Raw genomic sequence first — 56526 nt, 5'->3', positions numbered from 1 at the left:
TGCATCGCCGCCGCGTCCGTGCTCGCCAAGGTGACCCGGGACCGCCTCATGTGCGACCTCGACGCCGACTGGCCGGCGTACGACTTCAAGACCCACAAGGGCTACATCACCGACGTGCACGCCGCCGCGCTCGCCGAGCACGGGCCGTCACCGGTCCACCGGATGCGGTTCGTCAACGTACGCCGGGCCGCCGGGCTGGAGCCGGCCGTGCCGGGAGCCGAGGAGCCGGCCGCCGGGTGAGACGGCTCAGCCGCCGTTGAGGTGGCGCCGGACCGCGACAGCGGTGCGCGCCCCCGAGACCAGCGCTCCCTGCAGCGACGACGTGTCCCGGTGGTCACCGGCCACGAAGAGACCGTCCCCGAGGTCGACCGGCCGGCGGACCCGCAGCGGTGGCGGCACCAGCGGCAGCGCCTCCGGCACGTCGTGGCGCACCACGACCTCCCAGCCGTCCGTCGGGGTCGCGTACAGCTCGCTCAGGTGGCGGCGCACGTCGGTCTCGCCGCCACCGCCGCCACCGCCGGCAGCGTCGGGCAGCAGCGTGGTGGCCTGCGCGAGGTGCCGCCCGGGTGGGGCGTAGGAGGGCGCGGCGTTGGTCATGACCACGGTGTTGACGACCGGTCCCGCCGCGGCGCCCCGGCCGTCGACCCGCAGGAGGGTCGACCCGGTGGGCGGCCGGTCGCAGGCGAACCACCAGGTCGCCAGCCCGCGCATGGTCGGCCGGGGCAGGTCCAGCAGGCCCGCGGCGGTCGACGGGTCTGCTGCCACGACCGCGGCCCGGGCCCGCACGGTGAGCTCTTCGGCAACGACCTCCGGGCCGGTGGTGGTGGCGCGCACCTCCCGGACCCGCGTGCCGAGGCGGATCGGCCGATCCGGCCGGTCGGCCAGCTGGTCCGGCAACGCCTGCATGCCGAGTGCGGGGACACCGGGGGTGGCCCGAACGAAGCTGCGCAGCAGCAGCCGGACGAAGCTCGCCGAGGAGTCGCCGCTGCCGTCGGCCAGGACGCCCGTCAGGAACGGCTCGAGCACCTCCCGGCGCAGCCTCCCGTCCACGCGGCCGGCGTCCAGGGACGCCGCCAGGGTCTTGTCGTCGCCGGCGATCAGCCTGGGCACCGGCCCCAGCGCCGGGGCGAGCCAACGGGCCAGCCGCGCCAGCTCCGCGGGGCGGACGTAGCCGCTGCGCAGCGTCGCGGCCAGGTCCCGGGGGTGCCGCAGCGGGTCCACGACCGTGGCCGGGCCGTCGTCCGTCACGACCTCGACACCTCGGCCGAACCTCCGCAGGTCGAGGGCGTCGACGTCCACGTGGCGGCGTACGGCTGGATAGGCCGGGTTCAGCAGCTGGAAGCCGCGGTCGCAGCGGAAGCCGTCCACCACGTCGGTGCGCACCCGGCCTCCGGTGGCCTGCTCGGCCTCGAGCACCAGCACGTCGAGGCCGGCGCGGCGCAGCTCCCGCGCGCACAGCAGCCCCGAGATCCCGCCACCCACCACGACAACGTCGGCATCCTCGATCACGCGTCTACGATGCCAGTCGGGGTGGAAAAACCGCCCCGATCTGCTGCGGCGACCGAGGAGAGCTGATGAGTGCCGAGGATCTCGAGAAGTACGAGACCGAGATGGAGCTCACCCTCTACCGCGAGTACCGCGACGTCGTGTCGATCTTCAAGTACGTCGTGGAGACCGACCGGCGCTTCTACCTGTGCAACCAGGTGGACGTGAAGGCGCGCACCGAGGCCGGTGAGGTCTTCTTCGAGGTCTCGATGAGCGACGCGTGGGTGTGGGACATGTACCGCCCGGCCCGGTTCGCCAAGAACGTCAAGGTGCTCACCTTCAAGGACGTCAACGTCGAGGAGCTCAGCCCCGCCGACATCGACCCGCCGAAGGCCTGAGCGTGCCGGGCCCGGGCTGATCGGGCCACCCGCCCTGCACAGCCCGGCCTCCGGTCACCTTCGTCCACAGCCTCCGCCCCGCCACGCCCCCAGCGTCCCCGCACCCCGCGACGCTGAGGCGCAGGAGGTCACGACGATGACGGGATCGGCAACGGCGGCGAGCCGGCAGGCGCTCGGTGCGTACGGCGAGGAGCTGGCCGCGCGGCACCTGGTTGCGCAGGGGATGGCACTGCTCGACCGCAACTGGCGGTGTGAGGCAGGGGAGATCGACCTGGTCCTTCGGGAGGGGGACGTGCTGGTCGTCTGCGAGGTCAAGACCCGCAGCGGGCTGGCCTTCGGCACGCCTCACGAGGCCATCACCGACGCCAAGCTGGAGCGACTGCGCCTGCTGGCCGGGAGGTGGGCGGCGGCTCACGGAGTCAGGCCCGCCGACGTGCGCATCGACCTCGTGGCGGTGCTGCGCCCCCGGCGCGGGTCCTCGACGCTCGAGCACGTGGCGGGGGTGGGCTGACATGCCGTTCGCCACCGCGCGCACCCTCTCGCTGCACGGAGCGGTCGGCCACGTCGTCGACGTCCAGACCGACGTGTCGCCCGGCCAGGTCGGGCTGACGCTGGTCGGCCGCCCCGACGTCTCGCTCAACGAGGCCCGGGACCGATGCAGGATGGCCATCGTGAACAGCCGGCTGCAGTGGCCGGCCACCCGCCGCATCACCGTGCTGCTCTCGCCCGCCGACCTGGTCAAGCGCGGCACGCACTTCGACCTGGCGATCGCCGTCTCCGTCCTGGCGGCGGCCGCCGAGCTGCCGGCGTCGTCGCTCGAGGGCACCGTGTTCATCGGCGAGCTCACCCTCGACGGCGGGCTCCGGTCCGTGCCCGGCGTGCTGCCGATGGTGCTCGCGGCCGCGGCCCGCGGTGTCGGACGCGTCTTCGTGCCCGAGCCGCAGGCACAGGAAGCGGCGATGGTGCCGGGCATGGAGGTGATCGGGATGCGTTCGCTGGCCCAGGTGGTCGCCGAGCTGCGCGGTGAGGAGGTGCCCGAGGCGCCACCGGTGGCGCCGATGTCCGGCAGCCGGTTGCTGGCCTGGCGGGGGTCCGAGCGCCGCGAGGAGCTCGACATGTCCGACCTGTTCGGGCTGGAGGACACCCGCTACGCCGTCGAGGTCGCCGCGGCCGGCGGCCACCACCTGATGCTGTCGGGTCCGAAGGGGTCGGGCAAGACGAGCATCGCCGAGCGCATCCCCGGGATCCTGCCGGACCTGACCGCCGAGGAGTCGCTGGAGCTGACGGCCATCCACTCCCTGGCCGGAGCCCTCGAGCCGGGTGACGGGCTGCTGGTGCGACCACCCTGGTCCGCTCCCCACCACGACGCGAGCAAGGCCAGCCTGCTGGGCGGCGGCAACAACGCCGTCCGCCCCGGCGAGCTCAGCCGCGCCCACGCGGGTGTGCTCTTCCTCGATGAGTTCCCGCTGTTCCGCAGCGACGTGATCGAAGCCCTGCGGCAGCCGCTGGAGAGCGGTGAGGTGACCGTGGCCCGGCGCGACGAGTCCGTGACCCTCCCGGCCCGCGGGATGGTGGTGCTCGCGTGCAACCCCTGCCCGTGCGGCAACTACACCTCCACGCCCCAGACCAACAGGTGCCAGTGCCGGGATCCACAGCGGCGCGCCTACCGCCACAAGATCACCGGTCCCGTCGCCGACAGGGTCGACATCCTGCGGCACGTCGTCGCGGAGGACCGGGCGGGACGCAACGACAGGTTCGACCACCGGGACTCCTCCGCCGAGATCCGGGTGAGGGTCGAGACCGCGCGGCGTCGTCAGGCACTCCGGTACGCCGGCTGCAGCTGGCGCCTCAACGCTCACGCCCCGGTCCCGGTCCTCCGCGAGCGCTGGCCGCTGACCCCCGAGGCCGAGGAGTGCGTCGACGCGACCACCTGGCGCGGCGAGCTCACGCAGCGGGGCGCGGCCCGGGTCCTGCGCCTGGCCTGGACAGTGGCCGACCTCGCGGGCCTCGACCGGCCCGGACTGCCCGAGGCGCAGATGGCGCTGGCCCTGCGCCGCGGATCCCCGCTGGCCGTGCAGGCCCTGCCGAGGAGGGCCGGATGAGCGCCCCTGAGGTCGAGCGCCTGGCGCGGGCGGCGCTCTCGCGGCTCCTCGAGCCCGGCACCCTCAAGCACCTGCGCGTGGTCGACCAGCTCGGAGCGCAGGTCGTGTGCGAGGCGCTGCTGGCCGAGCGTGAGATCGACGGGCTGCGCACGGACGTGGCCGAGCGGCTCGCCGGGATCGATCCGGCGCGCGAGCTGGAGGACGCGGCGCGGAAGGGCGTGCGGTTCGTGGTCCCGGGCGACGACGAGTGGCCGGCGGGCCTGGAGGACCTCGCCGCCGCCGAGCCCGTGCAGGAGCGTGGTGGCGTGCCCGTCGGCCTGTGGGTGCGAGGGCCGCTGCGCCTCGACGAGATCGCCCGCTCGGTGGCGATGGTCGGGTCGCGGTCCGCGACGACCTACGGCACCGCCATCGCCCGCGAGCTCGCCGGCGAGGCTGCCCGCGCCGGTCAGGTGGTCGTCTCCGGGGCGGCCTTCGGGGTGGACCAGGCAGCCCACCGGGGAGCGATCGCCGCCGAGGGGCGCAGCGTGGCCGTGCTGGCCTGCGGCGCCGATCGGGTCTACCCGGAGGCACACCGTGACCTGGTCGAGCACCTGGCGCGTGAGCACGCGGTCGTCTCCGAGACGCCGCCCGCGGGCGCCCCGACGCGGTTGCGGTTCCTCTCCCGCAACCGGCTGATCGCGGCACTCACGCGCGGGACGGTCGTGGTCGAGGCGGCGGCCCGCAGCGGCGCCCTGAACACCGCCAACTGGGCGGGCCGCCTGAACCGGGTGCTGATGGGGGTGCCCGGTCCGGTGACCAGCGCGCCCTCGCAGGGCGTGCACGCCCTGATCCGCGTGGGAGCCGCCACCCTGGTCACCACCGGGGCGGAGGTGCTGGAGCTGCTCGGAGAAGCCGGGGAGCACCTCGCGGAGCCGCCGCGTGGCCGCACCCGCCCGCGCGACCGCCTCAGCGTGCGGCAGCAGCAGGTGCTCGACGCGGTCCCGGTGCGTCGCGATGCCGGCGCCGACTCGATCGCCCGGGCCTCGGGCATCGGGCTGATCGAGGTGAGCACCGCGCTGCACGCGTTGCTGCGGCAGGGGATGGTGGAGCAGTCGGAATTCGGTTGGCGGCTCGCCGCGCACGCTCACACGTGACTGAGCAGCTCGAGCCCGGCCTACACTCGAGGCGTGACGCACGAGGCGGACGAGGCGGGTGAGGCGCCAGACGCACTGCCCGAGCCGATGGCCCGGGTGCTGGGGGAGTACGAACGCCACCTCGTCTCGGAGCGAGACCTCACCGGGCACAGTGTCCGCGCCTATCTCGGCGACGTGGCGGGGCTGCTCGAGCACGCCGCTCGCCTCGGGCTCACCGAGGTGGCCGACCTGGACCTGCGCACCCTCCGCAGCTGGCTGGCCAAGCAGCAGACGATGGGTCGCTCGCGGACCACGTTGGCCCGTCGGGCCACCGCGGCGCGGGTATTCACCGCGTGGCTGGCGCGGACCGGGCGGGCATCGGTCGACGCGGGCGCGAGCCTGGCCTCGCCCAAGGCCCACCACCACCTGCCCCCGGTGCTGCGCGTGGACGAGGCCGACGAGCTGATCCGGGCCGCGGCGGAGATCGCCGACGACGGCAGCCCGGCCGGGCTGCGCGACGTGGCGATGCTCGAGCTGCTCTACGCCACCGGCATCCGGGTGGGTGAGCTGGTGGGCCTGGACATCGACGACGTCGACCGCGAGCGGTACGTCGTCCGGGTGTTCGGCAAGGGCCGCAAGGAGAGGTCGGTGCCGTTCGGGAGGCCGGCCGCCCGGGCCCTGGACTTCTGGCTCAAGCACGGGCGCCCGCTGCTCGCGGTCGACGGGTCCGGACCCGCGCTCTTCCTGGGCGTGCGCGGGCGACGGATCGACCAGCGAGCGGTGCGCACCCTGGTCCACCGGCGGATCGCCGAGGTCCCCGGTGCCCCCGACATCGGTCCCCACGGGCTGCGGCACACCGCCGCCACCCATCTCCTCGAGGGCGGCGCCGACCTGCGCTCGGTGCAGGAGCTCCTCGGCCACGCCTCGCTGGCGACGACGCAGATCTACACCCACGTCACCACCGACCGGCTGCGCCGGGCCTACCAGCAGGCCCACCCCCGCGCGTAGAAGCGGCCCGAGTGACTCAGGACGCCGGCGCAAGCAGCCGCACGAGCGGCTCCCAGCCGGCGTAGGGGAGCGCTGGCCGTCGCCAGAGCGGCGCCTGGGCACGTCCGACATCGAGGGGCTCGGTCCGCCAGAGGGGGAGCAGTCGGACCGGCCCGACGCCCACGAGGCGCAGCGGGTCGAGGTACGTGTCGCCGCGCAGCCACCCCCAGTGCAGGCAGGCGCGGGGCGGGCAGTGCGACCCCGTCGGCGTGAGGGTCCCGATCCGGGCGCCGGCCCGGACAGAGGCGCCCACCGCCACCGTGGCGTCGACCGGTTCGTAGGTGGTGCGGGTGTCCCCGTGGTCGACCACGACGACGCCACGGCCGGCGATGGTGCCCGCGAAGCGCACCACGCCCGGCAGGGCGGCGCGGACCGGCTGCCCCGGCGTGCCCAGCAGGTCGACTCCCCGGTGGCCGGAGCCCCAGGGCGAGGTCGGCGGATCGAACCCCGTGAGGACCTCGGGCGTCGGGTCGAGCGGCCACACCCCGACCGGGTCCGGCGCGGAACCGAGGGCGGTGGACGGGCCCAGGAGGGCCAGCGCCGCGCTCAGCAGCACGACCAGCACGACGACCGGGAAGCGGGTGGAGCGAGCGTGGGGTGCGGGCATGCCGGCAGCCTCCCGCCGGGCCCGGTCGGCCCGCTCGGCGTACCGTCCGGGTTGGGGAGCAACCGTGCGCCGGGAGCCCCTGTGGAGGGCGGGCGGCCCGTGAGGCCGCTGATTCGCCCGCGACCCCAGCGGTCGACTACTCTGGTCGACGCAATCCTTGTGGATTGACTTCGCACGCTCGCAGACCGCGACGGAGCCTGACTTCTGGACTCCGGCCACCCGTGGGCGAGCACCCTCAGTCCTCTCCGGCAGCGGAGCGGGTCGGGTTCTCGCGTGAGCGTCAGGGCAGCCGACACCCGTCGGGTGCAGCAACTGAAAACAACCCGGAGCGTGCTCCCGGCTCGTCCTGCTTCAAGGGCGGGCAGACGGCGACGCGCTCCCCACAACAGGAGATTCACATGGCAGTCGTGACCATGCGCCAGCTTCTCGAGAGCGGCGTGCACTTCGGACACCAGACCCGACGCTGGAACCCGAAGATGAAGCGCTTCATCATGACCGAGCGCAACGGCATCTACATCATCGACCTGCAGCAGTCGCTGGCCTACATCGACCGCTCGTACGCCTTCATCAAGGAGACCGTCGCCAAGGGCGGCACCGTGATGTTCGTGGGCACCAAGAAGCAGGCCCAGGAGGCGATCGCCGAGCAGGCGACCCGCGTCGGCATGCCCTACGTCAACCAGCGCTGGCTGGGCGGCATGCTCACCAACTTCCAGACCGTCCACCAGCGGATCAACCGCCTCAAGGAGCTCGACGAGATCGACTTCGAGGACGTGGCCGGCAGCAGCCGCACCAAGAAGGAGCTGCTGCAGATGCGCCGCGAGCGCGACAAGCTGAACAAGTCGCTCGGCGGTATCCGCGAGATGAGCCGCACCCCCTCCGCGGTGTGGATCGTCGACACCAACAAGGAGCACCTCGCCGTGGAGGAGGCGCGCAAGCTGCGCATCCCGATCATCGGCATCCTGGACTCCAACTGCGACCCCGACCTGGTCGACTTCCCGATCCCCGGCAACGACGACGCCATCCGCGCCGTCGGCCTGCTGACCCGCGTGGTCGCTGACGCCGTCGCCGAGGGCCTCATCGCCCGCTCCGGTGGCAAGGCCGGCGCCGAGACCGCCGAGCCCGGTGCCGAGGAGCCCCTGGCCGAGTGGGAGCGCGAGCTCCTGGGTGGCGACGCCGAGAAGGCCGCCGTCGAGGCGACCGGTGGCGACGCCGCCACCGACGAGACCCCCGCGTCCGAGGCCACCGGCGCCTCGACCGAGGCCGTCGAGTCGACCGAGGCCGCCGAGGCTGCCGCCCCGGCCGCCGACGAGGCTGCTGCGCCGGCCGCCGACGAGGCCGCCCCGGCCTCCGACGAGGCCAAGGCCTGACGGTTCCACGGCTCCCCGCCGTACGCCCGGCTCCCGGGTCGGCGTACGGCGGCGCCACGGACCACATCACTCACAGACACGTTTAGGGAAGAAGGACCATGGCTAACTTCTCCGCGGCCGACGTCAAGAAGCTCCGCGAGCTCACCGGCGCCGGGATGATGGACTGCAAGAAGGCGCTCGAGGAGTCCGACGGCGACTTCGAGAAGGCCGTCGAGCTGCTGCGCGTCAAGGGCGCGGCCAAGGCTGCCAAGCGCGGCGCCGAGCGCGAGGCCTCCGCCGGCCTCGTCGCCCACGCTCCGGGCGTGCTGGTCGAGCTCAAGTGCGAGACCGACTTCGTGGCCAAGGGCGAGGACTTCATCGCCGCGGCCCAGAAGATCGCGGACGCCGCGTCCGAGGCCAAGCCGGCCGACGCCGAGGCGCTCAAGGCCGTGTCCCTGGGTGCCCAGACCGTCGGTGAGGTCGTCGAGAGCCTCGCCGTGTCGATCGGCGAGAAGATCGAGCTGGGCCAGTACGCCCAGTTCGACGGCTCGGTGGTGGCGTACATGCACAAGCGTGCCGCCGACCTGCCGCCGGCCGTGGGCGTCCTCGTCCAGTACGAGGGTGACGCCGACGCCGCCCGCGCGGCGGCCATGCAGATCGCCGCGATGCGCCCGCAGTACCTCACCCGCGACGAGGTCCCGGCCGACATCGTCGCCAAGGAGCGCGAGATCGCCGAGGCCACCTCGCGCGAGGAGGGCAAGCCCGAGCAGGCGATCGCCAAGATCACCGAGGGGCGCCTCAACGGCTTCTTCAAGGACGTCGTGCTGCTCGAGCAGCCGTCGGTGACCGAGAACAAGAAGTCGGTCAAGGCCGTCCTCGACGCATCCGGCACCAGCCTGAAGCGGTTCGCCCGCTTCGAGGTCGGCGCCTGACCCCACGCGGTTCCCACGAGGGCCGGTCCCGCGAGCAGCACGCTGCTCGCCGGGCCGGCCCTCGTGCCGTTCCCGCTCCCCGAGACTGCGTCGCCCGGGAGCGCGTGGTTTGCCTCCCGGTCCGTCCGGGTCCAGTACTCTCCCCGCTGAGGTGCCCGGGGGTCGTCCCGGGACGTCACGAGGGGACATTCATGGGCTTCATGGACAAGGTGCGCGGCCAGTTCATCGACATCGTCGAGTTCCTCGACGACACCCGCGACACGCTGGTCTGGCGGTTTCCCCGCGAGGGCAACGAGATCAAGATGAACGCCCAGCTCGTGGTGCGCGAGGGGCAGGTCGCCGTCTTCGAGGACGAGGGCCAGATCGCCGACGTCTTCACGCCCGGCACCTACACCCTCGAGACGCGCAACCTCCCGATCCTCTCCGACCTCAAGGGCTGGAAGTACGGCTTCAGCTCGCCGTTCAAGGCCGAGGTCTACTTCGTCGGGATGCGGCAGTACACCGACATGAAGTGGGGCACGCAGAACCCGGTCACGGTGCGTGACGCCGAGTTCGGGGTGGTCCGGCTCCGCGCCTTCGGCACCTACTCCCTGCAGGTCGTCGACGCCGCCAAGCTGCTGCGGCAGCTCGTCGGCACCGACCCGCAGTTCCGCACCGACGAGGTGTCGGAGTTCCTGCGACAGAACATCGTCAGCCAGGTCGGTACGGCGCTGGCCGCCTCCAACCTTCCGATGCTCGACCTCGCGGCCAACCAGCAGACCATCGCGGCCACGCTCGCCGGTGCGTTGACCACCAACCTCGCCGAGCTCGGCATCAGCATCCCGCGCTTCGTCATCGAGAACATCTCCCTGCCCCCGGAGGTCGAGGCCGCCCTCGACAAGCGCACCCAGATGGGGGTGCTCGGCGATCTCGACCAGTACGCCAGGTTCCAGTCCGCCACCGCGATCGGTGACGCCGCCAACAACCCCGGGGGAGCCGGCGAGGGGCTGGGCCTCGGCGTGGGCATGGCACTCGGCCAGCAGATGGCCCAGTCGCTGGCGCACGCGGACCGGACCGGCGCACCGGCCGCCGCGCCTCCCGGGCCGCCACCGGTCCCGGGCGCCGCCGCGTCGTGGTTCCTGGCGGTCGCCGGGCAGCAGGTCGGGCCGGTCGCCGTCGCCGACCTGCCCGCGCGGGTCGCGGCGGGCGACCTGACGCCCACCACCCCGGTCTGGCAGCAGGGCATGGCCGAGTGGACGGCCGCCGCCGACGTGCCGGCCCTGGGCGGGCTGTTCGCCGCCACCCCGCCGCCGCTTCCGCCCACGCCGCCGGCCACCCCGCCGGCCCCGCCGCAGGCCTGACGACTCCCGCCATGACGGTCGAGAGCGAGTCGCCGACCCCGGGTCCGGCGCCCCTGAGCTCCACGTGTCCCAGCTGCGGGGCCCAGACGGCGTACGCGCCCGGCACCACGGTGCTGCGCTGCGGCTCCTGCGGCCGCGAGCTGGCCATCGCCGGCCCCGAGGTGGCCGTCCGCGAGCACTCCTACGACGAGTGGCAGGCCCGGAACGGTGCCGTGCGGGTCGCCGCGATCGGCGCCCAGGTCCTGCGCTGCAGCGGGTGCGGCGCGAGCACCGAGACGGTCGACCTGGCCGGCACCTGCCAGTTCTGCGGGGGTGCCCTGGTGACGGTGGAGCAGCCCGAGGGCCTGGTCGCACCGGAGGCCGTCGTGCCGTTCCACGTCGACCGCCGCGGCGCGCAGGAGGCGTTCGGCAGCTGGGTGCGCTCGCGCCGGTTCGCCCCGGCGCCCTGAAGCGGGTCGGGTCGACCGAGGGACTGGCCGGCACCTACGTGCCGCACTGGACCTTCGACGCCCACACCGAGACCGACTACGCCGGTCAGCGGGGCGAGCACTACTGGGTGACCGAGACCTACCAGGTCCCCGACGGCAAGGGCGGCACCCGCACCGAGACCCGGCAGGTGCAGCACACCCGCTGGTACCCCGCGTCGGGCCACGTCGCCCGGTCCTTCGACGACGTGCTCGTCGTGGGCACGCGCCGGCTCGACCCCGAACGGCTCGAGGACATGGGTCCGTGGCCCCTGGCCGAGGCCCGTCCGTTCCAGCCGGAGTACCTCACCGGCTACTCCGCCCTGCGCTACGACGTCGACCCCGACGAGGGGGCGAAGGACGCGCGGTCACGGATGCGCTCGGTGATCAAGGAGGACTGCCGGCGCGACATCGGCGGCGACGAGCAGCGGGTCACCGACGTGGACGTCACCTACTCCCAGGCGATGTTCAAGCTGGTGCTGCTCCCGCTGTGGATCGCCACCTATCTCTACGGCGGCAAGTCCTGGCAGGTCCTGGTCAACGCCAACACCGGGGAGGTCGTCGGCGAGCGGCCCTGGAGCGTGCCCAAGATCGTCGCGGCGGTCCTGGCCGGACTGCTGGTGTTCGGGATCGTCGTCGCGATGGTCATGGCGGGCCGGGGGAACGGGTAGCCGGCGGGACGACGCCGGGTCGGGGCCGCGCCGGTTGATCGGATAGGTTTCTGCGTGGCGATGACGACGAGGGAGGTCTCAGGTGACCGGGTACAAGCGAGTCCTGCTCAAGCTGTCCGGTGAGGTCTTCGGCGGCGGCAAGGTCGGAGTCGACCCCGACGTGGTGCAGAAGATCGCCCGCGAGATCGCGGGAGTGGCCCGGGCTGGGGTCCAGGTCGCCGTCGTGACCGGTGGCGGCAACTTCTTCCGCGGCGCCGAGCTGCAGCAGCGCGGCATGGACCGGGTGCGCGCGGACTACATGGGCATGCTCGGCATCGTCATGAACTGCCTGGCCCTCCAGGACTTCCTCGAGAAGATGGGCGTCGAGACCCGGGTCCAGACCGCCATCACCATGGGTCAGGTCGCCGAGCCCTACGTGCCCCGCCGCGCGATCCGGCACATGGAGAAGGGCCGGGTCGTGATCTTCGGCGCCGGCATGGGCATGCCCTTCTTCTCCACCGACACGGTCGCGGTGCAGCGCGCGCTGGAGAGCAAGTGCGACGTCGTCCTGGTCGCCAAGAGCGGCGTGGACGGCGTCTACACCGCCGACCCGAAGGTCGACCCGACGGCGACCAAGTTCGACGAGCTGACCTACGACGAGGCGATGAGCCGCGGCCTGCGCATCATGGACCAGACGGCGTTCGCCCTGTGCGGGGAGAACAAGCTCCCCATGGTCGTCTTCGGCATGGAGCCCGAGGGCAACATCCTGCGTGTCGTGCAGGGTGAGAAGATCGGAACACTGGTCAGCGCCGGCTGAGTGCCGACGGGCACGACCCCGGACATCGACGTACGTGACGAAACAGGAGCAGCCGTGATCAACGACATCCTCAACGAGGCCGACAGCAAGATGGACAAGTCGGTCGAGGCGACGCGCGAGGAGTTCGCGGCGATCCGGGCAGGTCGTGCGCACCCCAGCATGTTCAACAAGATCGTCGTCGACTACTACGGCTCGCCGACCCCGCTCCAGCAGCTCGCGTCGTTCACCGCCCCCGAGGCCCGCGTCATCCTCATCTCGCCCTACGACCAGGGCGCGATGAAGAACATCGAGAAGTCGATCCGCGACTCCGACCTCGGCGTGAACCCCGCCGACGACGGCAAGGTGATCCGCTGCGTGTTCCCCGAGCTCACCGAGGAGCGCCGCAAGGAGTACATCAAGGTCGCCAAGGCCAAGGCCGAGGACGGCCGCGTCGCGGTCCGCAACCTGCGTCGTACCGCCAAGCAGCACCTCGAGAAGCTCGAGAAGGACGGCGAGGTCGGCAAGGACGACGTCACCGGTGCGGAGAAGCGGCTCGACTCCATCACCAAGAAGCACACGGACACCATCGACGAGATGCTGAAGCACAAGGAAGCCGAGCTGATCGAGGTCTGACGACCTCGACCACTCCCACTTTCATGACCGAGACCTCGCCCGGCCCTGCGCCGGCGCCCTCCCCAGGCTATGGCCGCGCCGGGCGTGACCTGCCGAAGGCGATCGCTTCCGGCGTCGTCCTGCTGGCTGCCATCGTCGTCTCGCTGGTCTTCTGGAAGACGGCGTTCATGGTCATCGTCGCGGCGGCGGTCGTCGTCGCGGTGTGGGAGCTGCACCAGGGCTTCCGAGCCAAGGGGATGGACCTCCCCGAGCAGCCGCTCATGCTGGGCGGGGTCGTCATGGTCACGGTCGCCTACATCTGGGGCTCGGCCGCCCTGGTGACCGCGACCGCGGTCACCGCCCTGGTCGTGATGCTGTGGCTGCTGCGGCGGGGCATCGACGGCTACGTCATGAACTCCACCGCCTCGGTCTTCACGCTGGTCTACGTGCCGTTCCTGGGCTCGTTCGTGGCGCTGATGCTCCGCGAGGGCGGCATCGGCGGGGGTGGCCTCGACAACGCCGGAGTGCAGGGCATCATCACGTTCGTGCTGGTCACGATTGCCTCCGACATCGGCGGGTACATCGCTGGCGTGCTCTTCGGGAAGCACCCGATGGCCCCGGTGATCTCCCCCAAGAAGTCCTGGGAGGGCTTCGGCGGGTCCGTGGTCTTCTGCGTCGTGGTGGGCTGGGCGCTGGTCGTCTACCTGCTCGACGGGTCCTGGTGGGTGGGCGTCCTGCTGGGGCTGATCGCCGTCGTGATGGCCACCCTCGGCGACCTGTGCGAGTCGGTGATCAAGCGCGACCTCGGCATCAAGGACATGAGCCAGGTGATCCCCGGCCACGGCGGCCTGATGGACCGCCTCGACTCGCTGCTGGCCACGATCGCCCCGATCTGGCTGCTGCTGCACTACCTGGTCTTCTGAGGTCGATCCGGTGCCTGGCTGCCGCGGGATCGGTCGGCCGGACGGTGGCTGAGTCACGGCCCGGGCAGCAAGCACCCCGCTCCCGGCCGCGCCGCGTCACCACCAGCCCTGGCGCCTGGCCCAGCGCAGCAGCATGAGGCTGATCGCGATCATCACGCACAGGACGATCACGAGCTGGACCCAGTGGGTGTGCTGGTTGACGATGACGTTCATCCCGTAGACCGACGCGATGGCCGTGACCGGCAGGGTCACCGCGGCGATCACCGCAAGCCGCTCCATCGCGACGGTCATCTTCGTGTGGACCTTGGTCTGGTAGAGCTCGATCACCCCGAAGAGGAAGTGCGACTCCCCGTCGGCGAGGGACCGGACCCGGTCGAACTGGTCGGCGAGGTCGCGGGCGCGTACGGCGTCCGGGTCGTCGGTCATCCGCCGGATGTCGGCCATCCGCACCCAGATGTCGTGGCACTGGGCGGCCATGGTGCGCGTGGTGATCAGCTCGTGGCGGATCAGGAACATCGCCTCCAGCAGCGCCTCGGGGTCGCGGAACTGGGAGGACATCACCTGTCGCTCCAGGTCGGGGAGCTTGGCGGCGACCTCGCGGATCAGGCTGCTCTGGCGCCGCGCCACCGCCGAGGTGATCGCGTAGGAGAGCTCGGCTGGCGTCGTCGGCCGGAACCGCCCGCCCTCGATGCGGGCCAGCACCCCGTCGGTCTCCACCTGGGCACGGGACAGCTCCACGTCGGGGTTGATCGGGCCGTGCACGGTCACCAGGTAGTGGTGGGCGATGATCTGGTCGAGCTCGAGCAGGTGCACGTGGCCGACGGCTCCCAGGAACGGTGACTGGGTCGTCACGAACACGTGGTCGTCGTACCCGTGCACTGTCGGGACGTAGTTCCGCTGGCGGCACGCCTCGAGGACCAGCGGGTGCACGCCGAGACCGAGGACGACCTCCTCGCTGGCGTCGTCCCAGACCGGGACGTCGATCCAGAAGAAGCCGTCCTCGTGGGCGAACAGCTCGACGACGTCATCCGGCTCGCGCCGGTGCGCGCCGGTCGCGTCCACGAAGCGGACCTCCATGGGGACAGCGTGGACTCGTGAGACGGGTGCCACAAGACACAACCGGTCGTACGGCGGGGGTTGCTGACTCGCTGGGCCCCGTCTGCAAGGATCGTGATGATGACCAGCGAGCAGACCCACACGGACGCAGTGCCGGCGCGCCAGCCGGACTGGTGGCACCGCGACCACCCGACGTTCACCGCGCTCACCGGCTTCTTCACCGGTCTCGCCTACGTGATCGTGATCCCGGGCCTGTACTACGCGATCCTGAGCTGGCTCTTCGACGACCACACCGCGGAGGACCTCTTCCCGTTCGTGCTGGTCGCGCTGGCGGTGCCGATCGGCCTCCTGGTCGCTCCCCGCACTCGCCGGTTCGGCATCTACATGGCGATCGGCGTGGTCACCACGGCCCTGGTCGTGCTCGGGGTCGCCGCACTGGTGCTGTGGATCCTGGTCGGTCGCGAGAACGGTGCCAGCAGCGGGATTTCGCAGCTGTAGCGGACCGGATGCGATGATCGAGACCTGATGTCCGACGCCGCCACCCCGCCCAGCACCGATCCCACCTCCGCCGCAGCCGGCCCCGTCGCCGAGGAGGGGACTAAGACCCTGCCGCTCGTGTTCGACGAGCCGCGGGGCCGTCGCAAGCCTCCGCGCCATCTCGCTGACCTCGCTGCGGCCGAGCGCAAGGCGCTCCTGGAGGAGCAGGGCCTGCCCGGCTTCCGCGCCCGTCAGCTCTCGACCCACTACTTCGCCCGGCTGGTCGACGACCCCGCGCAGATGACCGACCTGCCGGCCGCGCAGCGCGACGAGCTGGTCTCGGCGCTGCTCCCGCCCCTGATGACGCCGCTGCGCACGATGGAGGCGGACCGGGGCACCACCCGCAAGACCTTGTGGAAGCTCTTCGACGGCGCGCTCGTGGAGTCGGTGCTGATGCGCTACCCCGACCGGGCCACCATGTGCGTGTCCAGCCAGGCAGGGTGCGGCATGGCCTGCCCGTTCTGCGCCACCGGCCAGGGCGGGCTCCAGCGCAACATGTCGACGGCCGAGATCGTCGAGCAGGTCGTCGCCGGCGCCCGGTCACTGGCCCGCGGTGAGGTGCCCGGCGGCCCGGGCCGCGTCTCCAACGTGGTGTTCATGGGCATGGGGGAGCCGCTGGCCAACTACAAGGCAGTCATCGGCGCCGTACGCCGCCTGACCGACCCGACGCCGGACGGCCTCGGGATGTCGGCGCGCGGGGTCACCGTCTCGACGGTCGGCCTGGTGCCCCGCATCAACCAGCTTGCCGAGGAGGGCATCCCGGTGACCCTCGCTCTGAGCCTGCACGCGCCCGACGACGAGCTGCGCAACGAGCTGGTGCCGATCAACACCCGGTTCTCGGTCGCCGAGACCGTCGAGGCCGCCTGGAACTACGCGCGGACCACCAAGCGGCGCGTCTCCATCGAGTACGCCATGATGCGCGGCATCAACGACCAGGGCTGGCGCGCCGACCTGCTGGCCGACGTGCTCGGCTCCTACGGCGACTGGGGCTGGGTGCACGTCAACCTGATCCCGCTGAACCCGACCCCGGGCTCGAAGTGGACCGCCTCCGACCCCGCGGACGAGCGGGAGTTCGTGCGCCGGCTGGAGGCGAGGGGCATCCCCACCACGGTCCGCGACACCCGGGGCCGGGAGATCGACGGAGCCTGCGGCCAGCTCGCCGCCACCGAGTCCTGACCCGCGGCGCCTCAGCGCAGGAACTGGGGCGCCCGCACGAGCAGCTCGGTGTTGCGAGCCCAGCGGGTGCCCCGCCGGTCGGTGGTCTGCTCCTGGGGGTCGTTCGCCGCGAGCAGGCGGCCCATCGCGGCCAGCTTCATCGGGCCGTCGAGCTGCGCCGCGGGGGCGAGCGGGGCGCCGTGGTCGAGCATCGTGGTGAAGATCGACAGCGTCCGGTCCCGGTTGTCGACGATCTCGACGAGCCGCGACTGCTGGGGCCAGTCGATGTGCGAGGCGGTGTTGATCTCCCAGAAGCCACCCCCGCCCTCGCGGGCGTGCGCCCGGACCTCGTTGCTGTGGGTGTGGCCGTTGACCCAGGCGATGACGGTGTCGTGGGCCAGCAGCTCGGTCACGACCGCGTCACCGAGGACCCGCGCCCCGGTCGGGCCCGCGATCGCGTTGTCCATCGTCCAGGAGGTGTGGTGGCTGGCCACCACGACCAGGCGGTCGGCGGCGTCGGCCAGCTGGGCCTGCAGCCACGCGAACTGGGTCTGGTCGAGGGACCCCTCGGCCTGGCCGTTCTCGTTGACCGTGTCGAGGACGACGAAGCGGACGAGCCCGCGGTCGAAGGTGTAGTACGCCGTCCCGTCGGACCGGTTCTGCTCGGTGAAGCCGTGCCCGACCGGCAGGCCGACGGTGGTGAAGTGCTCGGCGACCATCTCGGCGCGGCTGAGGATCCGGCGGTCCGGGTCCGGGGTGACCGACCGGACCCCCTTCGACGTCTGCTTCGCCGACCCGGTGGCCGTCGCGTTCAGGGCGACGGTGTGGGTGGCGTTGCCCTGCACCAGCTGGTCGTGGTTGCCGAGCGCCGTGAACCACTCGATGCCGAGGCCGTGCGCCTGGAACGGGCGGCGGCAGTCGTCGAGCAGGCCGGCCACCACCGGGAAGCCGTGCTTCGCGCGGTAGTCGTCGACGGGCTTGCCGGCCGGCGCGCCCCCGGGGTGCCAGAAGGCGGTGTCGTAGAAGTCCGGGTCGCCGTCCATGACGCCCTCGTACTTCGTGAGGTCGCCGGAGTCCTGACGGACCCGGCCGCCGTCGAGGAGGTCGATGTTCCAGCGGATCTCGTTGTACTGGCTGTTGTCGGAGTTGTCTCCGGTCTGGATCGCCAGGTCGAGGGGCCGGCCGGTGACCGGGCCGCGGCCCACCTCGTTGATCTCGCGCACCATCGCCTCGGCCACGTGCGACGTCAGCACCTCCTGCGGCCGGTAGGCGGCCGAGACGACGACGTCGCCGCCCTCCAGGCGCAGGGGCGACTGCGCGTCCACCACGTGCACGTCGGAGAGCTGGGCGAAGGCCAGCAGGGCGCGGCGACGGTCCTTGCGACCCGCCTTGGCCGCGGCGCCGAGGCCCGTGCGCACGACGTGGTCCTCGCCGGGAGCGTGGACGAGCGGGCGCCAGCCCTTGCGGCCGGCCGCGCCCTTCGCGACCACGCGGTCGAGCGTGCCCCGGTGGCGTGTGGCGGACCCGGCGACGGCCTGCTCGGCCAGGCCACCCAGGCTGCCGAGGGCGGCCGCGCCACCGAGTGCTGCGGCGGAGCGGAAGAGGTCACGACGGGTGAGGTTCACGAGCCGTAACCCTAGGGTTCGACGCGCTCCCGCGTGGCGACTTCGATGAGGTTCGCGGCCTCGTCGATCGTGTCGACGAGGTGGACGTGGTGCTCCATCACCCGCCCTCGCGCCAGCGACGCCAGCAGGGGCCACGCCGGCACGGTCTCGGTCCAGTAGGTCCGGCCGACCAGCACCATGGGGCGACCGACGACTCGTCGGCGTAGAAGTTCTCGCAGCCGTCCTGGAAGACCTCCTGGACCGTGCCGCCGACGCCCGGCAGGAAGACGATGCCGGCGTCGCAGACCTCGACCAGGATCGCCTCGCGGGTGGCGTTGCGGAAGTACTTCGCGATCGCGGTCGCGAACACGTTGGGCGGCTCGTGGCCGTAGTGCCAGGTCGGGATGCCGAGGGACTCGGTCCGGCCGGGCAGTCGTGCGAGGACCGCCAGTGCCGCGTCGGCCCAGGCCCCGACGGACGGGTGGTAGGACGGCACCTCGGCGAGCGCCGTCACGGCCTCGTCGTGGTCGGCGCGCGGCCGGTCGGCGAGCCGCGCGCCCAGGTTGGCGGCCTCCATGGCCCCGGGGCCGCCGCCGGTGGTGACCACGTGCGCGGCGGCGAGCAGCCGGCCGAGCCTGGCCGCTTCGGCGTACGCCGGTTCGCCGCGCTGCACCGTGTGGCCGCCCATCACCCCGACGAGGTGCCGTGGCCGCACCCACTCCACGAGCGCCTGGTCGATGGCGTGGTCGTGCAGCGCCCGGGCGAGCAGGGACTCCTGGTCGACCGGCCCCTGCGACCAGGCGTAGGCGCGCGCGTCGAGGCTGTCGGGGTAGGAAGGCGCGTCGTACAGCTCCGGTGCGGTGTAGAGCGAGGTGCGGAACGGGTCGACGGGCACGCCCCGGATGGTCGGGAAGACGGTGCCACCCCGGGCCTCGATCCGCGCCTCGTCGCCCTCCGCGAACGTGCAGCCGAGGAACGACGCCCCTGCGACGTCGCAGCGGGCGAGGTCGTCGCCCCGCCCCGACAGGTCGACCGCCTTGACCCACCAGCCCGAGAGGGTCCTGGCCCCGCGGGCCATCCGACGGTCGAACTCCGCGAGCGACTCGATCTCGACCACGCGGCCCCGGGTGTGTCTCACACCCGAAAACTACGCGCTCGGTGCCCTCAGAACGCGTGCGCCACGAGCTCGCCGAACAGCGCGTGCTCGTCGACCTCGAAACCCTTGCCCCGGAACCACGTGCACACGTTGGTGCAGTCGCGCAGCAGGAAGTCCATGCCCGCGGCGTTGCCGGCGAGGTCGACGATCTGCGGCAGGTCGATGATCACCAGCCGCTCGCCCGCGGCGAGGATGTTGTACGCCGAGAGGTCGCCGTGCACGACCCCGTGCTGGACCATCGTGGCCATGGCCTCGCGCAGCTGGTCGAAGTACGACGCCAGCAGCTCCGGCTCGGGTCGTGTCTGGGCCAGCCGAGGTGCGGTCTCGCCGTCGACGGTGATCCACTCCATCAGGATCTCCGTCCCGTCGATCTGCACGGGGTAGGGGACCGGCAGCCCGATCTCCCAGAAGCGCTTGAGGGCGTCCCACTCCGAGACCGCCCACTCGCCGGCCGCGACGACCTTGCCCCAGGTGCTCTTGCGCTTGAGGGCGCGCTCGTCGCGGGAGCGCTTGGTGCTGCGGCCCTCGGTGTAGGACGCGGCCCGGTGGAAGTTGCGGTGGTCGGTGCCGCGATACCGCTTGGCGGCCATCACGACCCCACCGCCCGGGTCGGCGGGATCGGCCCGCTCGAGCAGGAAGACGTCGGCCTCCTTGCCCGTCTTGAGGATCCCGACCTCGGTGTCGATGGCGCCCTGGGACGTCACCACCCAGTCGGGGCGGGGCTCCGGTCCGCGCGACAGCGGCTCGACACTGAGCCACGTGGACCAGCGCTGGGAGGGGTCGTCGATCTCGTCGTAGGCGGCGAAGTCGAACACGAAGGACGGGTCGATCCCGTCGAGGGCGTCGCCTGCCGAGTCGGGGTCGGGCAGGCGGACGAGGTTGTCAGAGGTGTACTGCTGGTGCTGCGTGAAGTCCTGGGACATCGGTGTGGGTGCTCCATGAGATGAGAGAGAGACGGTCTGCGGACAGGCCGAGGACAGTGATGGACATGTCACGGCTCCTCTCGGTCATGGGCACGGCTGCACGTGGTGCGGCGCCCGGGTCCGACCATGGTGCTGGCCGGTGCCCGGGCGCCGCAAACCATTTAGCGGACGGCTGGCCGTCTCAGCAGACCGAGTCCGTCGGGCGCGGGTTGGTCAGCCCGAAGAGCGGGCGCAGGGCGAGGCCGGCGAAGGTGCCGACCAGTGCCATCACGCCCCACAGCCACCCGTGCAGGCTGAACGACGCGATCCCGCCGAAGTAGGCGCCGATGTTGCAGCCGAACGCGATGCGCGCGCCGTACCCCATCAGGATCCCGCCGAGGACCGCACCCAGCGCGAGCCGGGCGGGGATGCGGCGGTGCACGACGAACGCGCCCGCGGCCGCCGACGCGATCAGCGCGCCGACGATGATGCCGAGGTCCATCACCGACGTCTTCTCGGCGAGGACGCCGGCCTGGTACTTCGCGAGGTTCGCCGGGTCGGTCCAGAACGGCCACGAGAGCACGTCGACGCCGAGGGCGTCGAGGATCTTCGAGCCCCACATGGAGAACGCGAAGGTCACGCCCCACGGGGAGCCCGAGACGAGCAGGGTCAGCACGTTCAGGCCGGCCAGCAGCAGCGCGCCCACCCACAGCGGCCACGAGCCGCGTACGGCGCGTGCGGCGCCCTGGGCGGCGGGCGGCTCCTCGACGGGCGGGACCACTCGTCCGCGCCCGATCACGTAGGTCAGCCCGACGATGGCGGCCATCACCGCCAGCGAGATCGCCCACGCTCCCAGGTAGCCGGCACCGGTGTCCGCGAGCGAGACCGGTGCGTGGCTGGGCAGGTCGTTGGTCCACCACGGGAAGTGCAGCGCCCCGACGACCGAGCCGACGATGAAGCCGGTGAGGGTCAGCAGGATGGCGGTCTGGCCGCTGCCGATCGCGAAGAGCGTGCCCGAGGCGCAGGAGCCGCCCAGCTGCATCCCCACGCCGAACAGGAAGGACCCGACGAAGAGGCCGAACCCGATCGGCGCCAGGGCCGGCGCCGCAGGGAGGTCGCCCCACGAGGCCTGGGTCGCCAGGATCGGCGCGAAGAGGGTGCAGGCGACGGCCAGCATCAGCATGTGGGCCCGCAGCGCCTTGCCCTGCCTGACCGCGACCAGCTGCCGCCAGGCGGAGGTGAACCCGAAGCGGCTGTGGAAAAGCACGAACCCGAGCGCGAGCCCGAGCCCGAACAGCACGGCCGGGATGGTGCCTGAGCGGCTGAAGACGGTGCCGCCGAGCACCAGCGCTGCCAGCAGCCCGGTGATGACCACGCCGGCCTGGGCCGGCGGCGCCTCACGGGCGGTGTCGACGCGGGCGGGGCTGTCGGCCGCCTGGGCGAGGTGGCGCCGGGCGGCGCCACCGGTCCTGTCGGTGAGAGACATGGAGCGTCCTTTCGGTTGTCAGTTGGCCGGTGTGGGAGAACCGACCGGAGTGACCGTGCCGCCCGGGAACCAGGACACCACCGTCTCGTGGTGGTCGTGGTGTCCGGCCGCCGGCATGATGGCCGCCCGCGAGGCCGCGAACAGCTCGAGGGCGTCGGCGTGGTCGCCGTGCCCGGAACGCCAGGCCCGGAAGCCCGACGCGGTGGGAGACTGGCTCGGCAGGAACTTCGCCAGCGTCTGGCTGTACTCCTGGGCGCCCGCGTCACGGATGTCGAAGTCCAGCGGGAGGACGGCGCCCTCCGTCGAGTCGACCACCGCAGGGGTGAGCAGCCAGGGGGCGAGCCAGGTGCCGTCGGAACGGAGCGGCTGCCGGTCCAGGGGCAGGGCGGTCACCCGGCGCAGGCTGCGCGCGGCGTCCGCCCAGCCGCTGACGACCATCAGCGCGCTCCGGCTCCCGGGGTGGGCGCCCGGTTCGACGACCCGCAGTCCGGCCCCGGTGGCGGCGCGGCGTACGACGTCGTACGCCGACCGGCTGCGCACCGACCCGTCGTGCTGCACGGCCAGCTGCTCCACCCCGCGCGTGGCGAGCGTGTCGACGACGGACCGCAGTGCGGTCGCGTCCGCGGAGGAGAGCGAGTCGGCCGGGCAGCCCGCGGAGGGTGCGCCGCCGGCCAGCAGGGAGCCGGTCGTGGCGGCCAGGCACTCGGGCCCGTCGGGCCCCGTCCAGGATCCGGCGTCCGGGGTGGCGGTCCGGTCTCCACCGCGAACGGCACCCGGTGTCGGGGCCCGTGCGTGACGAGCGCCGTGCCGGTGCCTGCGGGGAGGTCCACGACTGCCCAGAGCCCGTCGGTCCCGGGCCGGGGACGGGCCCGGACCAGGTCGTGCTCCGAGGTCCCGACCAGGACCGGCAGGCTGTGGTGGTGCTCGTGCCCGGTGCCGACGGGCGTGCTGTCGACGCGGACCAGGTTGGGCCCCGGCCGCGCCGGGGCGATGGTCACGGTCAGCTCCACGTCGTCGTGGCGCAGCCGCTGGACGGTCGGGACTCCCGGCGTACGGACGCCGCCGAGCACCTGCTGCCCGCCGCTGCGCGCGGACCAGTCACGGACCAGGGCGTTGCCCTCGCGGGGGTCGCCCGCGGTGCCCGTGCCGGCGTACAGGGCCCCGCCCACGACCAGCGCCGCGACGGCGCCGGCCGCGCCGAGCGCGGCCACCCGCGGGCGGGACCGGAGGCCCCGCCCGCGGGTGCTGTCACTTGACGTCGTCATCGGCGGTGACGAAGAGCATCGAGTGCGGCTTCGCCGGGCCCCAGTCGCCGTGCGGCCAAGAGGCGCGGTCGAAGTCGAGGCAGGCCTCGCCCGTGCGCTCGTCGCGGAACTTCTCGTCGAGCGCGAGGGTCTGGTCGGGCTGGACGTCGACCATGCAGACCCGGTGGTCGCCGTTGAGACCGGTGCGGGCCACGAAGTAGTTGGCGTACGCCAGCCGCTTCACGTCCGTGGTCTCGTGGTAGTAGCCGTCGTCCCCGACCTGGAGGTTGTCCAGGGCGCCCCAGTGCGGGCCGCCCTTGGCGGGCAGGGTGTCGACGACCGCCGGGCAGTCGCTCTCGGCCCCGCCCGCGGTGACCTCGTCCAGCGTGTCGATGGTGCACTGCGGGTTCTCCCCGGAGGCCAGCAGCTTCTGGATGTCCAGCTTGAGGATGTACGGCGGGGAGCCGAGGTCGTCGCCGGAGGCCGGACGTCCCACGACCGCGTGGTAGAGGTACTTGTCGTCCAGGCTCGTCTGGAGCCAGCCGCCGTTGCTGCCTCCGCCGTAGTACGTGCTGTTGGGGTCGGTCAGCTTGTTGGAGGTGGTGAGGTCGAAGACCTCACGCCACTGCGGCTGGTCCGCGGTGATGTCGGGCGTGTAGTAGATGGCGCCGCCCCTGCATGGTCTCGGCGAACGCGCCCTTGTGGCCCGGCAGGTTGGTGACCGTGGTCTCCATCGCCGCCCGCGGCTCCTCCTGGTGCGGCACCTTGCCGACGCGCGGGCCGTCCGGGAGGAACGACACCGCCTTGAGCTTCGGGTGGTCGCGGTCGGAGATGTCCCAGGTGCGGACCGTCGGCCGGCGCAGGTAGGAGGACGGGGAGGAGACCGGGTTGAGGATGATGTTCCGCGGCTCGTTGTAGTCGCTGGTCACCAGCGTGTCCAGGTCCTCGCGCGCCTGCACCCCGTGCGGGTTGGCGCAGGTGGGTGACGGCAGCGCCGGGATGTTGTCGCAGCGCTGCTTGGTCTCCGGCGCCTCGGTGGCGGCCGGCGCCTCGTCCACCGTCCGGCCCTCCTTGTCGAGCCGCACGAGCTCGCCGGGCGAGCCGCCGAACCCGTTGCCCACCCGGACGCTCCCGTCGGTGTAGGTGCACGGACCGGGCAGGTCCGGCCCGCCCATGTAGGTGCCGTACGCGTCGCCGTCATGGGTGACCCAGTAGGCGTCCGGCACCGAGCCGCACAGCGTGTCGGTGGGCAGGTTGACCGCCTTGAGCTGCAGCTTCGGCAGCTGCGAGGTGTCCACGACGTAGGTGACGTCGGTGAACAGGCCGCCCGCGAAGATGTTGTTTCCCTTGTGCCAGATGTACTGCATGTGGTGCGGCTCGTTCTCCACCAGCGGGCCGACGGTAGCGGTGTTGACGACCTTGCCGTACGACGGCGAGCCCTTGGTGGCGTCGACCACGGCGAAGAAGTCGGGGCCGACCAGGTCCTTCTGCCCGATCAGGTCGGTGCCGACGGACTTCGGCAGGGTCGTGAGCTCCGCGCCGCTCTTGTCGAGGACGTTGTTGTCGCCGGCCCAGACGACCAGGTACTCGCGGCGGAGGCCGTCGTCGGGGACGGTCCCGCCGGCGTCGCTGCCGCCGAGCCCGCCGGGCAGCGAGGGCAGGTCGAGGCCGTCGAGCACTGAGGTCGGGAGGGTGGTCGTGTCGACGTGGTTCTCCAGCCAGTAGGCCTTGCCGTCCCGGCCCTGGACGGTGGACTTGTCGGTGACGATGCCGGGGGTGGCGCTGAAGAGGCTCTGGAGCAGGGAGCTCGCTCCGGGATCGGTCGAGACCGGTCCGTCGCCGTCCTGGCCGGCAGCGAGCGCCGAGGAGACGGAGGTCCCCTGGAGTCCGGCCGCGAGCCCGAGGGCGACGGCCGCGGCGCCGACGATGCGCAACGTCCGCCGGTTCGGGGTGCGTCTGGTCGATGGTGTGTGCAAGGTGCTTTCCTCCGAGATCGGGGCCCCGTGTGTGCTCGAGAACCGGCGCCCTTGAAAACATTCTTGGTCGATCAACGAACTAGACTTAAAGAGGTCACGACCTCCTTCCCCGTTCCTGCTCGGCGGACCGGTCCCGACGGCTCAGGCCGCGAGGCCCGGCGTGGTCGGGATGGCCAGCTCGGCCACGCGTGCCCAGTCGTCGTCCACGTGGACGACGCTGCGGCCCAGGCGGTGCAGGAGGCTGGCGGCGATGCCGGCGCGGTAGCCCGAGCGGCAGTGCACCCACAGCTCCCCGGCGGGCAGGGTGGCGCCGCGGGTCTCGACGTCCTGGACCGGCAGGTGCAGGGCGCCGGGCAGGTGCCCCGCCTCGTACTCGTCGCGCTGGCGCACGTCCACCACCACCCGCGGCTCCGAGGCCGCCCGGAAGTCGGCCCAGGCGGCGCGGCGGTAGGACGCGGTCAACGGGTCGCCGGCGTCCAGCAGGTGCGTGTCGACCCCGTCGATGCCGATCGCCGCGAGGTCGCGGAGTGCGGGCTCGAGGTCGGTGGGGGAGTCCGTCAGGAGCACGATGTCGTCCTGCCACGGCACCAGCCAACCGACGTACGTCGCGAACTGGGTGCCGTACTCCACGTTGACGGTGCCCGACAGGTGTCCCGAGGCGTACGACGTCCGGTCCCGGAGATCGACGACCCAGCTGCCGCGCAGGATCGCATCGGTGACGTCCTCGGAGGTGACCGCGCGGGCGCTGCGGGGGAGTGCTCGACCGGCTCCGGCGCGGTTCAGGGGTGCCATGTGGCGGTAGTAGGACGGGATCGGACCGAGGCCGGCCACCAGCCGGCTCACGAACTCGTCACGGTCGAGCAGCAGTGCGGGGTTGACCTCCCGCTGTGCGCCGACGGTGAGGTCGCCGTCGGTGCTGCAGGGCGTCGAGCCGGCGCAGAAGCTCCCGAAGCCGTGCGTGGGGTGCAGGCGGGTGGTCGGGTCGAGGCCGCCCAGAAGGCGGGTGCTGGCCCACTGCGCCCGGGCGAGCTCGTGGGTGAGGCGGGCATCCACCAGGTCGGTGCGCCCGACCGTCCCGTGCAGCAGGCTCCCGCCGCTGAAGAGGGCGCCGGGCGCGTCGTGGTGGGTCGCGAGGAAGGACTGGTGGTGGCGGGTGTGGCCGGGCGTCGCGACGACGCGCACCTGCAGCTCACCCACCGGCACGACGTCCCCGTCGCGCACCCCGACCCGCTCGAAGTCGACCCGCTCGTCGGCCGAGAGCAGGTAGTCGGCGCCGTGGCGCCGCGCGAGCCCGAGTGCCCCCGAGACGTAGTCGTTGTGCACGTGGGTGTCGGCGACCGCCGCGATCTCGACGCTCTCGGCCTCGGCCGCGCGCTCGACGGCGGCCAGGTCCCGGGGAGGGTCGACGACGAGGGCGGAGGTGCCGTCGTGGACGAGGTGGCAGCGGTTCCCGAGCTCGGGGACCTCCAGGGTGACGACCTTCATGGCGCTCCTTTGTCTTAAGTACAGTGAATTACTCTACTTAGGACGTGGTGTGGTGTCGACCTCGACATCCCGACCTCCGTTAGGTTCTCGCCGTGACGCCACGTCCCCCGGCCCCGCTCGCGCTGCGCGCGGGCTCCCGTCCGAGGTCGGTGGCTGCTCTGCTCCTCGCCGTGCTCCTGGCGGCGCTGCTGCCCGGGCCGTCGCGCGCCGACGGCACCGCGGCGTACGGCAGCGAGGGGATCGGGGACCCCTACTTCCCGCTCGACGGCAACGGGGGGATCGACGTCCAGCACTACGACGTCCACGACTCCTACCTCCTGCCCGAGCGATGGCTGTCGGGCTGGACCCGCCTGACCGTCCGGGCGACCGACACGCTCGCAGGCTTCCAGCTCGACTTCCTCCTGCCGGTGCAGCAGGTGCTCGTCGACGGCACCCCGGTCGACTGGTCCCGACCGGATGCCCACGAGCTGCGGATCACCGCCGCCGTCGACGCGGGCTCGACCCACGAGGTGCTGGTCCGCTACGCGGGCCGGCCCGACGCGGTCGGCTGGGACGGTGAGCGCAACTGGCTGGCCGACAGCCACGAGGTCGTCACCATGAACCAGCCCCACATGGCCGCCTGGTGGTTCCCCGCCGACGACCATCCGCAGGACAAGGCGACGATGGACGTGCACGTCACGGCCGCCCGCGGGCTGGACGTGATCGCCAACGGGCGCCGCGTCTCCCGCTCCGTCCACGGTCGCCTGGCAACCACGCACTGGAGGTCGGTCGAGCCGATGGCGCCGTACCTCGCCTTCTTCGCCGCCGGCCACTTCGAGGTGCGCCACGGCAGCGACCACGGGCTGCCGTGGCTGGTGGCGGTCTCCGAGCAGATCCCGTCGGCGACCCGCCGGCGCTCGATGCGGCTGATGCTGCGCACGCCGGCGATCGTCCACTGGCTGCAGGGCGAGCTCGGTCGCTACCCGTTCTCCAGCACGGGCGGGTTGACGACCAGCCTCAGCCCCGGCTTCGCGCTCGAGAACCAGACCCGTCCGACGTATCCCGTGCTCGGCTCGGCCGGCGTGACCACCGAGGTGCACGAGCTGGCGCACCAGTGGTTCGGCGACTCGGTGGCGGTGCAGGACTGGCGGGACATCTGGCTCAACGAGGGCGCCGCGACGTTCATGGAGGCGAGGTACGCCGAGACGCACGGCCGCGAGTCCGCCCAGGCCTGGCTCGAAGGGCTCTACGACGACAATCCCGACGGGTCGGCCTTCTGGGACCTCGACGTGGCCGACCCCGGTCCCGACCACCTCTTCGACTGGCAGGTCTACCAGCGCGGCGGGATGACGCTCCAGGCCTTGCGGCACCGCATCGGCGACGACGCCTTCTGGCGGCTGCTGCGCGCCTGGGTGCACGACCGGCGGGGCGGCAACGGCTCGACCGAGGACTTCGTCGCGCTCGCCGGGCAGGTCAGCGGGGAGGACCTGACGGGGTTCTTCCAGGCGTGGCTGCGGGACCCGGCGCGTCCCGCGCGCACCCGCGCCAACGGCCTGCGCTGACCCGGGCGGGCCCTCGGCGCAGGCGCACCGACAGGCAGGTCACGCAGCCCTCGAGCTTCTCGAACTCGCCGATGTCGACGGTGACCACGCGCAGGCCCCGGGCCTCGAGGAGGGCGCGGGAGCGGGGTGCGCTGGAGGACATCAGCACGGTGTCGCCACCCAGGAGCACCACGTGCGAGCCGGGCTCCTCGGGGACCGGCAGGAACGACTCCCACACCGCCGGGTCGTCGACCAGGGGCTCGTAGCCGATGACGGTGCCGTCCGGCAGCGCCGTCAGGGCAGACTTCAGGTGCAGCACCCGGCTGACCGGGACGCCCACCACGGTGGCGCCTTCGGGGCCGAGCAGGTCGGCCAGCTGCTCGACGCCGGACGCGTTGGTGCGCCCACCGAGGCCCACCCACACCTCGGTGGTGCCGGTGCCACGGTGCTTGAGCACGTCGCCACCGTCGAGGGTGCCGGGTGCCTCTATCCGCGCGATCCGGAAGCCGAGCGCGGCCAGCGTCTCCTCGGTGCCGGCCGTCTCCGGCTTGCGCTCGTCGGCCCCCGGCCTGCTGATGACCGCGAGGTCGCCGTGGACCACGACGGTGTCCTCGACGAAGGCTGCGTCCGGGCAGTCGTCGGCCGGGGGCACCTCGACGGTCTCCCACCCCTCGGACCGCAGCGCATCGACGTACCCCTCCCACTGGCGGAGCGCGAGCCCGGTCGACCGGGGTGCGGGCGAGGTGCGTCAGCAGGCCGTCGGCGAGGCGAGGGCTCGGGCGTCGTACCAGCGCGCGGGGGCTCATCGGCCTAGCCACCCAGCAACGGGGCCACGGCCCGCGCGACCAGGCTCGGGTGACGGGTCAGCCGCTCCTCCGTGTCGGCAAGGGTCATCGCCCTCAGCCCGGCGTTGATGCCCAGCCAGCGCAGCGGCTCCGGCTCCCAGCGCCGCGAGTGGTGGTCGACCCACGGCAGCGTCGTCAGCTCGGTGTCGCGACCCAGGACGAGGTCGCGCAGCGTCCGGCCGGCGAGGTTGGTCGTGCTGACGCCGTCGCCGACGTACCCGCCCGCCCAGGCCAGGCCGGTGCCGCGGTCGTGCCCGACCGAGGCGCACCAGTCGCGCGGAATGCCGAGTGCGCCGCCCCAGGCGTGCGTCACCCGGGTGCCGGACAGCGCGGGCAGCAGCTCGAGCAGTGCGGCGTAGAGCTTCATGAAGACGCGCTCGTCACGGTCGAACTCGGGTCGGATCCGCGAGCCCGCGTGGTACGGCGCGCCGCGGCCCCCGAAGACGATCCGGTCGTCGGCGGTGCGCTGGCCGTAGACGATGAGGTGGCGGTGGTCGGTGAACGTCTCCCGTCGGGCGAGGCCGATCTGCCGCCAGGTCTCCTCGGGCAGCGGCTCGGTGGCGATGACCAGGGAGTAGACCGGGACCACGGCGCGCGCATGACCCGGCAGCCCGGGCGTGTAGCCCTCGGTGGCGCGCACGACCGTCCCGGCCCGGACCACGCCGTGCTCGGTGCGAACCCGGCCGGCCTCGATGTCGGTGACACGGGTGCGCTCGTAGATGCGGACGCCGCGACGCTCGACCGCCTCGGCCAGCCCACGCACCAGGCGGCCGGGGTGGAGTGCCGCGCAGTCGGGGGTGTACGTCGCGCCCACGGTCCCGGCGCCGCCGAGCACCGCCGTGGCCTCCCGGGCGTCGAGCAGCCGGACGTCGTCCTCGTCGCGTCCCCACTCGCGTGCCGCGCGCACCTCCTCGCGGGCGCGCCGCCACTGGGCCCGGCTGCGCGCGAGCGTGATCGTGCCGCCCTTGGCCAGGTGGGCGTCGATGCCCTCGGCCGCCGCCACGCGGGCCACCTCGTCGACGCTCTCGCGCATGGCCCGGTGCTGGGCCAGGGCCCCGTCCCGGTCCGACAGGGCGGCGAGCGAGGGAAGTGAGGCGGGGAAGAGTGCCGAGCACCAGCCGCCGTTGCGCCCCGAGGCGCCGAAGCCTGCGACCTCGGCCTCGAGCACCGCGATCCGCAGGGATGGATCGGCCTCGGCGAGGTAGTAGGCGGTCCACAGTCCGGTGTAGCCGGCGCCCACGACCGCGACGTCCACGTCGAGGTCGCCCGGGAGCGAGGCGCGGGGAGTCCAGTCGCCGCCAGCGCTCTCGTGCCAGAACGAGAGCCGGTCGTAGCGGGGGGTCGGCCTCAGCGGACGCCCCACGAGTAGGTCTGCTTGCGCAGCCGCAGGTACATGAACGTCTCCGTGGCGGCAACGCCCTCGATGGCACGCAGACGGCAGGAGATCAGCTCGAGCAGGTGCTCGTCGCTCTCGCACACCACCTCGACGAGGAGGTCGTAGGCGCCGGCGGTCACCACGACGTAGTCGACCTCGCTGAGCTCGGCGATCTTGTCGGCGACCGGCTCGAGCGGACCCGTGACCTTCACGCCGACCATCGCCTGGCGGGCGAACCCGAGCTCCAGGGGGTCGGTGACGGCCACGATCTGCATGACGCCGCTGTCGATGAGCCGTTGCACGCGTTGCCGGACGGCTGCCTCGGAGAGGCCGACGACCTTGCCGATCGCGGCGTACGACCGTCGACCGTCCTGCTGGAGCTGCTCGACGATCGCCTTGGACACCTCGTCGAGCTGGATCGGCGGGCGGTCGGGCTTGCGGTTCATGCGACGAATGCTTGCAGGGGAGGGGCGGCCGGTCAAAGAATTCGGCGCTCTTCGCGATGGATTTCGTCGCGTGCGGAGGTCGATCGACGGGATCCCTCGTCACGAGGCGCCGTTGCTGAGGGCACGAACGCCCCCCGAGGCGGGCTGGCCCGACACATTTTGGGGATCCGGACAAAGGATTTCGTTGCGTAGATGTTTCGGATCGACGGGATCGCTTGTCGGAGGGGGGCAGGCATGGCACGATCCGTTCATCGAGGGGGACCGCTCGAAGGGAGTTCGATGACGCCGGACACGCCGAACGGCCGAGGGATGTCTCGCCGTGGCCTGATCCAGGGAGCAGGTGGGGTGGCCTTCGTGGGCGCCAGCCTGGCGGCCCTCAAGCTGCCGTTCTTCGCCACCTCGGGCGCGCAGCAGGACCCCGCCCAGTGCCGGGCCACTGACAGCTCGGCCTCCGACAGGAACCTGGTCGTCTCCAACTGGCCCGCGTACATCGACCCGAAGAAGAAGTCGACCTCGACCCTCCAGGTCTTCGAGGACCGGACCGGGATCAGCGTCTCCTACACCGACGACGTCAACGACAACGCCGAGTTCTACGCCAAGGTGAAGAACCAGCTGGCCTCCTGCCAGCCGATCAACCGCGACATGATCATCCTGACCGACTGGATGGCGGCCCGGATGATCGGTCTGGGCTGGATCCAGCCGCTGGACGCGGCCAAGGTGCCCAACCTCCACAAGAACCTGATCGAGCCGCTGCGGAACCGCCAGTGGGACCCCAAGCTGCAGTACCACGCACCGTGGCAGAGCGGCCTGACGGGCATCGCCTACAACGCGTCGAAGACCCAGCACGTGGGCAGCTTCGAGGAGCTGATCACCCGCTCGGACCTCAAGGGACGGATCACCCTGCTCAGCGAGATGCGCGACACGATGGGCTTCATGCTCAAGGTCGTCGGCGCCAACCCGAGCAAGTTCACCTCCGCGCAGTGGGGCAACGCCATCGACAAGCTGCAGGGCGCGGTGGACGCCGGCCAGGTGCGGGCGTTCACCGGGAACGAGTACATCCAGGACCTCGCGGCGGGCAACATCGTCGCCTGCGAGGCGTGGTCGGGCGACGTGATCCAGGCGCAGTTCGACAATCCCGACATCAAGTTCGTGACGCCCGAGGAGGGGCTGTCGCTCTGGAGCGACAACATGATGGTGCCCAACCTCGCGCAACACCAGTCCAACGCCGAGGCGTGGATCAACTACTACTACGAGCCCGAGGTCGCGGCGAAGCTCGCAGCCTGGGTCAACTACATCTGTCCTGTCGAGGGTGCTCGGCAGGAGATGGAGAAGATCGACCCGTCCCTGGTGGACAACCAGCTCATCTTCCCAGACGAGAAGACGCTCTCGGTGGCCTTCGACTTCATGCCGCTCGACGACCGCCAGACGGTCGAGTACGAAAGGGACTGGTCCGATGTCACAGGTGGCTGAGCAGGACAAGACCGCGGCGTCCGGAGGTGAGGACTTCGACGGGCTCCGGTTGCGGCAGGTGACCAAGTCGTTCGGGGCCTTCACTGCCGTGGACGACCTCGACCTCGACATCCCGAACGGGTCGTTCTTCGCCCTCCTCGGGCCCTCCGGGTGCGGCAAGACGACCACCCTGAGGATGGTGGCCGGTCTGGAGATCCCCACCTCGGGGTCCATCACGCTGGGCGGTGACGACATCACGTTCGCCAAGCCCTACCGGCGACCGGTCAACACCGTCTTCCAGAGCTACGCGCTCTTCCCGCACCTCGACATCTTCGAGAACGTCGCGTTCGGGCTGCGGCGGCGCAAGAAGTCGGACGTCGAGGCGCAGGTGAACAAGATGCTCGAGCTGGTGGAGCTGACCAGCCAGGCGCGCAAGAAGCCGGCCCAGCTCTCCGGAGGCCAGCAGCAGCGGGTCGCGCTGGCGAGGGCGCTGATCAACGAGCCCCAGGTCCTGCTGCTGGACGAGCCCCTCGGGGCCCTGGACCTCAAGCTGCGCCGCTCGATGCAGATCGAGATCAAGCGGATCCAGAACGAGGTCGGCCAGACCTTCGTGCACGTCACCCACGACCAGGAGGAGGCCATGACCATGGCCGACACGGTCGCGGTGATGAACCGGGGGGTGATCGAGCAGATGGGCTCGCCGTCCGACCTCTACGAGAATCCCCGCTCGACGTTCGTGGCCAACTTCCTGGGCCAGTCCAACCTGATCGAGGGAGCGGTGACCCATCGCTCGGCCGACCTCGTCACCGTCGACATGCACGGCATCGGGGTGTCGATCCCGGTGGCGCGTGCCCACGCCGACGGTGACAGGGGCTGGGTCGGGATCCGGCCGGAGAAGGTGCTGATCGGTGAGCTGGGCGAGGAGCTCGACGCGCCGGGCAACAGCGTGCCGGGTGGCGTGGTGACCGACGTCAGCTTCGTCGGCGTCAGCACCCAGTACCTCGTACGGATGCCGTGGGGCCAGGAGCTCCAGGTCTTCCAGCAGAACACCGGGCACCGCCGCCTGTTCCGGCAGGGCGAGCAGGTGGAGCTGTCCTGGCGGCCGGAGTACGCCTTCCTGCTCGACTACAGCCAGGACGCCGCTGCCGGTGCGCAGCGCGGCGCCGAGGACTGACGCGATGAGCGACTTCCAGCGCCGACGGGGAGCGGTCGGCTACCTGCTGCTCATCCCCGCCGCGCTGTGGCTGGTGCTGTTCTTCGTGGTGCCGTTCTACTCGCTGCTGGCGACGAGTCTGTACGACCCGTCGGGCTCGGACTTCCGCGGCTACCAGATGACCTACGAGTGGAGCAACTACACGCACGCGCTCCAGGACTACTGGCAGCCGCTGGTCCGGTCCCTGATCTACGGTGGCGTGGCCACGTTGCTGTGCCTGCTGCTCGGCTACGTCCTCGCCTACGCGATCGCGTTCAAGGCCGGGCGCTGGAAGAACCTCCTGCTCGTCCTGGTCATCGCCCCGTTCTTCACCAGCTTCCTGGTGCGGACGCTGTCCTGGAAGCTGATCCTGGCCGACGACGGCATCGTGGTGAACACCCTGCAGGCCGTGCACCTGCTCGGTCCCGACGGCCGGCTGCTGGCGACGCCGGTGGCCGTCATCGCCGGTCTGACCTACAACTTCCTGCCGTTCATGGTGCTCCCGCTCTTCGCCAGCATCGACAAGATCGACCACCGCCTGATCGAGGCGTCGGGCGATCTCTACGCCAACCCGGTCGTGGGCTTCTTCAAGGTCACCTGGCCGCTGTCGCTGCCCGGCGTGGTCTCCGGAACGCTGCTGACGTTCATCCCGGCCGTCGGTGACTTCATCAACGCCCAGCTCCTCGGCAGCCCCAACCAGCGCATGGTCGGCAGCGTGATCCAGAGCCTGTTCACCGACGCGAACGACTACCCGGCCGCGGCCGCGCTGTCGATGATCCTGATGGTGCTGATCGTCGCCATGGTGCTGGTCTACATCCGCCGCGCAGGGACGGAGGAGCTGCTGTGACCGGACGCTGGATCCGCGACCACCTGGTCCTGATGCTGGGCCTGCTGGTTCTCGCCTACACGTTCATCCCGATCGCGGTCGTGGTCCTGATGAGCTTCAACGCCCCGCAGAGCCGGCTGATCTACCGCTTCGACGGCTTCACCATGCACAACTGGCTCAACCCCTGCGAGGACCCGAGCATGTGCCAGGCGCTCGGCCGCAGCATCGAGATCGGGTTGGCCGCCACGATCGTGGCCACGATCCTGGGCACCTTGGCGGCGTTCGCCCTGGTCCGTCACGACTTCGCGGGGCGCTCCGCGTCCAACCTGCTGATCTTCCTGCCGATGGCCTCGCCGGAGATCGTGATGGGGTCCTCGCTGCTGGCGCTCTTCGTCGCCTCGGGCCTCGGTGGTCAGCTGGGCTTCTGGACGATCCTGGTCGCGCACATCATGTTCTGCCTGTCCTTCGTGGTGGTCACCGTCCGGGCCCGGCTGGCCGGCCTCGACGACAACCTGGAACAGGCCGCCATGGATCTCTATGCGACGCCGTCCCAGACGTTCTGGCGGGTGACCTTCCCGCTGGTGTTCCCGGGCATCCTCGGCGCCGCGCTGCTGAGCTTCTCGCTCTCCTTCGACGACTTCATCATCACCAACCTCAACGCCGGCAACACCACGACCTTCCCGATGTACGTCTGGGGTGTCGCCCAGCGCGGGGTGCCGATGCAGGTCAACGTCGTCGGCACCGTGATGTTCCTGATCTCGATCGCGATCGTGCTCGCGGGGGAGCTGCGCAACCGGCAACGTGCCAAGGGCCTCACCGCCCCCACCGTCGCCGAGGACCTCGCCGTGCAGCGCGCCTCCTGACCGGCCGCCGACTGCAGGACTCCCCGGCTGGCCGGTGACTCCTGCGCTTGTCGGCCAGTGCAACGGCCGACAAGCACCAGACCTGGCCGACAAGCTGGCTGCTCGAGGACAGATCCGCCGTACAGGGCCACCGGACCGCGTCGGCTGCAGGACTCCCCGGCTGGCCGGTGACTCCTGCGGTTGTCGGCCAGTGCAACGGCCGACAAGCACCAGACCTGGCCGACAAGCTGGCTGCTCGAGGGCAGATCCGCCGTACAGGGCCACCCGTCGGCGCCGGCTGCAGGACTCCCCGGCTGGCCGGTGACTCCTGCGCTTGTCGGCCAGTGCAACGGCCGACAAGCACCGGACCTGGCCGACAACCTCGGGGCCCGTCGAAGGCCGGATCTGTCCGCGTGCCCGGGCCCATGCACGACCGAGCCCCGCAACCGGAACGGGCTGCGGGGCCGGTACGGCGGGTCGCCGGGTCAGAGCAGCGAGTAGGCCTTGTCGAGCACCACCCGGAGGATCTGCTCGATCTCGTCGAAGTGCTCCTGGTCGCAGATGAGCGGGGGAGCCAGCTGGACGACCGGGTCGCCGCGGTCGTCGGCGCGGCAGTAGAGGCCCTCGTCGAAGAGCGCCTTGGACAGGAAGCCGCGCAGCAGCTTCTCGGACTCGGCCTCGTCGAAGGTCTCCTTGGTGGCCTTGTCCTTGACGAGCTCGATCCCGTAGAAGTAGCCGTCGCCACGCACGTCGCCGACGATCGGGAGGTCGTTCAGCTTCTCCAGGGTCGCGCGGAAGGCGCCCTCGGTGGCGCGGACGTGCTCGTTGACCTTCTCGTTCTCGAAGATGTCGAGGTTGGCCATCGCGACCGCGGTCGAGACCGGGTGGCCGCCGAAGGTGTAGCCGTGGGCGAACGACTCGTGCCCGGTCAGGAAGGGCTCCGTCAGGCGGTCGCTGGCGATCATCGCGCCCAGCGGGGAGTATCCCGAGGTGAGCCCCTTGGCGCAGGTGATGATGTCGGGCTGGTAGCCGTAGCGCTCCGCGCCGAACATGTGGCCCAGGCGCCCGAAGGCGCAGATGACCTCGTCGGAGACCAGCAGCACGTCGTACTCGTCGCAGATCTCGCGCACCCGCTGGAAGTAGCCGGGGGGCGGCGGGAAGCAGCCGCCGGAGTTCTGCACCGGCTCGAGGAAGACCGCCGCGACGGTCTCGGGGCCCTCGAACTCGATCGCCTCCGCGATCCGGTTGGCGGCCCACTGGCCGAACGCGTGCTCGTCGTGGGGGCCTAGGTAGGAGGTCTCCTCGGACCGGTAGAAGTTCGTGTTCGGGACCCGGAACGTCGAGGGCACCAGCGGCTCGAACGGCGCCTTCATCCCGGGCAGGCCGGTGATCGACAGCGCCCCCTGCGGGGTGCCGTGGTAGGCGATCGCCCGGCTGATCACCTTGTGCTTGGTGGGCTTGCCGGTCATCTTGAAGAACTGCTTGGCCAGCTTCCAGGCGCTCTCGACCGCCTCACCACCACCGGTGGTGAAGAAGACGCGGTTCAGGTCGCCCGGCGCGTAGCGGGCGACCCGCTCGGCGAGCTCGATCGCCGTCGGGTGCGCGTAGGACCACAGCGGCATGAACGCCAGCTCGCGGGCCTGCTTCGCGGCCGCGTCGGCGAGCTCGGCCCGCCCGTGCCCGAGCTGCGAGACGAACAGCCCGGCCAGCCCGTCGAGGTAGCGCTTTCCCTGGGCGTCCCAGATGTAGGCGCCCTCGCCCCGGACGATGACGGGCACGTCCGAGTTCTCGTAGGTGGAGTGGCGCGTGAAGTGCATCCACAGGTGGTCCTTGGCGGCCTGCTGCAGGTGGTCGTAGTCCGGGTGCATACCCCCCATCGTGGTCAATGACGGCCGGTTGGGCAAGTGAATCCGTGGTCAATTGGGCTGAGAAGTGCGGAATCCGAAGCGAAATGCCCACTTGCGGGGTGACCTGAGGGGCCGGTCCTGTTTGAATGGCGCGCATGCCGACGGTGGTGCTGCGCAACGGAGCGGTCTTCGACGGTCACGCGTACGCCGGGCCCGGAGCGGTCGTCGTGCGCGACGGCCGGGTGCTGGCGGTGCTGACCGGGGACGACCTCGACGACCTCGACCGCACCTGGCCGGCCGGCACGACCGGCGCCACCCACGTGGACCTGCAGGGTGGCCTGGTCGCCCCGGGCTTCGTGGACGCCCACGTCCACACCGTCCAGGGCGGTCTGGAGCGGGTCCGGTGCGACCTCTCCGAGGGACGCACGCGGGAGGACTACCTGCACCGGGTCGCCTCCTACGCACGGGAGCACCCGGACCTGCCCTGGATCCTCGGCGGCGGGTGGGCGATGGCGGCGTTCCCCGGTGGCATCCCGACCGCGGCCGACCTCGACGCCGTCGTCCCGGACCGGCCGGTCTTCCTGCCCAACCGCGACCACCACGGGGCCTGGGTCAACACCCGTGCCCTCGAGATCGCCGGCGTCGACGCGCACACGCCCAACCCGCCGCACGGCCGGTTCGAGCGCGACGCGGACGGCCGCCCCTCCGGCACCCTCCACGAGGCGGCCATGCACGCGGTCGCCCGGCACCTCCCGGAGACCGGCGACGAGGAGTACTACGCCGCGCTCCTGGCCGGCCAGGCCTACCTGCACTCGGTCGGGGTCACGGGCTGGCAGGACGCGATCATCGGCAGCTACGCCGGGATGGACGACCCCGGCCCGACGTACCTGCGGGCCGCTCTCGCCGGCGACCTCACCGCGCACGTGGTGGGCGCCCTGTGGTGGGACCGGGACCGGGGTGTCGAGCAGGTCGCCGAGCTCGTCTCCCGTCGGGCCGAGCTCACCCGCGGCCGCTTCCGGGCCACCAGCGTGAAGATCATGCAGGACGGCGTGGCGGAGAACGGCACCGCGGCCCTGATCGCGCCGTACCTCGACCGCTGCGGCCACGCCACCTCCAACACCGGCCTCTCGTTCGTCGACCCCGCCGCGCTGGGGGAGTACGTCGCCGCGCTGGCCGAAGCGGACTTCCAGGTGCACGTGCACGCGATCGGGGACCGCGGCGTGCGGGAGGCGCTGGATGCCTTCGAGTCCGCGGCGGCCGGCGACGGGCGGGACCTCCGCCACCACGTCGCCCACCTCCAGGTCGTCCACCCCGAGGACGTACGACGGTTCGCGGGCCTCGGCGTGGCCGCGAACATGCAGGCGCTGTGGGCGTGCCTGGACGACCAGATGACCGAGCTGACCCTGCCCGTGCTGGGCGAGGAGCGCGCCGGCTGGCAGTACCCGTTCGGCGACCTGCACCGGGCCGGCGCCCGGCTCGTCGCCGGCAGCGACTGGCCGGTCAGCACGCCCGACCCGCTCGCCGCCCTCCACGTCGCGGTCAACCGCACGGCGTACGACGAACCCGGGCCGGCCGGCGAGGTCCCGTTCCTCCCCGGACAGGCGCTCGACCTCGCGACCGCGTTCGCGGCGTACACCTCGGGCTCGGCGTGGGTGAACCACCGCGACGACGCCGGGGTGCTGGCCCCCGGGGCCGTGGCCGACCTCGTGGTCCTCGACCGGGACCCGTTCGCGGGTGAGGTCGGCGAGATCGGCGCGGCCGGGGTCGTGTCGACGTGGGTCGACGGAGTGCCGGTCTTCGAAGCGTGAGTAGCCCACAATGACGAAATCCGTCCCTGGAGGGCATGCGCCCCTACAGATTCCGTTGCGGGATGGCTAGGCTCACGACCACCGCTGACAAGACCCGGAGGGCCGGACACATGGCTGACAAGACGTTCCGCAACGTCATCAACGGCGAGCTCGTCGACGCAGCGTCGGGGGAGACCTACGACGTGATCGACCCGACCACGGGGGAGGTGTACGCCACCGCCCCGATGTCGGGTGCCGAGGACGTGGACCGGGCCTACCGGGCGGCCGAGGCCGCCTTCGAGACCTGGGGCGAGACGACGCCCAGCGAGCGCCAGCAGGCGCTGCTGAAGATCGCGGACGCCCTCGAGAAGCGGTCGCGGGAGTTCGTCGACGTGGAGTCGAAGGACACCGGCAAGCCGATCGGCTTCACGATCGACGAGGAGCTGCCCCCGGCGATCGACCAGATCCGCTTCTTCGCCGGCGCGGCCCGCGTGCTCGAGGGTCGCAGCGCGGGTGAGTACCTCAAGGACCACACCTCGTTCATCCGACGCGAGCCGATCGGTGTCGTCGGTCAGGTGACCCCCTGGAACTACCCCCTGATGATGATGGTCTGGAAGATCGCGCCGGCGCTCGCGGCGGGCAACAGCATCGTGCTCAAGCCGTCCGACACCACCCCCGCGTCGTCGACGCTGCTGGCCGAGCTCGCCCAGGAGTTCCTCCCGCCGGGCGTGCTCAACGTGGTGACGGGCGACCGCAGCACGGGCCGCGCCGTGGTCGAGCACCCCATACCCCAGCTGGTCGCGATCACCGGGTCGGTGCGTGCGGGCATGGAGGTCGCGGGCTCCGCCGCCGCGCAGCTCAAGCGCGCGCACCTCGAGCTCGGCGGCAAGGCTCCCGTGATCGTCTTCGACGACGCCGACATCGAGGCCGCGGCCGAGGGCATCGCCGGTGCCGGCTACTTCAACGCCGGGCAGGACTGCACCGCGGCCACCCGGGTGCTGGCCGGCCCCGGTGTCCACGACGACTTCGTGGCGGCGCTGACCGAGCAGGCGAAGGGGTCGAAGGCGGGCATGCCCGACGACGAGGACGTCGCGTTCGGTCCCCTCAACAACGCCAACCAGCTCGAGCGGGTCAGCGGCATGGTCGACCGGCTGCCCGACCACGCGCGGGTCGAGGCCGGCGGTCGGCGGCAGGGCGAGTCCGGCTACTTCTACGAGGCGACGGTGCTCTCGGGGCTCCGGCAGGACGACGAGCAGATCCAGAACGAGATCTTCGGCCCGGTCATCACCGTGCAGAAGTTCAGCGACGAGGCCGAGGCGCTGCGCTGGGCCAACGGCGTGGAGTACGGCCTGGCCTCCTCGGTGTGGACCAAGGACCACGGCCGCGCGATGCGGATGGCCAAGCACCTCGACTTCGGGGCGGTGTGGATCAACACCCACATCCCGATCGTCGCGGAGATGCCGCACGGTGGCTTCAAGCACTCCGGCTACGGCAAGGACCTGTCCATGTACGGGCTCGAGGACTACACCCGCATCAAGCACGTCATGTCCTACATCGGCTGAGCGCCGCGATATCGGCACGCTGCCTGCGTTGTCGGCACTCGACGACCCGCTTCCCTCAAAGGTCGCCTTCGCTCCTCCGCCTTGCCATCCACCATGTTTGACGACGTCTAAGGAAACGACATGAGGATCCTGCTGGTCGGCGCCGGAGGCGTCGGCGCGGCCTTCGCCGCCATCGCGTCGCGTCGCGACTTCTTCGAGACCATCGTGGTTGCCGACTACGACCCGGTGCGCGCCGAGAAGGCGGCAGCTGCTGACGACCGGTACGTCGCCGCGCAGGTCGACGCCTCGTCCGCGGAGTCGATCTCGGCGCTGTGCCGGGAGCACGCGATCACCCACGTGATGAACGCGGTCGACCCGGTGTTCAACATGTCGATCTTCGGCGGAGCGTTCGAGGCGGGCGCCGACTACCTCGACATGGCGATGTCGCTGTCGAAGCCGCACCCGGAGGCGCCGTACGAGAAGACGGGGGTGAAGCTCGGCGACGAGCAGTTCGCCGTCGCCTCGCGATGGGAATCGGCCGGTCGCCTCACCCTGGTGGGGATCGGCGTCGAGCCCGGCCTCTCCGACGTCTTCGCGCGGTACGCCGCCGACCACCTCTTCAGCGAGATCGACGAGCTCGGCACCCGCGACGGCGCCAACCTGGTCGTCACCGACGACGAGGGCAACGAGATCTTCGCGCCGTCGTTCTCGATGTGGACCACGATCGAGGAGTGCCTCAACCCGCCTGTGGTCTGGCAGGACGGTGAGTGGCACACGACGGCGCCGTTCTCCGAGCCGGAGGTCTTCGACTTCCCCGAGGGCATCGGGCCCGTCGAGTGCGTCAACGTCGAGCACGAGGAGGTGCTCCTCATGCCGCGCTGGGTCGACTGCAAGCGGGCCACCTTCAAGTACGGCCTCGGCGACGAGTTCATCAACATCCTCAAGGTGCTGCACACCCTCGGCCTCGACCGCACCGACAAGGTCCGGGTCAAGGGTGTCGAGGTGTCGCCCCGCGACGTGGTCGCGGCGGTGCTGCCCGACCCGGCCACCGTCGGGCCCCGGATGAGGGGCAAGACCTGTGCGGGTCTCTGGGTCACCGGCAAGGACAAGGACGGCGCGCCGCGCTCGACGTACCTCTACCACGTGGTCGACAACGAGTGGACGATGCAGGAGTACGGCCACCAGTGCGTGGTGTGGCAGACCGCCATCAACCCCGTGGTCGCGCTGGAGCTGCTCGCCGCTGGCACCTGGAAGGGCGCCGGGGTGCTCGGTCCCGAGGCCTTCGACGCGGTGCCGTTCCTGGACCTGCTCACCGAGTACGGCAGTCCCTGGGGGCAGCAGGAGCTCTGATCCGCGAGCTTTCTGTGCTATTCCGCGTCTCAGGTCGATAACAACTGCGAAAACCGTTGTTTCGCCCATGTTTGACGATGGAAGTCGCAGGTCGTGAACGCTACCGTTCAGCCATGTCGACGGCGATCGCGCTCCGCGGGCTCAGCAAGCACTTCGATGAGGTGCGCGCCGTGGACGACCTCGACCTCGAGATCGCGGACGGCGAGTTCTTCTCGATGCTCGGCCCCTCCGGGTCCGGCAAGACCACCGTCCTGCGGCTGATCGCCGGCTTCGAGCAGCCGACCAGCGGCACGATCACGCTGGACGGCGAGGACGTCAGCAGCCGGCCGCCGTTCGCGCGCGACGTCAACACCGTCTTCCAGGACTACGCGATCTTCCCGCACATGAGCGTGCGGCAGAACGTCGAGTACGGCCTGCGCGTCAAGAAGGTGCCCCGAGCGGACCGGCGCCGCCGGGCCGAGGAGGCGCTGGCGACGGTCCGCCTCGAGGGGTACGGCGAGCGCCGGCCCAACCAGCTCTCCGGGGGCCAGCGGCAGCGCGTCGCGCTGGCCCGCGCCCTGGTCAACCGGCCCAAGGTGCTCCTGCTCGACGAGCCGCTGGGTGCCCTCGACCTGAAGCTCCGCCGTGAGATGCAGATCGAGCTCAAGGAGATCCAGCGCGACGTCGGCATCACCTTCGTGTTCGTGACCCACGACCAGGAGGAGGCGCTGACCATGAGCGACCGGATCGCGGTGTTCAACGAGGGGCGCATCGAGCAGCTGGCCACCCCCGTCGAGCTCTACGAGGCCCCCGCCAGCGCCTTCGTGGCCGGCTTCGTCGGCACGTCCAACCTGCTCGCCGGGGACGTGGCGCGCAGCCTCGTGGGCGCCGAGGGGACCTTCGTCATCCGCCCCGAGAAGGTCGCGATGAGCGCGCCCGAGGCCGCTCCGCCCGCCGGGCCGTCGACGTGCGTCGCGCGGGGTGTCGTGCGCGAGGTGGTCTACCTCGGCGCCACCACCCACTCCGTCGTGCACCTCGACGCCGGCGTGACCCTGACGGTGTCGCACCAGAACACCGACCGGTCCATCGACGCCGCGCTCGAGCGTCGTGACCAGCCCGTCGTGCTCACCTGGCAGCGCGACCACCTGGTGTCCCTGGGCGGGCCAGGCCCCGACCCGGTGGCGTCCCCTGAGGAGGAGACAGCATGAAGAAGATCAGCTCCAGACGGCTCACGGTCCTGGCGGGCGTCGCCCTCCTGGCCCTGGTCTCGGGATGTGGCACCAGCTCGGGTGGCGGCTCCAGCACCAGCAGCAAGGGCTTCACGGCGCCGGACCTGCCGATGAAGAAGTCGATCGGCGCCATGGAGGGCCAGGTCAACATCCTGGCGTGGCCGGGCTATGCCGAGGACGGCAGCAACGACCCGAAGGTCGACTGGGTGACCCCCTTCGAGAAGGACACCGGCTGCCAGGCGAACGTGAAGTACTTCAACACCTCGGACGAGGCCGTCAAGCTCATGCAGACCGGCCAGTACGACGTGGTGTCGGCCTCGGGCGACGCCTCGCTGCGCCTGATCGCCTCGGGCGACGCGGCTCCCGTCAACACCGCCCTGCTGAAGAACTACGGGGACATCGAGTCCTTCCTCAAGAACCGCGACTGGAACTCCGTGGACGGGCAGATGTACGGCGTGCCCCACGGCTGGGGCGCCAACCTGCTCGCCTACAACACCAAGGTGGTCAAGCCGGCTCCGACCAGCTGGGGCGCGGTCTTCGGGGACGCCTCGAAGTACGACGGCAAGGTGACGGCGTACGACTCGCCGATCTACATCGCGGACGCCGCGCTGTACCTGATGAAGCACCAGCCGGACCTCGGCATCAAGAATCCCTACGCCCTCGACCAGGACCAGCTGCAGGCAGCGGTCGACCTGCTCAAGGAGCAGCGCAAGTCCGTCTCGGAGTACTGGTCGGATTACCTCACGGAGGTGCAGGCGTTCACCACCGGCGACTCGGTGATCGGCACGGCCTGGCAGTACAACGCGCTCACGGCCGCGGCCGAGGGTGCGCCCATCAAGACGGTCTTCCCGGAGGAGACCGCCACCGGGTGGTCGGACACCTGGATGATCAATCCGAACTCACCGCACTCCAACTGCGGCTACGCCTGGATGGACTACATCACCAGTCCGCAGGCGCAGGCCCAGGTCGCGGAGTACTTCGGTGAGGCGCCGGCCAACACCAAGGCGTGCGCGCTGACGAGTGACAAGACCTTCTGCGACCAGTACCACGCCCAGGACAAGGCCTACTCCGACAAGATCTGGTACTGGACCACGCCCATCTCCCAGTGCCTGGACGGTCGCACCGACGTGAGGTGCACCGACTACGGCGACTGGACCACGGCCTGGACCGAGATCAAGGGCTGAGCCGTTGACGGACACAGAGGCGCCGCGGCGCGGGACCTCCAGGGTCTCGCGCCTGGCGCGCCGCAGGGGGGTCACGACGGGCCTGCTGCTCACGCCGCCGATGCTCTGGCTCGGCGTGGCCTACCTCGGCGCGCTCGCCGCGTTGCTGGTCACGTCGCTGTGGACCCAGGACGACTTCACCGGCCAGATCCAGCGGACCTGGACCCTGCAGAACTTCCGCGACCTCTTCACCATCGACGTCTACCGCACCATCACGGTCCGCACCCTGTCGATCGCGGCGCTGGTGACCGTGATCGATGCGATCCTGGCGTTCCCGATCGCGCTCTACATGGCCAAGGTCGCCTCGCCGAGGGTGCAACGGCTGCTGGTGATCGCGGTGCTGATGCCGCTGTGGGCGTCGTACCTGGTCAAGGCCTACGCCTGGCGGGGCATGTTCTCCGAGGGCGGGCTGATCTCGTGGCTCGCCGCGCCGTTCGGGCTGAACACCCCGGGGTACGGGCTGGTCGCCACCACGATCGTGCTCGCCTACCTGTGGCTGCCCTTCATGATCCTGCCCGTGTTCGCGGGGCTGCAGCGGTTGCCCGACTCGCTGCTCGAGGCCTCCGCCGACCTCGGCGCGCACTCGTGGACGACGCTGCGCCGGGTGGTGCTGCCGATGGCGTTCCCGGCGCTGGTGGCCGGCTCCATCTTCACGTTCTCGCTGTCGATGGGGGACTACATCGCGGTCCGGATCGTCGGTGGGACGGGGCAGCTGATCGGCACCGTCGTCTACAGCAACATCGGCGCCGCGAACAACCTGCCGTTCGCGGCGGCCGTGGCGACGGTGCCGGTCGCCGTGATGCTGCTCTACCTCGCCGTGGTACGCCGCACCGGCGCACTGGAGAACCTGTGAGGCGCCGATGAGCCTGTCCCGCGGGCTGCGCGCCGCGCTCCTCGCCATCACCGTCCTGGTGCTGGTGGTCGTCTACACGCCCTTGGCGCTGGTCGTGCTGAACTCGTTCAACGTCGACCGCACCTTCGCGTGGCCGCCGAAGGACTTCACGACGCACTGGTGGGACGCGGCGATCCACAGCACGGGCGCCCGGTCGGCGCTGTGGACCAGCGTCGAGGTCGCGCTCGCGGCGACGGCCGTCGCGCTGGTGCTCGGCACGCTCGCCGGGCTGGCCCTGCGAAAGACCCGCTTCTTCGGCCGCAACGTCGTCTCGCTGGTGATCCTGCTGCCGATCGCCCTGCCCGGCATCGTCACCGGCATCGCGCTCAGCAACGCCTTCACGACGGTGCTGGGGGTGGAGCTGAGCCTGTTCACGATCATCATCGCGCACGCGACGTTCTGCATCGTCACGGTCTTCAACAACGTCCAGGCCCGGCTGCAGCGGCTCGGAGGCAACATGGAGCAGGCGTCGATGGACCTCGGCGCCGGGCCGCTCACGACGTTCCGGCTCGTCACCTTCCCGATGCTCCGCTCGGCCCTGCTGGCCGGGGCGCTGCTGTCCTTCGGGTTGTCCTTCGACGAGATCGTCGTCACGACCTTCACGGCGAGCCCTCGGGACCAGACGCTGCCGCTCTGGATCTTCCAGAACCTCTTCCGGCCCAACCAGGGACCGGTCGTCAACGTCGTGGCGGCGGTCCTCGTGCTCTTCTCGGTGATCCCGATCTACCTCGCCCAGCGCCTGTCCGGCAGCACCGCCGAAGGCCTCACGGGCGCCCGCTGACGCCGAGTCGGCGGGCCGTCGGGTCAGGCGGTGGCCCGGAACGCCTCGGACACCACGTCGAACGCCTCGCCGAGCAGCTCGTCGGAGATCGCGAGCGGGGGGAGGAAGCGGAAGACGTTGCCCCACGTGCCGCAGGTGAGGGTGACGACCCCGTGGGCGTGGCAGTACGCCGACACCGCCGCGGTGCGGACCGGGTCGGGCAGCGTGGTGCCCGGCTCGCAGAGCTCGATCGCCATCATCGCGCCGCGGCCGCGCAGGTCGCCGATCACGGAGTGCTCCGCGGCCAGCGCGGTCAGGCGCTCATGCATGATCGCGCCGATCTGCCGGGCCCGGCCGGCGAGGTCGTGGGTCCGCATCTCCTCCAGGGCACCGAGGGCAGCGGCGCACGCGACCGGGTTCCCGCCGTACGTGCCGCCGAGCCCGCCAACGTGGACGGAGTCCATCAGGTCGGCACGCCCGGTGACGGCGGCCAGCGGCAGGCCGCCGGCGATGCCCTTCGCGGTGGTCACCAGGTCGGGCACCACGCCCTCGTGCTCGGAGGCGAACCAGTCACCCGTACGGCAGAAGCCGGACTGGATCTCGTCGGCGATGTAGACCACGTCGTTGCGCGCGCACCACTCCGCCAGCGCCGGCAGGAACCCGGGAGCGGGGACCACGAAGCCGCCCTCGCCCTGGATCGGCTCGATGACGACGCAGGCGAGGTTGTCCGCGCCGACCTGCTTCTCGATCACGTCGATCGCCCGGGCCGCGGCCTCCTCGCCGGACAGGCCGTCCCGGAAGGGGTAGGACATGGGCGCGCGGTAGACCTCGCCCGCGAACGGGCCGAAGCCGTGCTTGTAGGGCATGTTCTTGGCGGTCATCGCCATCGTGAGGTTGGTGCGCCCGTGGTAGGCGTGGTCGAAGACCGCCACCGCGTCCCGGCCGGTGGCCACCCGGGCGATCTTGACGGCGTTCTCGACGGCCTCGGCGCGGAGTTGAACAGCGCCGACTTCTTCGCGCGGTCGCCCGGCGTCAGCTCGGCGAGCGCCGCGCACACGTCGACGTAGCCGTCGTACGGCGTGACCATGAAGCAGGTGTGGGTGAACGCCGCGACCTGCTCCTGCACGCGCGAGACCACGCCGGGAGCGGCGTTCCCGACACTGGTCACGGCGATGCCCGACCCGAGGTCGATCAGCGAGTTGCCGTCGACGTCCACGAGCACCCCGCCGCCGGCGGCCGTCACGAAGACCGGCAGGGTGGTGCCGACGCCGTCCGCGACGTGCTGCCTCTTGCGCTCGAGGCGCTCCCGCGAGCCGGGTCCGGAATCTCGGTGACCAGCCGCCGCTCCTGGGGGAGCGTGGGGCCGCCGGTCAGGGTCGCGACAGTGGATTCGGTCATGCTCGCAGCCTATTGCCTTCGGTTCCCGTTGTGCAGGGGGCCGGTAGCCACGGTTTCCTCGATCGGTTCGACGGGTCGCGTCCCGGCAGCGGGGACAGCCCCGGGATGCGCGAGGATGGCCCGCGTGAGCAAGCCACGCGACGTCGTCGTCCTCGGGTCCACCGGCTCGATCGGCACCCAGGCCCTGGACCTGGTGCGCGCCAACCCCGACCGGTTCCGGGTGGTGGGACTGACCGCGGGCGGCAGCAACCCCGACCTCTTCGAGCGGCAGGTCGCGGAGTTCGCTCCCGCGTTCCACGGGCTCGGTGAGGAGGCCAGCGTCGAGGCGGCGGCCCGCGGGTGCGACGTCGTGCTCAACGGCATCACCGGTGCCGTGGGCCTGCGCCCCACCCTGGCCGCCCTCGACGCGGCAACACGCTCGCGCTGGCCAACAAGGAGTCGCTCATCATGGGTGGCCCGCTCGTCCTCGAGCGCGCCGGGGCCGGCCAGCTCGTGCCCGTCGACTCCGAGCACTCCGCGCTGGCCCAGTGCCTGCGCGGCGGCACCCCCGCGGAGGTACGCCGGCTGGTGCTGACCGCGAGCGGCGGACCGTTCCGTGGACGCACCCGCGAGGAGCTCGCCGGCGTCACCCCGGAGCAGGCGATGAACCACCCGACGTGGGACATGGGTCCGGTCATCACGATCAACTCCGCGACCCTGGTCAACAAGGGCCTCGAGGTCATCGAGGCGCACCTGCTCTTCGGCATCCCCTTCGACCGGATCGAGGTGGTGGTGCACCCCACGAGCGTCGTCCACTCGATGGTGGAGTTCGTCGACGGCTCGACGCTCGTCCAGGCCAGCCCCCCGACGATGCTGATCCCGATCGCTCTGGGGCTGAGCTGGCCCCACCGGGTGCCCGACGCGGCGCCGGCGGTGGACTGGACCCGGCCCGAGACGTGGGAGTTCTTCCCCCTCGACGACGAGGCGTTCCCCGCGGTCGCGCTGGCCCGTCGGGCGGGGGAGACCGGGGCCACGGCGCCGGCGGTCTACAACGCCGCCAACGAGGTCTGCGTCGAGGCGTTCCGGTCCGGGCGGCTCGAGTTCAACGACATCGTCCCCACGGTTTCCCACGTGCTGGGGCTGCACGACGTACCCTCGGAGCAGCGGCCCGAGGGCGGACTCACCGTCGATGACGTCCTCGCCGCCGACGCGTGGGCCCGTGCCGCGGCCTCGCGCGTGATCGACGGCTCTGCTTGTGAAGGTGGCGAATGACTGCCCTGTTCTACCTGCTCGGCGTGGTGATCTTCGCGGTCGCCATCCTGGCCTCCATCGGCCTGCACGAGCTCGGCCACATGATCCCGGCGAAGAAGTTCGGCGGGAAGGTCACGCAGTACTTCATCGGCTTCGGCCCCACCGTGTGGAGCAAGAAGGTCGGGGAGACGGAGTACGGCGTCAAGGCGATCCCGCTCGGCGGCTACGTCAAGATCGTCGGCATGCTGCCGCCGGGTGCCGAGCAGCTGGCCGACGAGGTCACCACCGACGACGAGGGCAACCAGGTTGTCCGGGTGCGCAAGTCCAACACCGGCATGTTCACCCAGCTCATCTCCGACGCCCGTGCCGCGGAGTGGGAGACGATCCGGCCTGAGGACTCCGACCGGCTCTTCTACAAGATGGTCTGGTGGAAGAAGGTCATCGTGATGGCCGGCGGCCCTACGGTGAACCTCCTGATCGCGTTCGGGATCTTCCTCGCCGTCTTCTCCACCTACGGCAACCCCAGCGACCTGCGGATCTCCCCGGTCGTCGACCGGGTCGAGGGCTGTGTCGTCCCCGCGGCCCAGGACGGTCGCGTCTGCAGAGCGAGTGACCCGGTCAGCCCCGCGGTCAAGGCGGGCCTGGAGAAGGGCGACCGGATCGTCGCCTTCAACGGCACCCGGATCACCGACTGGAAGCAGCTGCAGGACCTGATCCGCGGCAACGCCGCCGGCACCGCGAGCATCACCGTCCAGCGCGCCGGGGCCACCAAGGTCCTCACCACCAACACGATGGTCACCCCGCGGCCCACCTCGGCGACCGACAAGACGCTGGAGCCCGTCGGCTTCCTGGGCTTCACTCCCGCCTCGGAGTTCGTCAGCGGCGGCCCCGTCTACACGCTCGAGCAGATGGGCATCATGACCGGCACCACGGTGAAGGCGCTCGGGACGCTGCCGGTGAAGGTGTGGGGCGTGGCGGAGGCGATCGCGGGCGTGAAGGCGCGCGACCCGCTGGGTCCGGTGAGCATCGTCGGGGGCGGCCGGATCGCGGGTGAGACGGTCTCCAAGCAGGGCTTCCCGCTGGTCGACAAGGCCGTCTTCCTGCTGATGCTCATCGCCGGCTTCAACTTCTTCATCGGCATGTTCAACTTCCTGCCGCTGCTGCCGCTCGACGGCGGTCACATCGCCGGCGCGCTGTGGGAGGCTGTCCGGCGCTCGTTCGCCCGGATGCGGGGCCGCCCCGACCCCGGGTACGTCGACGTGGCCAAGCTGCTGCCGATCGCGTACGGCGTCGCGGCGTGCCTGCTGGTGATGGGCGTGGTGCTGATCGTGGGCGACCTCGTCGTGCCGGTCCACCTTCCGTCCTGACAGCACGTCCCGGCACGGGGCCGGCGCTCTCGGTGGTGGAGCGTGGCGGGTGCACCAGTAACCTGAAGCCATGACCGAGATCAGCCTGGGCATGCCCGCCGCACCGCCGCCGGTGCTCGCCCCCCGCCGTCCGACCCGCCAGATCAAGGTCGGCAAGGTCGGGGTCGGCAGCGAGTCGCCGATCTCGGTCCAGTCGATGACGACGACGCTGACCTCCGACGTGAACTCGACCCTGCAGCAGATCGCCGAGCTGACCGCGTCGGGCTGCGACATCGTGCGGGTCGCGTGCCCCAGCCAGGACGACGCCGAGGCGCTCCCCGAGATCGCGCAGCACTCGCAGATCCCGGTCATCGCCGACATCCACTTCCAGCCCAAGTACGTCTTCGCCGCCATCGACGCCGGCTGCGCGGCGGTGCGGGTCAACCCGGGCAACATCCGCCAGTTCGACGACCAGGTCAAGGAGATCGCGGCCGCCGCCAAGGACCGCGGCACCAGCATCCGCATCGGCGTGAACGCCGGGTCGCTCGACAAGCGCCTGCTGGAGAAGTACGGCAAGGCCACGCCGGAGGCCCTCGTCGAGTCGGCGGTCTGGGAGGCGGGCCTCTTCGAGGAGCACGACTTCCACGACTTCAAGATCTCGGTCAAGCACAACGACCCGGTCGTGATGGTGCGGGCCTACGAGATGCTCGCCGAGCGCGGCGACTGGCCGCTGCACCTCGGTGTCACCGAGGCAGGCCCCGCGTTCCAGGGCACGATCAAGTCCGCGACCGCCTTCGGGGCCCTGCTGAGCAAGGGCATCGGCGACACCATCCGGGTCTCGCTCTCAGCCCCGCCGGTCGAGGAGGTGAAGGTCGGCCTCCAGATCCTGGAGTCGCTGAACCTGCGTCCCCGCCGCCTCGAGATCGTCTCCTGCCCGTCGTGCGGGCGTGCCCAGGTCGACGTCTACAAGCTCGCCGACGAGGTGACCGCGGGCCTCGACGGTCTCGAGGTGCCCCTGCGCGTCGCCGTCATGGGCTGCGTCGTCAACGGCCCGGGCGAGGCGCGCGAAGCCGACCTCGGCGTGGCGTCGGGCAACGGCAAGGGCCAGATCTTCGTCAAGGGCGAGGTCATCAAGACCGTGCCGGAGTCGAAGATCGTCGAGACCCTGATCGAGGAGGCCATGCGCATCGCCGAGGGCATGGAGTCCGTCGACGGCGCGGGCGCCCAGGTCACCATCTCCTGACCAGCCGCCGAGCGCGGCGCAGGGCCTTTGGTCCGCCGCGCAGGTGTCGTACGCCGCTGCCCGCCCGGAGCGGCACCCCGGACGCTGGGGACATGAAGGACGAGGTCCCGGCCGGCGCGGTCACCGTCGGCGTCGACGACTCCGACGACTGTCGGGTGGCGCTGCGCTGGGCGGCGCACCAGGCCCAGCTCGAGCAACGCCCGCTGTGCATCGTCCACGCCTACGACCCCCACCCCGTCGTCTACTCCGGCTGGGGCGCGACGTTCCCCGGCCTCGACCTCGGCGACGCGTTGGACAAGGCGGCCGAGGAGGTGCTGCACAAGGCACGGCACCTGGTCCGCGAGCAGGCTCCGGACCTGCCGGTGACGCTGGTGTGGAGCACCCTGGACGCACGCGAGGCCCTGGCGGAGTCGGCGCGCACCGCCGCCCTGCTGGTGGTGGCCTCGCGGGGCCGCGGCCGGATGGCCCACCTGCTCGTGGGCTCGGTGGGGCAGTGGGTGGCGCAGCACGCGCAGTGCCCGGTGGTCGTGGTGCGCGGGGAGATCGACCCCGCCGGCGAGACGGTCGACCACCGATGGGTCGTGGCGGGCAGCGACGGCACGCCGGCGTCGGAGGCCGCGCTCGAGTTCGCCTTCGCCCAGGCCGACCAGCGCCGTGCCCGGCTGACCGTGGTGCACTGCCTGCCGGTCGAGGTGGGTGGCCTGCACCGTACGCACGAGGGGCCCGTCGCGGAGCGCACCCCCGAGCGTGAGGCGCTGGAGGAGACGGTGGCCAAGCTGGCGACCGAGCATCCGGACGTCCGCGTCGAGGTCGACCTGCGGCGTGGGTCCGCGGCCGGCTACCTCACGCACGTCTCGGACGGCGCCGGCCTGGTCGTCGTGGGCAGCAAACCGCGGCACGGTCCCGGTCCCTGGGGCCTCGGGGGAGTACGCCGGGCGGTGGTCGAGCACGCGAGGTGCAGCGTGGCCGTGGTGCCGGGACACCCGGGCTCAGACGACTGAAGCGCTCCAGGTGAGCCGCGTCCCCGGGGCGGCGTCCTCGATGGTCAGCGCGCCGGAACGCTGCTCGGCGCGGAGCCGGATGTTGTCCAGGCCGCTGCGTCGCCCGGTGTCCCCGAGACCGGCCCCGTTGTCGGTCACGCTGACCGTCATCCGGCCGGTCGTGCCCGTCACGGTCACCTGCGCCCTGCTGGCAGAGGCGTGCCGGGCGACGTTGGTGAGGCCCTCGCGGACCACCGCGGCGACGTCGGCGGTGAGCTCGGGGTCGCTGAGGATGTCCACCGGCCCGTTGAAGCCGACCTCGGGGGAGAAGCCGAGCAGCGGCGTCACCTCGGTGACCACCTCCATGACCGCCGTTCGCAGCTCTCCGCTGAAGCGCTGCGGGGTGAGCTGGAAGATCGACGAGCGGATCTGCCGGATGGCCTCGTCGACCCGCGCCACGACGTCCTCCAGCTGGTCGGCGCGTCGCTCGTCGAGCCCCGCGGCGACACCCTGGATGCCCATGCCCGCAGCGAAGAGCTGCTGGATCACGTGGTCGTGCAGGTCCCGGGCGATCCTCGCGCGGTCCTCGAGCAGCAGCATGCGCTGCTGGTCGCGTCGGGCCTCCATCAGCTCCAGCGCGATCGAGGCGTGGTTGGCGAAGGAGGACGCCATCTCCACGTCCTCCGTGGTGAACCGCGCTCGCCCGCGCACCGGCCCACGACCAGGACTCCTCGGGTGGTCGCGGCCCCCACCAGCGGCAGGACCATGACGGGGCCCACGGGCACGACCGAGGACAGGTAGAGCGCGCGCCGCCCCCCGGGGAGCTGGTCGCGGGTGACGTCCATGACGACCGGCTGCCCGCTCGTGAGGACCTGCTCGCTGACGGTGTTCTCGATCGCGTAGGTCGACGACATCAGCTCCTCGCTGGACACGCCGACCGCCGCCGGCACGGTCAGCGTGTGCTTGTCCGGGGTCGGCTGCACGACTGTCACGATGTCGGCGTCCGAGAGGTCCCGCACGCTCCGTCCGATCATCTCGAGCATGTCGCTGGGAGTGCCGGTCAGCATCTGGAGCGTCGTGTCCATGGAGGCCTGGAGCCAGGTCTGGCGCCGTCTCGCCGTGTCGTACAGCCGGGCGTTCTGGATCGCGTTCCCGGCTGTGGCGGCGAGGGAGGACACGAGCTCCTCGTCAGCGGCGTCGAAGCCACGAGGGTCCAGGGTCGCGAGGTAGAGGTTGCCGAACACCTCCTCCCGGACCCTGATCGGAACACCGATGAACCCCCTCATCGGGGGGTGGCCCTCCGGGAAGCCGGCGGAGCGCGGGTCGTCCCTCAGGTCCTCGAGCCGGATCGGTCGCGGGTCCTCGATCAGGGCTCCGAGCAGGCCCTTGCCCTCGGGGAGGTGGCCGATCCTCGCGACGTCGTCGGGGTCCATTCCGACGTGGATGAACTGCTCGAGCCCGGAGGCGTCGGGTGCGACCACACCGAGGGCGCCGTACGGCGCGCCGACCAGCTCGCAGGCGGCCTCCACGACGCGCAGCAGCACGGTCTGGAGGTCGAGGACGCCGATGATGGTGCCCTGGGCGCGCAGCAGCCCTCGCAGCCTCGAGGCTGCCTCGTCCTCGACCTGGGCACCCTCCACGCGACGAGGGTACCGGGATGGTGACGCGCACCACGTCCACTCGGGCGACACGATCATCGCGCGCCGCGGCGTACGAGCGGCTCCCGGCCGGGCCCCGGGCCGCGTAGGCTCCCCTCGTGCTCACGACCCGCCACGGGGTGCGCCCCTTGGGGCCGCCGGACCTCGACGCGTTCTTGGCGCTCGCCGGCCGCGACGCCGTCGTGAACGTCTTCGTCGACTACCGGGCGCGGACCACCACTCTCGAGCCGCGCTGGCTGGGTGGCGAGGTGTGGGGGCGCTTCGAGGACGGCGAGCTCGTGGCCGCCTGCCACGTCGGGGCCAACCTGGTGCCGGTGCAGGCGAGCGTCGACGACGCCCGCGCCTTCGCGGAGCGGGCCCTCACCGCGGTCGGACCGTCTCCACCATCGTGGGCCCCCAGGAGGCCGTGCAGGCGTTCTGGAACTCCGTCTCCCGCGGCTGGGGGACCCCGCGGGAGATCCGCTGGAACCAGCCGCACCTGGCGATCTCCACGACTCCTCAGGTCACGCCCGACCCGCTGGTCCGGCGGACGACCCGCCAGGACATGGACGAGCTCTACCCGGCGTGCGTGGCGATGTACACCGAGGAGGTCGGGATCTCGCCCGAGTACGGCGGGGGAGCCGAGCTCTACCGGGCCCGCGTGACCCAGCTGGTCAACCGTGGCTGGTCGTTCGCCCGCTTCGACGAGGGCCGGCTCGTCTTCAAGGCCGAGGTGGCCTGCTCGTCGCCGTACGCCGCGCAGGTGCAGGGCGTGTGGGTGCCCGAGGACCGGCGGGGAGAGGGACTCGCGGCGGCCGGGATGGCCGCGGTCGTGGACCTGGTGCGGCGGGAGGTCGCCCCGGTGGTCTCGCTCTACGTCAACGACTGGAACGCGCCCGCGCGACGGGCCTACGAGAAGGTCGGCTTCCGCGAGACGGCACGTTTCGCCACCGTCATGTTCTGAATTCACCGCGGGTTCACCCGTTGACCAGCTGCCGGTCCCGCGGGCCGTGGTTGATGTGCCCATGACCCTCACTCGGAGCAACAGGATCGCCCTCGGGGCGATGGCCGGTGCGGCCGCGGTGCTCAGCACCGCGGCGCTCGGCACCCTCGGCGGCGCAGCGACCGCCGCCGCCTCGCAGCCCACCGCCTCCACGGCCGCGCAGCAGAGCCCTCACGGGGCGGGCACGACCCTCCCGGGCGGCTACAAGCACCTCGTCGTGATCTACGAGGAGAACCACTCCTTCGACAACCTCTACGGCACCTGGGGCAAGGTCCACGGCCAGTCCGTGGACGGGCTGGCGCAGGCGACGACTGCGCAGAGGACACAGGTCGCGCAGGACGGGACGGCGTACGGCTGTCTCCCGCAGGACGACGTCAACCTGACCTCGCCGCCGCTGGGCGACACCTGCCAGGACTCGGCCCACGGCATCTCGGCCAGCCACTTCACGAACAAGCCGTTCCGGATCGACGACTACATCAAGCCGGAGGACAGGACCTGCCCCGCCGAGGGCGTCTACGCGCCGAACGGGGTGCTCGAGGACTCCGACGGCGCACAGCCCGGCGGCTGCACCCGCGACCTCGTGCACCGCTTCTACCAGGAGCAGTACCAGATCGACGGGGGCAAGCAGGACCGCTACACGACCGGCTCGGACGCGGTGGGCCTGACGCAGGGCGGCTACGCCACCCGGCAGCTGCCGATCTACCGGTACCTGCACGGCAGGAACGCGCCGCACTACGTCCTGGCGGACCACTTCTTCCAGGCAGCCTTCGGTGGCTCGTTCCTCAACCACCAGTTCCTCATCGCCGCCCGCGCCCCGCTCGACACCAGCAACGGGGCAGACGGCGCCAAGAACTCCGTGGTGGACACCAACGGGATGCCGACCAGCTACCCGCAGTACCAGGCCACCGGCTCGGTGACCGACGGGCAGCTGACGCAGAAGTGCGCCTCCGACCCGGCGCTGGACGACCCGTTGCACGCGTGCGGCGACTACGCGATCAACACCATCCAGCCGGCCAGCGCCCCGCACGGCTCGGGCGCCCAGCTGCCGTTGATCGACGACGCGGAGTACCCCAACATCGGCGACCGCCTCACCGAGGCCGGCGTCAGCTGGAAGTGGTACTCCGGCGGCTGGGACGACGCCGAGGCCGGCCACCCCGGGCCGCTGTTCCAGTACCACCACCAGCCCTTCAACTACTTCGCGGACTACGCGCCCGGCCAGCCCGGCCGCAAGCACCTCGAGGACGAGTCGACGTTCTTCTCCGCCGCGAAGGACGGCCACCTGCCGGCCGTGTCGTTCGTGAAGCCCTACGGCGCCGAGAACGAGCACCCCGGCTACGCCAGCGAGCCGAACGGGTCGGACCACCTCGTCCACCTGCTCAAGACGATCAGCCACGGCCCGCAGGCCGACAAGACGCTCGTCGTCGTGACCTACGACGAGTTCGGCGGCCAGTGGGACCACGTCTCGCCGCCGAAGGTGGACGCCTGGGGCCCCGGAACCCGGATCCCGGCGCTGGTGCTCTCGACCTCGCTGAAGCACTCGGCGGTCGACCACACGACGTACGACACGACGTCGATCCTGTCCACCATCGAGAAGAGCTACGGACTGGCCCCGCTCTCGACGCGGGACGCGGCGGCGCACAGCCTCGCCCGGGCGGTTGCGGCCGGCAGCAAGTGAGCCGCTGAGCCCGAGCAGCAGCACGGCAGTACGAACGGTGGGGCCGGTCCGCGGACCGGCCCCACCGTGCTGCTGCCGTGTTTCCGGGCGAGGGCTAGGTTGGCGCCCGTGAGCATCTCGCGAGGCACCCGTGTCCTGGCCGGCATCTTCGCCGTCAGTGGCGTCGTCCACCTGGTGCGCCCGCGGTTCTACGAACCGCTGATGCCGGCGTGGGTCCCCGCCCACAGGGAGGTCATCGTGGCCAGCGGCGTCGCCGAGCTGGCCTGCGCGGCCGGGCTGCTGGTGCCCCCGACGCGGCGTGTGGCAGGACTGGCCAGCGCCGCCCTGCTGGTCGGCGTCTTCCCCGGGAACCTCAAGATGGCCGCCGATGCCGCGGGCACCGACCGCACTGCGTTCAAGGCCGCGGCGTTCGCCCGGCTGCCGCTCCAGTGGCCGATGATCCGGGCCGCGCTGGGCGCCGCCCGCCGTTCCTGACCGGCTAGAGCTGCGGGACCGG

At 71.5% G+C, this 56526-nt stretch carries 55 protein-coding genes and 2 pseudogenes (2 of these 57 only partly in view); 37 read left to right on the top strand and 20 right to left on the bottom strand.

Features of this window, described 5'->3' with window-relative positions; translation table 11 throughout:
• Positions 1-240: the final stretch of a ribonuclease HII gene (locus tag H0S67_RS15635; protein WP_180933791.1), read on the top strand. Its footprint begins 453 nt before the window's first position; 240 of the gene's 693 nt are visible here — the last part of the coding sequence; the start codon falls outside the window, past its left edge; it ends in the stop codon at positions 238-240.
• Positions 241-246: 6 nt separating this feature from the next.
• Here the strand turns inward: H0S67_RS15635 and H0S67_RS15630 are convergent, their stop codons facing one another.
• Complete coding sequence (locus H0S67_RS15630; RefSeq protein ID WP_219635295.1) at positions 247-1509, bottom strand: NAD(P)/FAD-dependent oxidoreductase; 1263 nt, start codon at positions 1507-1509, stop codon at positions 247-249.
• A 65-nt stretch (positions 1510-1574) separates the two neighbouring features.
• Here H0S67_RS15630 and H0S67_RS15625 point away from each other — a divergent pair, with 65 nt between their 5' ends.
• From H0S67_RS15625 to H0S67_RS15605, 5 genes are all read left to right on the top strand, one after another.
• Entirely contained in the window at positions 1575-1883 is a 309-nt protein-coding gene (locus H0S67_RS15625) for a DUF2469 domain-containing protein (RefSeq protein WP_180933790.1), read from the top strand.
• Between the two features lie 136 nt (positions 1884-2019).
• Positions 2020-2394: a YraN family protein gene (locus tag H0S67_RS15620; protein ID WP_180933789.1), complete on the top strand. Its 375-nt coding sequence runs from the start codon at positions 2020-2022 to the stop codon at positions 2392-2394.
• 1 nt (position 2395) lies between these two features.
• Positions 2396-3985, top strand: a complete 1590-nt coding sequence (locus H0S67_RS15615) for a YifB family Mg chelatase-like AAA ATPase (RefSeq protein ID WP_180933788.1) — start codon at positions 2396-2398, stop codon at positions 3983-3985.
• On the top strand, positions 3982-5118 hold the full coding sequence (dprA, locus tag H0S67_RS15610; protein WP_180933787.1) for a DNA-processing protein DprA: 1137 nt from the start codon (positions 3982-3984) through the stop codon (positions 5116-5118). The genes H0S67_RS15615 and dprA overlap by 4 nt, the downstream gene beginning before the upstream one ends.
• A gap of 87 nt (positions 5119-5205) precedes the next feature.
• A complete protein-coding gene (locus H0S67_RS15605; protein WP_180936962.1) occupies positions 5206-6105 on the top strand; it encodes a tyrosine recombinase XerC in 900 nt (299 codons plus the stop codon).
• A gap of 16 nt (positions 6106-6121) precedes the next feature.
• Here H0S67_RS15605 and H0S67_RS15600 read toward each other — a convergent pair whose 3' ends face one another.
• On the bottom strand, positions 6122-6751 hold the full coding sequence (locus H0S67_RS15600) for a M23 family metallopeptidase (RefSeq protein ID WP_180933786.1): 630 nt from the start codon (positions 6749-6751) through the stop codon (positions 6122-6124).
• Positions 6752-7149: 398 nt separating this feature from the next.
• Here H0S67_RS15600 and rpsB point away from each other — a divergent pair, with 398 nt between their 5' ends.
• From rpsB to H0S67_RS15565, 8 genes are all read left to right on the top strand, one after another.
• Positions 7150-8118, top strand: coding sequence for a 30S ribosomal protein S2 (rpsB, locus tag H0S67_RS15595; RefSeq protein ID WP_180933785.1), 969 nt, complete (start codon positions 7150-7152; stop codon positions 8116-8118).
• Positions 8119-8216: 98 nt separating this feature from the next.
• Positions 8217-9029 (top strand): translation elongation factor Ts, encoded by an 813-nt coding sequence (gene tsf, locus H0S67_RS15590; protein ID WP_180933784.1) that lies wholly within the window; start codon positions 8217-8219, stop codon positions 9027-9029.
• A 191-nt stretch (positions 9030-9220) separates the two neighbouring features.
• Positions 9221-10369 carry an SPFH domain-containing protein gene (locus H0S67_RS15585; RefSeq protein WP_180933783.1) on the top strand — a complete coding sequence of 383 codons (1149 nt, stop codon included), beginning with the start codon at positions 9221-9223 and terminating at the stop codon, positions 10367-10369.
• A gap of 11 nt (positions 10370-10380) precedes the next feature.
• Entirely contained in the window at positions 10381-10818 is a 438-nt protein-coding gene (locus tag H0S67_RS23750) for a hypothetical protein (RefSeq protein WP_219635294.1), read from the top strand.
• Positions 10819-10856: 38 nt separating this feature from the next.
• Positions 10857-11504 carry a hypothetical protein gene (locus H0S67_RS23745; RefSeq protein WP_219635293.1) on the top strand — a complete coding sequence of 216 codons (648 nt, stop codon included), beginning with the start codon at positions 10857-10859 and terminating at the stop codon, positions 11502-11504.
• An 82-nt stretch (positions 11505-11586) separates the two neighbouring features.
• Positions 11587-12300: a UMP kinase gene (gene pyrH, locus H0S67_RS15575; RefSeq protein WP_180933782.1), complete on the top strand. Its 714-nt coding sequence runs from the start codon at positions 11587-11589 to the stop codon at positions 12298-12300.
• Positions 12301-12357: 57 nt separating this feature from the next.
• Positions 12358-12912 carry a ribosome recycling factor gene (gene frr / locus H0S67_RS15570; RefSeq protein WP_219635723.1) on the top strand — a complete coding sequence of 185 codons (555 nt, stop codon included), beginning with the start codon at positions 12358-12360 and terminating at the stop codon, positions 12910-12912.
• A 23-nt stretch (positions 12913-12935) separates the two neighbouring features.
• A complete protein-coding gene (locus tag H0S67_RS15565) occupies positions 12936-13814 on the top strand; it encodes a phosphatidate cytidylyltransferase (RefSeq protein ID WP_180933780.1) in 879 nt (292 codons plus the stop codon).
• Positions 13815-13910: 96 nt separating this feature from the next.
• Here the strand turns inward: H0S67_RS15565 and H0S67_RS15560 are convergent, their stop codons facing one another.
• On the bottom strand, positions 13911-14891 hold the full coding sequence (locus H0S67_RS15560) for a magnesium transporter CorA family protein (RefSeq protein WP_180933779.1): 981 nt from the start codon (positions 14889-14891) through the stop codon (positions 13911-13913).
• A 99-nt stretch (positions 14892-14990) separates the two neighbouring features.
• Between H0S67_RS15560 and H0S67_RS15555 the strand changes: the two genes are divergently transcribed.
• Positions 14991-15368 carry a hypothetical protein gene (locus H0S67_RS15555; RefSeq protein ID WP_180933778.1) on the top strand — a complete coding sequence of 126 codons (378 nt, stop codon included), beginning with the start codon at positions 14991-14993 and terminating at the stop codon, positions 15366-15368.
• 27 nt (positions 15369-15395) lie between these two features.
• Positions 15396-16583, top strand: a complete 1188-nt coding sequence (gene rlmN, locus H0S67_RS15550; protein ID WP_219635292.1) for a dual-specificity RNA methyltransferase RlmN — start codon at positions 15396-15398, stop codon at positions 16581-16583.
• A gap of 11 nt (positions 16584-16594) precedes the next feature.
• On the opposite strand, the gene H0S67_RS15545 is transcribed toward rlmN, so the two are convergent.
• From H0S67_RS15545 to H0S67_RS15525, 5 genes are all read right to left on the bottom strand, one after another.
• Positions 16595-18187: a TIGR03767 family metallophosphoesterase gene (locus H0S67_RS15545; RefSeq protein ID WP_180933777.1), complete on the bottom strand. Its 1593-nt coding sequence runs from the start codon at positions 18185-18187 to the stop codon at positions 16595-16597.
• 97 nt (positions 18188-18284) lie between these two features.
• The gene (locus H0S67_RS15540; protein WP_246354788.1) at positions 18285-19304 is read right to left on the bottom strand and encodes an LOG family protein; all 1020 of its coding nucleotides are present in this window, start codon (positions 19302-19304) and stop codon (positions 18285-18287) included.
• Between the two features lie 26 nt (positions 19305-19330).
• On the bottom strand, positions 19331-20245 hold the full coding sequence (locus tag H0S67_RS15535) for a serine protein kinase RIO (RefSeq protein WP_180933776.1): 915 nt from the start codon (positions 20243-20245) through the stop codon (positions 19331-19333).
• Between the two features lie 181 nt (positions 20246-20426).
• A complete protein-coding gene (locus H0S67_RS15530; protein ID WP_180933775.1) occupies positions 20427-21710 on the bottom strand; it encodes a YeeE/YedE family protein in 1284 nt (427 codons plus the stop codon).
• An 18-nt stretch (positions 21711-21728) separates the two neighbouring features.
• A complete protein-coding gene (locus H0S67_RS15525) occupies positions 21729-22283 on the bottom strand; it encodes a hypothetical protein (RefSeq protein ID WP_180933774.1) in 555 nt (184 codons plus the stop codon).
• 443 nt (positions 22284-22726) lie between these two features.
• Between H0S67_RS15525 and H0S67_RS15520 the strand changes: the two genes are divergently transcribed.
• A complete protein-coding gene (locus H0S67_RS15520) occupies positions 22727-22966 on the top strand; it encodes a hypothetical protein (protein WP_180933773.1) in 240 nt (79 codons plus the stop codon).
• Here H0S67_RS15520 and H0S67_RS15515 read toward each other — a convergent pair.
• From H0S67_RS15515 to H0S67_RS15505, 3 genes are all read right to left on the bottom strand, one after another.
• The gene (locus H0S67_RS15515; protein WP_180933772.1) at positions 22959-23450 is read right to left on the bottom strand and encodes a hypothetical protein; all 492 of its coding nucleotides are present in this window, start codon (positions 23448-23450) and stop codon (positions 22959-22961) included. The genes H0S67_RS15520 and H0S67_RS15515 overlap by 8 nt on opposite strands.
• 121 nt (positions 23451-23571) lie before the next feature.
• A complete protein-coding gene (locus H0S67_RS15510) occupies positions 23572-24888 on the bottom strand; it encodes a hypothetical protein (protein ID WP_180933771.1) in 1317 nt (438 codons plus the stop codon).
• A 183-nt stretch (positions 24889-25071) separates the two neighbouring features.
• On the bottom strand, positions 25072-26415 hold the full coding sequence (locus tag H0S67_RS15505; RefSeq protein WP_180933770.1) for a rhodanese-like domain-containing protein: 1344 nt from the start codon (positions 26413-26415) through the stop codon (positions 25072-25074).
• Positions 26416-26507: 92 nt separating this feature from the next.
• Here H0S67_RS15505 and H0S67_RS15500 point away from each other — a divergent pair, with 92 nt between their 5' ends.
• Positions 26508-27956, top strand: coding sequence for a M1 family metallopeptidase (locus H0S67_RS15500; RefSeq protein WP_180933769.1), 1449 nt, complete (start codon positions 26508-26510; stop codon positions 27954-27956).
• Here H0S67_RS15500 and H0S67_RS15495 read toward each other — a convergent pair.
• From H0S67_RS15495 to H0S67_RS15485, 3 genes are all read right to left on the bottom strand, one after another.
• Positions 27868-28617, bottom strand: coding sequence for a dimethylarginine dimethylaminohydrolase family protein (locus H0S67_RS15495; RefSeq protein ID WP_343050507.1), 750 nt, complete (start codon positions 28615-28617; stop codon positions 27868-27870). The two genes, H0S67_RS15500 and H0S67_RS15495, sit on opposite strands and share 89 nt — an antisense overlap.
• Before the next feature lie 128 nt (positions 28618-28745).
• Entirely contained in the window at positions 28746-30143 is a 1398-nt protein-coding gene (locus H0S67_RS15490) for an NAD(P)/FAD-dependent oxidoreductase (RefSeq protein ID WP_246354787.1), read from the bottom strand.
• Positions 30128-30601, bottom strand: coding sequence for an Lrp/AsnC family transcriptional regulator (locus H0S67_RS15485; RefSeq protein ID WP_180933768.1), 474 nt, complete (start codon positions 30599-30601; stop codon positions 30128-30130). The genes H0S67_RS15490 and H0S67_RS15485 overlap by 16 nt, the downstream gene beginning before the upstream one ends.
• Before the next feature lie 345 nt (positions 30602-30946).
• Between H0S67_RS15485 and H0S67_RS15480 the strand changes: the two genes are divergently transcribed.
• The 4 genes from H0S67_RS15480 to H0S67_RS15465 are packed head-to-tail and all read left to right on the top strand — an operon-like array spanning position 30947 to position 34931.
• Entirely contained in the window at positions 30947-32071 is a 1125-nt protein-coding gene (locus H0S67_RS15480; protein ID WP_246354786.1) for a polyamine ABC transporter substrate-binding protein, read from the top strand.
• Positions 32064-33224: an ABC transporter ATP-binding protein gene (locus H0S67_RS15475; RefSeq protein ID WP_246354785.1), complete on the top strand. Its 1161-nt coding sequence runs from the start codon at positions 32064-32066 to the stop codon at positions 33222-33224. Before H0S67_RS15480 ends, H0S67_RS15475 begins: the two co-directional genes overlap by 8 nt.
• A gap of 4 nt (positions 33225-33228) precedes the next feature.
• Positions 33229-34089 carry an ABC transporter permease gene (locus H0S67_RS15470; RefSeq protein WP_180933765.1) on the top strand — a complete coding sequence of 287 codons (861 nt, stop codon included), beginning with the start codon at positions 33229-33231 and terminating at the stop codon, positions 34087-34089.
• On the top strand, positions 34086-34931 hold the full coding sequence (locus tag H0S67_RS15465; RefSeq protein ID WP_246354784.1) for an ABC transporter permease: 846 nt from the start codon (positions 34086-34088) through the stop codon (positions 34929-34931). The genes H0S67_RS15470 and H0S67_RS15465 overlap by 4 nt, the downstream gene beginning before the upstream one ends.
• 464 nt (positions 34932-35395) lie before the next feature.
• Here the strand turns inward: H0S67_RS15465 and H0S67_RS15460 are convergent, their stop codons facing one another.
• Complete coding sequence (locus H0S67_RS15460) at positions 35396-36778, bottom strand: aspartate aminotransferase family protein (protein WP_180933764.1); 1383 nt, start codon at positions 36776-36778, stop codon at positions 35396-35398.
• Between the two features lie 134 nt (positions 36779-36912).
• Between H0S67_RS15460 and H0S67_RS15455 the strand changes: the two genes are divergently transcribed.
• The 7 genes from H0S67_RS15455 (at position 36913) to H0S67_RS15425 (ending at position 45539) form a co-directional block, all read left to right on the top strand.
• Entirely contained in the window at positions 36913-38565 is a 1653-nt protein-coding gene (locus tag H0S67_RS15455) for an amidohydrolase (protein ID WP_180933763.1), read from the top strand.
• A gap of 110 nt (positions 38566-38675) precedes the next feature.
• Positions 38676-40106 carry a gamma-aminobutyraldehyde dehydrogenase gene (locus H0S67_RS15450; RefSeq protein ID WP_180933762.1) on the top strand — a complete coding sequence of 477 codons (1431 nt, stop codon included), beginning with the start codon at positions 38676-38678 and terminating at the stop codon, positions 40104-40106.
• Positions 40107-40226: 120 nt separating this feature from the next.
• Complete coding sequence (locus H0S67_RS15445) at positions 40227-41435, top strand: saccharopine dehydrogenase family protein (RefSeq protein WP_180933761.1); 1209 nt, start codon at positions 40227-40229, stop codon at positions 41433-41435.
• Positions 41436-41548: 113 nt separating this feature from the next.
• On the top strand, positions 41549-42622 hold the full coding sequence (locus H0S67_RS15440; RefSeq protein ID WP_180933760.1) for an ABC transporter ATP-binding protein: 1074 nt from the start codon (positions 41549-41551) through the stop codon (positions 42620-42622).
• Entirely contained in the window at positions 42619-43827 is a 1209-nt protein-coding gene (locus H0S67_RS15435; protein WP_180933759.1) for an ABC transporter substrate-binding protein, read from the top strand. The genes H0S67_RS15440 and H0S67_RS15435 overlap by 4 nt, the downstream gene beginning before the upstream one ends.
• Positions 43828-43831: 4 nt before the next feature.
• The gene (locus H0S67_RS15430; RefSeq protein WP_246354783.1) at positions 43832-44719 is read left to right on the top strand and encodes an ABC transporter permease; all 888 of its coding nucleotides are present in this window, start codon (positions 43832-43834) and stop codon (positions 44717-44719) included.
• 7 nt (positions 44720-44726) lie between these two features.
• Positions 44727-45539, top strand: a complete 813-nt coding sequence (locus tag H0S67_RS15425; protein ID WP_180933758.1) for an ABC transporter permease — start codon at positions 44727-44729, stop codon at positions 45537-45539.
• 23 nt (positions 45540-45562) lie between these two features.
• On the opposite strand, the gene H0S67_RS15420 is transcribed toward H0S67_RS15425, so the two are convergent.
• Positions 45563-46471: an aminotransferase class III-fold pyridoxal phosphate-dependent enzyme gene (locus H0S67_RS15420; protein WP_425489822.1), complete on the bottom strand. Its 909-nt coding sequence runs from the start codon at positions 46469-46471 to the stop codon at positions 45563-45565.
• Positions 46396-46761 (bottom strand): aminotransferase class III-fold pyridoxal phosphate-dependent enzyme, encoded by a 366-nt coding sequence (locus H0S67_RS28315; protein WP_425489821.1) that lies wholly within the window; start codon positions 46759-46761, stop codon positions 46396-46398. The genes H0S67_RS15420 and H0S67_RS28315 overlap by 76 nt, the downstream gene beginning before the upstream one ends.
• Positions 46762-47031: 270 nt before the next feature.
• Between H0S67_RS28315 and H0S67_RS15415 the strand changes: the two are divergent.
• The 4 genes and pseudogenes from H0S67_RS15415 (at position 47032) to H0S67_RS15400 (ending at position 51736) form a co-directional block, all read left to right on the top strand.
• Positions 47032-48167: pseudogene (locus tag H0S67_RS15415) on the top strand (1-deoxy-D-xylulose-5-phosphate reductoisomerase).
• Positions 48164-49513, top strand: a complete 1350-nt coding sequence (locus tag H0S67_RS15410; protein ID WP_281368866.1) for a M50 family metallopeptidase — start codon at positions 48164-48166, stop codon at positions 49511-49513. The pseudogene H0S67_RS15415 and the gene H0S67_RS15410 overlap by 4 nt, the downstream one beginning before the upstream one ends.
• Positions 49514-49583: 70 nt before the next feature.
• Positions 49584-50735, top strand: a complete 1152-nt coding sequence (gene ispG / locus H0S67_RS15405; RefSeq protein WP_180933757.1) for a flavodoxin-dependent (E)-4-hydroxy-3-methylbut-2-enyl-diphosphate synthase — start codon at positions 49584-49586, stop codon at positions 50733-50735.
• 92 nt (positions 50736-50827) lie between these two features.
• Positions 50828-51736, top strand: a complete 909-nt coding sequence (locus H0S67_RS15400) for a universal stress protein (RefSeq protein WP_180933756.1) — start codon at positions 50828-50830, stop codon at positions 51734-51736.
• Here H0S67_RS15400 and H0S67_RS15395 read toward each other — a convergent pair.
• Complete coding sequence (locus tag H0S67_RS15395; RefSeq protein WP_180933755.1) at positions 51725-52387, bottom strand: sensor histidine kinase; 663 nt, start codon at positions 52385-52387, stop codon at positions 51725-51727. The genes H0S67_RS15400 and H0S67_RS15395 overlap by 12 nt on opposite strands.
• The gene (locus H0S67_RS15390) at positions 52342-53355 is read right to left on the bottom strand and encodes a GAF domain-containing protein (RefSeq protein WP_219635290.1); all 1014 of its coding nucleotides are present in this window, start codon (positions 53353-53355) and stop codon (positions 52342-52344) included. The genes H0S67_RS15395 and H0S67_RS15390 overlap by 46 nt, the downstream gene beginning before the upstream one ends.
• A 116-nt stretch (positions 53356-53471) precedes the next feature.
• Between H0S67_RS15390 and H0S67_RS28310 the strand changes: the two are divergent.
• The 4 genes and pseudogenes from H0S67_RS28310 to H0S67_RS15375 all read left to right on the top strand — a co-directional run.
• Positions 53472-53866 (top strand): annotated as a pseudogene (locus H0S67_RS28310) (DUF4081 domain-containing protein); the annotation flags it as partial.
• A gap of 51 nt (positions 53867-53917) precedes the next feature.
• Positions 53918-54316, top strand: a complete 399-nt coding sequence (locus tag H0S67_RS15385) for a GNAT family N-acetyltransferase (RefSeq protein ID WP_425489940.1) — start codon at positions 53918-53920, stop codon at positions 54314-54316.
• Between the two features lie 61 nt (positions 54317-54377).
• Complete coding sequence (acpA, locus tag H0S67_RS15380) at positions 54378-56030, top strand: acid phosphatase (protein WP_219635289.1); 1653 nt, start codon at positions 54378-54380, stop codon at positions 56028-56030.
• Positions 56031-56138: 108 nt separating this feature from the next.
• Positions 56139-56504 (top strand): DoxX family protein, encoded by a 366-nt coding sequence (locus tag H0S67_RS15375; protein WP_180933753.1) that lies wholly within the window; start codon positions 56139-56141, stop codon positions 56502-56504.
• 4 nt (positions 56505-56508) lie between these two features.
• Here the strand turns inward: H0S67_RS15375 and H0S67_RS15370 are convergent, their stop codons facing one another.
• On the bottom strand, positions 56509-56526 hold the 3' portion of the coding sequence (locus H0S67_RS15370) for a hypothetical protein (protein WP_180933752.1). It continues 462 nt past the right edge of the window; only the last 18 of its 480 coding nucleotides appear in the window; its start codon lies off the right edge, out of view; its stop codon occupies positions 56509-56511.

This window comes from Nocardioides ungokensis, from assembly GCF_013466985.1.
GTDB lineage: Bacteria > Actinomycetota > Actinomycetes > Propionibacteriales > Nocardioidaceae > Nocardioides > Nocardioides ungokensis.
This window is presented reverse-complemented; position numbering and strand designations above follow the sequence as displayed.

Excerpts from the sequence above, each read along its gene's own strand:
- H0S67_RS15625 (WP_180933790.1), top strand. The coding sequence starts at position 1,575 with ATGAGTGCCGAGGATCTCGAGAAGTACGAGACCGAGATGGAGCTCACC.
- H0S67_RS15620 (WP_180933789.1), top strand. The coding sequence starts at position 2,020 with ATGACGGGATCGGCAACGGCGGCGAGCCGGCAGGCGCTCGGTGCGTAC.
- H0S67_RS15615 (WP_180933788.1), top strand. The coding sequence starts at position 2,396 with ATGCCGTTCGCCACCGCGCGCACCCTCTCGCTGCACGGAGCGGTCGGC.
- dprA (WP_180933787.1), top strand. The coding sequence starts at position 3,982 with ATGAGCGCCCCTGAGGTCGAGCGCCTGGCGCGGGCGGCGCTCTCGCGG.
- H0S67_RS15605 (WP_180936962.1), top strand. The coding sequence starts at position 5,206 with ATGGCCCGGGTGCTGGGGGAGTACGAACGCCACCTCGTCTCGGAGCGA.
- H0S67_RS15600 (WP_180933786.1), bottom strand. The coding sequence starts at position 6,751 with ATGCCCGCACCCCACGCTCGCTCCACCCGCTTCCCGGTCGTCGTGCTG.
- rpsB (WP_180933785.1), top strand. The coding sequence starts at position 7,150 with ATGGCAGTCGTGACCATGCGCCAGCTTCTCGAGAGCGGCGTGCACTTC.
- tsf (WP_180933784.1), top strand. The coding sequence starts at position 8,217 with ATGGCTAACTTCTCCGCGGCCGACGTCAAGAAGCTCCGCGAGCTCACC.
- H0S67_RS15585 (WP_180933783.1), top strand. The coding sequence starts at position 9,221 with ATGGGCTTCATGGACAAGGTGCGCGGCCAGTTCATCGACATCGTCGAG.
- H0S67_RS23750 (WP_219635294.1), top strand. The coding sequence starts at position 10,381 with ATGACGGTCGAGAGCGAGTCGCCGACCCCGGGTCCGGCGCCCCTGAGC.
- H0S67_RS15565 (WP_180933780.1), top strand. The coding sequence starts at position 12,936 with ATGACCGAGACCTCGCCCGGCCCTGCGCCGGCGCCCTCCCCAGGCTAT.
- H0S67_RS15560 (WP_180933779.1), bottom strand. The coding sequence starts at position 14,891 with ATGGAGGTCCGCTTCGTGGACGCGACCGGCGCGCACCGGCGCGAGCCG.
- H0S67_RS15555 (WP_180933778.1), top strand. The coding sequence starts at position 14,991 with ATGACCAGCGAGCAGACCCACACGGACGCAGTGCCGGCGCGCCAGCCG.
- rlmN (WP_219635292.1), top strand. The coding sequence starts at position 15,396 with ATGTCCGACGCCGCCACCCCGCCCAGCACCGATCCCACCTCCGCCGCA.
- H0S67_RS15535 (WP_180933776.1), bottom strand. The coding sequence starts at position 20,245 with ATGTCCCAGGACTTCACGCAGCACCAGCAGTACACCTCTGACAACCTC.
- H0S67_RS15530 (WP_180933775.1), bottom strand. The coding sequence starts at position 21,710 with ATGTCTCTCACCGACAGGACCGGTGGCGCCGCCCGGCGCCACCTCGCC.
- H0S67_RS15505 (WP_180933770.1), bottom strand. The coding sequence starts at position 26,415 with ATGAAGGTCGTCACCCTGGAGGTCCCCGAGCTCGGGAACCGCTGCCAC.
- H0S67_RS15485 (WP_180933768.1), bottom strand. The coding sequence starts at position 30,601 with ATGAACCGCAAGCCCGACCGCCCGCCGATCCAGCTCGACGAGGTGTCC.
- H0S67_RS15470 (WP_180933765.1), top strand. The coding sequence starts at position 33,229 with ATGAGCGACTTCCAGCGCCGACGGGGAGCGGTCGGCTACCTGCTGCTC.
- H0S67_RS15460 (WP_180933764.1), bottom strand. The coding sequence starts at position 36,778 with ATGCACCCGGACTACGACCACCTGCAGCAGGCCGCCAAGGACCACCTG.
- H0S67_RS15455 (WP_180933763.1), top strand. The coding sequence starts at position 36,913 with ATGCCGACGGTGGTGCTGCGCAACGGAGCGGTCTTCGACGGTCACGCG.
- H0S67_RS15450 (WP_180933762.1), top strand. The coding sequence starts at position 38,676 with ATGGCTGACAAGACGTTCCGCAACGTCATCAACGGCGAGCTCGTCGAC.
- H0S67_RS15445 (WP_180933761.1), top strand. The coding sequence starts at position 40,227 with ATGAGGATCCTGCTGGTCGGCGCCGGAGGCGTCGGCGCGGCCTTCGCC.
- H0S67_RS15440 (WP_180933760.1), top strand. The coding sequence starts at position 41,549 with ATGTCGACGGCGATCGCGCTCCGCGGGCTCAGCAAGCACTTCGATGAG.
- H0S67_RS15435 (WP_180933759.1), top strand. The coding sequence starts at position 42,619 with ATGAAGAAGATCAGCTCCAGACGGCTCACGGTCCTGGCGGGCGTCGCC.
- H0S67_RS15425 (WP_180933758.1), top strand. The coding sequence starts at position 44,727 with ATGAGCCTGTCCCGCGGGCTGCGCGCCGCGCTCCTCGCCATCACCGTC.
- H0S67_RS15410 (WP_281368866.1), top strand. The coding sequence starts at position 48,164 with ATGACTGCCCTGTTCTACCTGCTCGGCGTGGTGATCTTCGCGGTCGCC.
- ispG (WP_180933757.1), top strand. The coding sequence starts at position 49,584 with ATGACCGAGATCAGCCTGGGCATGCCCGCCGCACCGCCGCCGGTGCTC.
- H0S67_RS15400 (WP_180933756.1), top strand. The coding sequence starts at position 50,828 with ATGAAGGACGAGGTCCCGGCCGGCGCGGTCACCGTCGGCGTCGACGAC.
- H0S67_RS15395 (WP_180933755.1), bottom strand. The coding sequence starts at position 52,387 with ATGGCGTCCTCCTTCGCCAACCACGCCTCGATCGCGCTGGAGCTGATG.
- H0S67_RS15385 (WP_425489940.1), top strand. The coding sequence starts at position 53,918 with ATGGACGAGCTCTACCCGGCGTGCGTGGCGATGTACACCGAGGAGGTC.
- acpA (WP_219635289.1), top strand. The coding sequence starts at position 54,378 with ATGACCCTCACTCGGAGCAACAGGATCGCCCTCGGGGCGATGGCCGGT.